This is a genomic window from Serratia liquefaciens ATCC 27592 (assembly GCF_000422085.1).
GTDB classification, from domain to species: domain Bacteria; phylum Pseudomonadota; class Gammaproteobacteria; order Enterobacterales; family Enterobacteriaceae; genus Serratia; species Serratia liquefaciens.
Map to the genome: position 1 here is coordinate 4,118,413 of NC_021741.1, position 57,671 is coordinate 4,176,083.

General features: G+C 56.2%; 42 protein-coding genes, 3 tRNA genes and 2 pseudogenes (1 of these 47 running past the window's edge). 14 read left to right on the forward strand and 33 right to left on the reverse strand.

What is annotated here, in order from left to right; all coding sequences use genetic code 11:
• From cdsA to rpsB, 7 genes are all read right to left on the reverse strand, one after another.
• Positions 1-420, reverse strand: partial view of a phosphatidate cytidylyltransferase gene (gene cdsA / locus M495_RS19335; protein WP_020828360.1) — the 5' portion only. It extends 429 nt beyond the left edge of the window; 420 of the gene's 849 nt are visible here — the first part of the coding sequence; the start codon lies at positions 418-420; its stop codon lies off the left edge, out of view.
• Positions 421-429: 9 nt separating this feature from the next.
• Positions 430-1,188, reverse strand: coding sequence for a (2E,6E)-farnesyl-diphosphate-specific ditrans,polycis-undecaprenyl-diphosphate synthase (ispU, locus tag M495_RS19340; protein ID WP_020828361.1), 759 nt, complete (start codon positions 1,186-1,188; stop codon positions 430-432).
• Between the two features lie 278 nt (positions 1,189-1,466).
• The gene (gene ispC / locus M495_RS19345; RefSeq protein ID WP_020828362.1) at positions 1,467-2,663 is read right to left on the reverse strand and encodes a 1-deoxy-D-xylulose-5-phosphate reductoisomerase; all 1,197 of its coding nucleotides are present in this window, start codon (positions 2,661-2,663) and stop codon (positions 1,467-1,469) included.
• 157 nt (positions 2,664-2,820) lie between these two features.
• Positions 2,821-3,378, reverse strand: a complete 558-nt coding sequence (gene frr / locus M495_RS19350) for a ribosome recycling factor (RefSeq protein ID WP_020828363.1) — start codon at positions 3,376-3,378, stop codon at positions 2,821-2,823.
• Between the two features lie 123 nt (positions 3,379-3,501).
• Positions 3,502-4,227 (reverse strand): UMP kinase, encoded by a 726-nt coding sequence (pyrH, locus tag M495_RS19355; RefSeq protein WP_004952223.1) that lies wholly within the window; start codon positions 4,225-4,227, stop codon positions 3,502-3,504.
• Positions 4,228-4,499: 272 nt separating this feature from the next.
• Positions 4,500-5,351 (reverse strand): translation elongation factor Ts, encoded by an 852-nt coding sequence (tsf, locus tag M495_RS19360; RefSeq protein WP_020828364.1) that lies wholly within the window; start codon positions 5,349-5,351, stop codon positions 4,500-4,502.
• A 128-nt stretch (positions 5,352-5,479) separates the two neighbouring features.
• Positions 5,480-6,205, reverse strand: a complete 726-nt coding sequence (rpsB, locus tag M495_RS19365) for a 30S ribosomal protein S2 (protein WP_020828365.1) — start codon at positions 6,203-6,205, stop codon at positions 5,480-5,482.
• Between the two features lie 361 nt (positions 6,206-6,566).
• On the opposite strand from rpsB, the gene map reads away from it, so the two are divergent.
• The 4 genes from map to M495_RS19385 all read left to right on the forward strand — a co-directional run bounded on the left by map (position 6,567) and on the right by M495_RS19385 (position 11,500).
• Positions 6,567-7,361, forward strand: coding sequence for a type I methionyl aminopeptidase (map, locus tag M495_RS19370; protein WP_020828366.1), 795 nt, complete (start codon positions 6,567-6,569; stop codon positions 7,359-7,361).
• A 74-nt stretch (positions 7,362-7,435) separates the two neighbouring features.
• Positions 7,436-10,114: a bifunctional uridylyltransferase/uridylyl-removing protein GlnD gene (gene glnD, locus M495_RS19375; RefSeq protein ID WP_020828367.1), complete on the forward strand. Its 2,679-nt coding sequence runs from the start codon at positions 7,436-7,438 to the stop codon at positions 10,112-10,114.
• A gap of 43 nt (positions 10,115-10,157) precedes the next feature.
• Complete coding sequence (gene dapD, locus M495_RS19380) at positions 10,158-10,982, forward strand: 2,3,4,5-tetrahydropyridine-2,6-dicarboxylate N-succinyltransferase (RefSeq protein ID WP_020828368.1); 825 nt, start codon at positions 10,158-10,160, stop codon at positions 10,980-10,982.
• A gap of 128 nt (positions 10,983-11,110) precedes the next feature.
• Positions 11,111-11,500: a DUF3461 family protein gene (locus tag M495_RS19385; RefSeq protein ID WP_006318690.1), complete on the forward strand. Its 390-nt coding sequence runs from the start codon at positions 11,111-11,113 to the stop codon at positions 11,498-11,500.
• A 95-nt stretch (positions 11,501-11,595) separates the two neighbouring features.
• Here M495_RS19385 and M495_RS19390 read toward each other — a convergent pair whose 3' ends face one another.
• The 5 genes from M495_RS19390 to M495_RS19410 all read right to left on the reverse strand — a co-directional run bounded on the left by M495_RS19390 (position 11,596) and on the right by M495_RS19410 (position 21,772).
• Entirely contained in the window at positions 11,596-12,045 is a 450-nt protein-coding gene (locus M495_RS19390) for a flavodoxin (RefSeq protein ID WP_020828369.1), read from the reverse strand.
• Positions 12,046-12,078: 33 nt separating this feature from the next.
• Entirely contained in the window at positions 12,079-12,849 is a 771-nt protein-coding gene (gene truC / locus M495_RS19395; RefSeq protein WP_020828370.1) for a tRNA pseudouridine(65) synthase TruC, read from the reverse strand.
• A gap of 60 nt (positions 12,850-12,909) precedes the next feature.
• Positions 12,910-15,258 carry a penicillin-binding protein 1C gene (gene pbpC, locus M495_RS19400; protein ID WP_020828371.1) on the reverse strand — a complete coding sequence of 783 codons (2,349 nt, stop codon included), beginning with the start codon at positions 15,256-15,258 and terminating at the stop codon, positions 12,910-12,912.
• A gap of 53 nt (positions 15,259-15,311) precedes the next feature.
• The gene (locus tag M495_RS19405; RefSeq protein WP_020828372.1) at positions 15,312-21,293 is read right to left on the reverse strand and encodes an alpha-2-macroglobulin; all 5,982 of its coding nucleotides are present in this window, start codon (positions 21,291-21,293) and stop codon (positions 15,312-15,314) included.
• A gap of 152 nt (positions 21,294-21,445) precedes the next feature.
• Entirely contained in the window at positions 21,446-21,772 is a 327-nt protein-coding gene (locus tag M495_RS19410) for a YqcC family protein (RefSeq protein WP_041415648.1), read from the reverse strand.
• Positions 21,773-21,950: 178 nt separating this feature from the next.
• Between M495_RS19410 and M495_RS25635 the strand changes: the two are divergent.
• Positions 21,951-22,097 (forward strand): annotated as a pseudogene (locus tag M495_RS25635) (MFS transporter); the annotation flags it as partial.
• Positions 22,098-22,768: 671 nt separating this feature from the next.
• On the opposite strand, the gene syd reads toward M495_RS25635, so the two are convergent.
• The gene (gene syd, locus M495_RS19415) at positions 22,769-23,320 is read right to left on the reverse strand and encodes a SecY-interacting protein (protein ID WP_020828377.1); all 552 of its coding nucleotides are present in this window, start codon (positions 23,318-23,320) and stop codon (positions 22,769-22,771) included.
• Positions 23,321-23,427: 107 nt separating this feature from the next.
• Between syd and queF the strand changes: the two are divergent.
• The 3 genes and pseudogenes from queF to xni all read left to right on the forward strand — a co-directional run.
• Positions 23,428-23,538, forward strand: a pseudogene (gene queF, locus M495_RS26060) (NADPH-dependent 7-cyano-7-deazaguanine reductase QueF); the annotation flags it as partial.
• A 190-nt stretch (positions 23,539-23,728) separates the two neighbouring features.
• Positions 23,729-25,093, forward strand: a complete 1,365-nt coding sequence (gene ppnN, locus M495_RS19420; protein WP_004952240.1) for a nucleotide 5'-monophosphate nucleosidase PpnN — start codon at positions 23,729-23,731, stop codon at positions 25,091-25,093.
• A gap of 170 nt (positions 25,094-25,263) precedes the next feature.
• Positions 25,264-26,019, forward strand: a complete 756-nt coding sequence (gene xni, locus M495_RS19425; protein ID WP_020828378.1) for a flap endonuclease Xni — start codon at positions 25,264-25,266, stop codon at positions 26,017-26,019.
• A gap of 30 nt (positions 26,020-26,049) precedes the next feature.
• Here xni and rlmM read toward each other — a convergent pair whose 3' ends face one another.
• The 4 genes from rlmM to M495_RS19445 form a co-directional block, all read right to left on the reverse strand.
• Positions 26,050-27,153, reverse strand: coding sequence for a 23S rRNA (cytidine(2498)-2'-O)-methyltransferase RlmM (gene rlmM, locus M495_RS19430; protein WP_020828379.1), 1,104 nt, complete (start codon positions 27,151-27,153; stop codon positions 26,050-26,052).
• On the reverse strand, positions 27,146-27,541 hold the full coding sequence (locus M495_RS19435; protein ID WP_020828380.1) for a DUF423 domain-containing protein: 396 nt from the start codon (positions 27,539-27,541) through the stop codon (positions 27,146-27,148). The genes rlmM and M495_RS19435 overlap by 8 nt, the downstream gene beginning before the upstream one ends.
• A gap of 52 nt (positions 27,542-27,593) precedes the next feature.
• On the reverse strand, positions 27,594-28,511 hold the full coding sequence (locus M495_RS19440; protein ID WP_020828381.1) for a transcriptional regulator GcvA: 918 nt from the start codon (positions 28,509-28,511) through the stop codon (positions 27,594-27,596).
• Positions 28,512-28,894: 383 nt separating this feature from the next.
• Positions 28,895-29,119, reverse strand: a complete 225-nt coding sequence (locus M495_RS19445; protein ID WP_004952250.1) for a YgdI/YgdR family lipoprotein — start codon at positions 29,117-29,119, stop codon at positions 28,895-28,897.
• Positions 29,120-29,314: 195 nt separating this feature from the next.
• Between M495_RS19445 and csdA the strand changes: the two genes are divergently transcribed.
• Positions 29,315-30,520 carry a cysteine desulfurase CsdA gene (gene csdA / locus M495_RS19450; protein WP_020828382.1) on the forward strand — a complete coding sequence of 402 codons (1,206 nt, stop codon included), beginning with the start codon at positions 29,315-29,317 and terminating at the stop codon, positions 30,518-30,520.
• A gap of 23 nt (positions 30,521-30,543) precedes the next feature.
• Positions 30,544-30,978, forward strand: coding sequence for a cysteine desulfurase sulfur acceptor subunit CsdE (csdE, locus tag M495_RS19455; protein ID WP_020828383.1), 435 nt, complete (start codon positions 30,544-30,546; stop codon positions 30,976-30,978).
• Here csdE and tcdA read toward each other — a convergent pair.
• Together tcdA and mltA are read right to left on the reverse strand one after the other, a co-directional pair.
• Entirely contained in the window at positions 30,969-31,775 is an 807-nt protein-coding gene (tcdA, locus tag M495_RS19460; protein WP_020828384.1) for a tRNA cyclic N6-threonylcarbamoyladenosine(37) synthase TcdA, read from the reverse strand. The two genes, csdE and tcdA, sit on opposite strands and share 10 nt — an antisense overlap.
• A gap of 302 nt (positions 31,776-32,077) precedes the next feature.
• Positions 32,078-33,220, reverse strand: a complete 1,143-nt coding sequence (gene mltA / locus M495_RS19465; RefSeq protein ID WP_020828385.1) for a murein transglycosylase A — start codon at positions 33,218-33,220, stop codon at positions 32,078-32,080.
• 213 nt (positions 33,221-33,433) lie between these two features.
• On the opposite strand from mltA, the gene M495_RS19470 reads away from it, so the two are divergent.
• The 3 genes from M495_RS19470 (at position 33,434) to M495_RS19480 (ending at position 33,790) form a co-directional block, all read left to right on the forward strand.
• Positions 33,434-33,510, forward strand: a tRNA-Met gene (locus M495_RS19470).
• A gap of 62 nt (positions 33,511-33,572) precedes the next feature.
• Positions 33,573-33,649, forward strand: a tRNA-Met gene (locus M495_RS19475).
• Between the two features lie 64 nt (positions 33,650-33,713).
• A tRNA-Met gene (locus tag M495_RS19480) sits at positions 33,714-33,790 on the forward strand.
• Between the two features lie 127 nt (positions 33,791-33,917).
• On the opposite strand, the gene M495_RS19485 is transcribed toward M495_RS19480, so the two are convergent.
• Positions 33,918-35,327 (reverse strand): MFS transporter, encoded by a 1,410-nt coding sequence (locus M495_RS19485; RefSeq protein ID WP_144079319.1) that lies wholly within the window; start codon positions 35,325-35,327, stop codon positions 33,918-33,920.
• 311 nt (positions 35,328-35,638) lie between these two features.
• On the reverse strand, positions 35,639-36,889 hold the full coding sequence (amiC, locus tag M495_RS19490) for an N-acetylmuramoyl-L-alanine amidase AmiC (RefSeq protein WP_041414899.1): 1,251 nt from the start codon (positions 36,887-36,889) through the stop codon (positions 35,639-35,641).
• 239 nt (positions 36,890-37,128) lie between these two features.
• Here amiC and argA point away from each other — a divergent pair, with 239 nt between their 5' ends.
• Complete coding sequence (gene argA, locus M495_RS19495; RefSeq protein WP_041414902.1) at positions 37,129-38,454, forward strand: amino-acid N-acetyltransferase; 1,326 nt, start codon at positions 37,129-37,131, stop codon at positions 38,452-38,454.
• A gap of 39 nt (positions 38,455-38,493) precedes the next feature.
• Here the strand turns inward: argA and recD are convergent, their stop codons facing one another.
• The 12 genes from recD to rppH all read right to left on the reverse strand — a co-directional run bounded on the left by recD (position 38,494) and on the right by rppH (position 57,090).
• Positions 38,494-40,344, reverse strand: coding sequence for an exodeoxyribonuclease V subunit alpha (gene recD, locus M495_RS19500; RefSeq protein ID WP_020828389.1), 1,851 nt, complete (start codon positions 40,342-40,344; stop codon positions 38,494-38,496).
• Entirely contained in the window at positions 40,341-43,892 is a 3,552-nt protein-coding gene (gene recB, locus M495_RS19505) for an exodeoxyribonuclease V subunit beta (protein ID WP_020828390.1), read from the reverse strand. Before recB ends, recD begins: the two co-directional genes overlap by 4 nt.
• Complete coding sequence (gene ptrA / locus M495_RS19510) at positions 43,889-46,777, reverse strand: pitrilysin (protein WP_020828391.1); 2,889 nt, start codon at positions 46,775-46,777, stop codon at positions 43,889-43,891. Before ptrA ends, recB begins: the two co-directional genes overlap by 4 nt.
• Positions 46,778-46,966: 189 nt before the next feature.
• Positions 46,967-50,338 carry an exodeoxyribonuclease V subunit gamma gene (recC, locus tag M495_RS19515; protein WP_020828392.1) on the reverse strand — a complete coding sequence of 1,124 codons (3,372 nt, stop codon included), beginning with the start codon at positions 50,336-50,338 and terminating at the stop codon, positions 46,967-46,969.
• Between the two features lie 33 nt (positions 50,339-50,371).
• Positions 50,372-50,746, reverse strand: a complete 375-nt coding sequence (locus tag M495_RS19520; RefSeq protein ID WP_041414904.1) for a prepilin-type N-terminal cleavage/methylation domain-containing protein — start codon at positions 50,744-50,746, stop codon at positions 50,372-50,374.
• Positions 50,736-51,182: a YgdB family protein gene (locus M495_RS19525; protein ID WP_020828394.1), complete on the reverse strand. Its 447-nt coding sequence runs from the start codon at positions 51,180-51,182 to the stop codon at positions 50,736-50,738. The genes M495_RS19520 and M495_RS19525 overlap by 11 nt, the downstream gene beginning before the upstream one ends.
• A complete protein-coding gene (locus tag M495_RS19530; RefSeq protein ID WP_020828395.1) occupies positions 51,179-51,757 on the reverse strand; it encodes a prepilin peptidase-dependent protein in 579 nt (192 codons plus the stop codon). Before M495_RS19530 ends, M495_RS19525 begins: the two co-directional genes overlap by 4 nt.
• Complete coding sequence (locus tag M495_RS19535) at positions 51,745-52,251, reverse strand: prepilin peptidase-dependent protein (protein ID WP_041415653.1); 507 nt, start codon at positions 52,249-52,251, stop codon at positions 51,745-51,747. Before M495_RS19535 ends, M495_RS19530 begins: the two co-directional genes overlap by 13 nt.
• A 187-nt stretch (positions 52,252-52,438) precedes the next feature.
• Entirely contained in the window at positions 52,439-53,233 is a 795-nt protein-coding gene (gene thyA / locus M495_RS19540) for a thymidylate synthase (protein ID WP_020828397.1), read from the reverse strand.
• A 7-nt stretch (positions 53,234-53,240) separates the two neighbouring features.
• Complete coding sequence (lgt, locus tag M495_RS19545; protein ID WP_020828398.1) at positions 53,241-54,113, reverse strand: prolipoprotein diacylglyceryl transferase; 873 nt, start codon at positions 54,111-54,113, stop codon at positions 53,241-53,243.
• Between the two features lie 190 nt (positions 54,114-54,303).
• A complete protein-coding gene (gene ptsP / locus M495_RS19550) occupies positions 54,304-56,550 on the reverse strand; it encodes a phosphoenolpyruvate--protein phosphotransferase (RefSeq protein ID WP_020828399.1) in 2,247 nt (748 codons plus the stop codon).
• 12 nt (positions 56,551-56,562) lie between these two features.
• A complete protein-coding gene (gene rppH, locus M495_RS19555; RefSeq protein WP_012146527.1) occupies positions 56,563-57,090 on the reverse strand; it encodes an RNA pyrophosphohydrolase in 528 nt (175 codons plus the stop codon).
• Between the last annotated feature and the right edge of the window lie 581 nt (positions 57,091-57,671).

Below are 57,671 nucleotides of genomic sequence, written 5' to 3' on the forward strand. Positions count from 1 at the left end.
CTGACGCAGCGACAGCATGCCCCAGAAGAACGGCACTATGGTCAGCAAACCAAAAATCAGACGTATTGGACGCGAATTACGCCACAGCGCGGCAGACCCCGGATAAAACAGCACCAGCAGCAGCGCCGCCAACCACCAGGCCAGTGACAGCCACAGCGGCCCGCCTACCTGAGGCAGGTGAACCGACTGGTGGTAGGCCGGAATGCTGAGCATCATCAGCGCCAGCAGGAAGCCGCACAATATCGCCAGCCAGATGCGCTGCGAGCGGGAGGTAAAACCGGCCAGTTGGCCCCACTCCCAGGCTGCCAGCATGCACACAACCAGCGTTACCAGGGCAAAGCCCACCGGCGGCAGCAAGAACAACGCCGCGATAACAATCGGGATTAAAATCAGAGCCGTTATGAGGCGATACTTCAGCAAAAGTTCCCCCTAGGACGCATTGGCGCCGATAGGTGTTGTTCCCCCGAAGCGACGCTCGCGTTGTGCAAATGCATTCAGCGCACCTTCAAAGACAAGTTCATCAAAATCAGGCCAGAGTACATCAGTAAAGTAAAGTTCGGCATAAGCAATTTGCCACAGTAAGAAATTACTGATGCGGTGTTCACCGCCCGTGCGGATCACCAGATCCACCGGTGACAGATCGCTCATGCAGACCCGCTCACCCAGTAATTCTTCGCTAATTTGATCCGGACGCAGCGAACCGTCCTTCACCTGCTCAGCCAGTTCCCTTACTCCCTGAATAATATCCCAACGGCCGCCGTAGTTGGCGGCAATGTTGAGCGTCAGGCCATCGTTATTTTCAGTCAGTTGCTCAGAGCGACGGATCCGCTCTTGCAAACGCGCGCTGAAACGGCTGATATCGCCGATCACCCGCAGTCTGACGTTATGTTTATGCAGGCTTTTTACTTCGCTGTCCAAGGCTCGGACGAAAAGCTCCATGAGGGCGGAGACTTCCTGCACCGGACGGTTCCAGTTCTCGCTGCTGAAGGCATAAAGCGTGAGCGCATCTAAATGGTTGTTGGCAGCAAAACTGACCGCGCGACGAACCGATTTCACCCCTGCTTTATGACCGAAGACACGTAACTTACCCTGACGTTTAGCCCAGCGCCCGTTACCGTCCATGATAATGGCAACATGCCGTGGCCCCAAAGTGGACGGATTAGCCTCTTGTTGATTTGCGGACGACATAACTCGTACTTATTTCCTCAATAGAAATACAACTGCCCTTCCGGAACATCAGGCCCTTACGCGCAAAAAAAGCCGTGTGCCCGACACGGCTTTTCAGTCTGCCCTGCGACAGCCGGTAATTTCCGCTGCGCCATTGGCGTTCGAGATATCAATCGGGCCAGAATTCAACGGTATAACCGCTGACAAGTGGCGCAGACTATATCACCTCAGCCGGGCCTGAACAAACAACCCCACTGCGGCACGCGTAATTTACGAACAAAATAGGATAAATGCCGCTATCAGTTACGCAGTGATTTAACCAACCCAACCGCAACCTCACGTGCCTGACGATCTATTTCTAAGACCGCATCAATGCAGGACGGTTCCTGCAGTGACAGCCGTTCGACTACTTTTTGGTTCACCGTCGCAATATCGGTAAAGCGAATCTGCTCCTGCAGGAAAGCCGCCACGGCAACTTCATTGGCCGCGTTCAGTGCGGTGGTTGCCGCCTGCCCGGCGTCAAAGGCCTCTATGGCCAGATACAGGCAGGGATAGCGTTCCCGTTCAGGTTCGGCAAAGGTCAGCGAGCCGATACGGCAAAAATCCAGCGCTTCCACACCGGAGTTTACCCGCTGCGGGTAGGCCATTGCATGAGCGATCGGCGTACGCATATCCGGCGTGCCCAACTGGGCCAACACGCTGCCATCAGTGTAGCGCACCATTGAATGGATCACCGACTGAGGATGCAGAATCACTTCCATTTGTTCGGCCGAGGCGTTAAACAGCCAGCGGGCCTCGATATATTCCAGTCCTTTGTTCATCATGGTGGCGGAATCCACCGAGATCTTGCGCCCCATCGACCAATTGGGATGGGCACAGGCCTGATCCGGCGTCATCGTGGCGAACTGTTCCAGTGGCGTGGTGCGGAACGGGCCGCCGGAACCGGTGAGCACGATGCGCGACACACCATGACTGTCTAATGAAGAGTATCCCAACTGACGCTGAATGCTCTCAGGCAAACTCTGAAAAATCGCGTTATGCTCGCTGTCCAGCGGCAGCAACTGCGTCTGACTTTTTTGCACTGCGTCCATAAACAGGCGCCCACAGGTCACCAGCGACTCTTTGTTCGCCAGTAATACCTGCTTGCCAGCACGAATCGCCGCCAGTGTCGGAAGTAAACCGGCAGCACCGACGATGGCGGCGGTGACCTGATCAACGTCGTCCAACGCCGCCAAATCACAAGCGGCCTGCTCGCCCGCCATCACCTCGGTGGCAACGCCATTTTCCGCCAGCAGGGTACGTAACTCACGTGCCGCGCCTTCGTCTGCCATTGCGGCATAGGTTGGGCGAAATTCCATACACTGCTGTGCCATGACGGCTACGTTGTGGCCGGCAACCAGCGCTTTAATCGCAAAACGGTCGGGATTTTCCCTGACCACGGCCAGGGTACTGGTCCCCACTGAGCCGGTGGAGCCAAGAATAGTCAGTTGCTTCATGAGCTCACTCTGAATAACTGTCTGATGAGATCGGAGGTGCTCCAGTGTGTAACCTTCGCCACCGCTTGTCCATGATCAATCAGCACGATGAAACGGGATCTGCGCCACAAAAAACAAAGCGCCGCCCAGGCGACGCTTTTTTTCTGCGCGATGCTGATTAGAATTCCATCAGCTCTTTTTCTTTGTCCGCCAGCGCGGCATCGAGCAGCTTGATGTAGGCGTCGGTCATTTTCTGAATGTCGTCCTGAGAACGACGATCTTCGTCTTCGCTGATTTCTTTGTCTTTCAGCAACGCCTTCACTTTGTCGTTGGCGTCACGGCGCACGTTACGTACGGCAACACGGCCCTGCTCGGCTTCACCGCGCACCACTTTGATCAGGTCTTTACGGCGCTCTTCGGTCAACGGAGGCAGCGGAACACGGATCACGCTGCCGGCTGAGCTTGGGTTCAGGCCCAGATCAGACGCCATGATGGCCTTTTCTACCGCTGAACCCAGGGAGCGATCAAACAGGTTGATTGCCAGGGTACGGGAGTCTTCTACGGTCACGTTAGCCAACTGACGCAGCGGCGTTGCAGAACCGTAGTATTCCACCATGATGCCGTCCAGGATGCTTGGAGAAGCACGGCCGGTACGGATTTTGCTGATTTGGTTTTTGAATGCTTCTACGCTTTTTTCCATGCGTGAATCAGCATCTTTTCTGATTTCATTAATCACGTTGCAAACCCTTGGAAGCTGGAGACTTGGCAGGCCATACCACAGTATAGCCCGTGAATTTTACTCAAGGAGAGCGCATAACGCACCACGTTACCCGCTCCCGCTAAATTGGGCAGAACAGCCTTATTTGCTGATCAGCGTGCCTTCGTTCTCACCCATCACCACCCGGCGCAACGCACCTGGCTTGTTCATGTTGAATACGCGAATCGGCAGACCGTGATCGCGGGCCAGCGTAAACGCCGCCAGATCCATCACTTTCAGCTCGCGCTCCAGTACATCTTGATAGGTGATATGTTCGTACAGCGTTGCATCCGGATTTTTAACCGGATCAGCGGAGTATACACCATCCACTTTAGTCGCTTTCAATACCACGTCCGCTTCGATCTCGATCCCGCGCAGACACGCAGCAGAATCGGTGGTGAAGAACGGGTTGCCGGTACCGGCGGAGAAGATCACCACGCGGTTATTACGCAGCAGGCTGATCGCCTCGGCCCAGCTGTAGTTGTCGCACACGCCGTTCAACGGAATGGCTGACATCAGGCGGGCGTTCACATAGGCACGGTGCAGTGCATCACGCATAGCCAGGCCGTTCATCACGGTAGCCAGCATTCCCATGTGGTCGCCCACTACGCGGTTCATGCCGGCCTGCGCCAGGCCCGCGCCGCGGAACAGGTTACCGCCGCCAATAACTACACCGACCTGAATTCCCAGTTCGACCAGCTCTTTAACTTCCTGAGCCATGCGATCCAAAACGCTAGCGTCGATACCAAAACCTTCTGCGCCTTGCAGGGCTTCGCCACTCAGTTTGAGCAGAATACGCTGATATACGGGTTTTGCATTGGTTGCCATGGTGTTCTGTCCTAAGAAGCAGTATTAGTATTGGGGATTTCAGCCGATGAAGTGCGCCTGTGATGAGTATATTGCCACAGGGCCTGTCACCGGTGTAATTCTGGCTGGATAAAATGGAACCGCCTGACGGCGGCTCCATTATACCCTTCATCTTTCACGTTGCCGCTGCGTTGGCTGCCTTCACTTACCCCAGTCACCTGGTGAACCAGGTGACTGGGAGTTCGCTCAGTTGCCGCCTTGCCGCACCGCGAAATCTATCGGGTATACAGTCATTAAGACTGCTTGCTCATTGCAGCAACTTCAGCAGCGAAGTCATTTGCCGCTTTTTCGATGCCTTCACCCACTTCGAAGCGGATGAAGTTAACGACGTCAGCGTTGTGCTCTTTCAGCACCTGGCCAACGGTTTTGCTTGGTTCGATAACGAAAGGCTGACCGGTCAGAGAAACTTCGCCGGTGAATTTCTTCATGCGGCCTTCAACCATTTTCTCAGCGATTTCTTTCGGCTTGCCAGACTGCATGGCGATGTCCAGCTGAACCTGGTACTCTTTTTCTACCACTTCAGCAGACACATCTTCAGGCTTAACGAATTCTGGCTTGCTCGCCGCAACGTGCATGGCGATTTGCTTAACCAGCTCTTCGTCAGCGCCTTTAGCCGCGATCAGAACGCCGATACGTGCGCCGTGCAGGTAGCTGCCCAGCACTTCGCCTTCCAGGGAAGCCACGCGACGGATGTTGATGTTTTCACCGATTTTGGCAACCAGCGCTACACGTTCTTCTTCGAACTGTGCTTTCAACACTTCAACGTCAGTGATTTTGCCTGCAACAGCAGCGTCCAGCACTTTGTCAGCGAATGCCTGGAAACCGGCATCTTTAGCAACGAAGTCAGTCTGGCAGTTTACTTCCAGGATCACGCCGTAGTTGCCTTCGATCTTGGTTTTGATCACGCCGTCAGCAGCTACGTTGCCTGCTTTTTTCGCCGCTTTGATCGCGCCAGATTTACGCATGTTTTCGATTGCCAGCTCGATGTCGCCGTTAGATTCGACCAGAGCTTTTTTGCAATCCATCATGCCAGCGCCAGTACGCTCGCGCAGTTCTTTTACCAGAGCAGCGGTAATATCAGCCATTTCTTTTTCCTCGGTTATCTCACGTAGAGACAGTTCTCATTCAGATAAGCAAAGGGGGCCAATAAAGGCCCCCCTAACCAACATATTCAATACCTGGTTAATAAGGGCTCAGTGACGAGCTTGCCTTATTATTCAGCTTCTACGAAGCTTTCTTCCGCTTGAACGGCCAGATCTTGAGAACGACCTTCACGGACGGCGGCAGCAACGGCAGTCAGGTACAATTTGATTGCACGGATTGCATCGTCGTTACCAGGGATGATGAAGTCAACGCCGTCTGGATCGGAGTTGGTATCAACGATAGAGAATACCGGGATACCCAGGTTGTTGGCTTCTTTGATCGCGATGTGTTCGTGATCGGCATCGATAACGAACAGAGCGTCAGGCAGACCACCCATGTCTTTGATACCACCCAGGGAGTTTTCCAGCTTGGCCAGTTCGCGAGTACGCATCAGCGCCTCTTTCTTGGTCAGCTTGTCGAAGGTGCCATCTTGAGACTGGATTTCCAGATCTTTCAAACGTTTGATTGACTGACGAACGGTTTTCCAGTTAGTCAGCATGCCGCCCAACCAGCGATGGTTCACGAAGAACTGATCGCAGGTGTTAGCATATTCTTTTACCGCTTCGCTTGCTGCGCGCTTAGTACCAACGAACAGGATCTTACCTTTACGGGAAGAGATCTTGGTCAGTTCAGCCAGTGCTGCGTTGGCCATTGGTACAGTTTTTTCCAGGTTGATGATGTGAACCTTGTTACGTGCGCCGAAGATGAAAGGCTTCATTTTCGGGTTCCAGTAACGGGTCTGGTGACCAAAGTGTACACCAGCCTGGAGCATGTCGCGCATGGAAACAGTTGCCATGATTAAACCTCTATAGAGTGAGTTGGGGTTATGCCTCCACGTATCCCATAACGCCGACCCTGGCGGTGATAAATCACCTCAGGGCACCCCGGCGGATGTGCCGATACGTGTGTGTTATTTACACAATGTGAGTGCAGTTAAAGTATTTTCGGCCTTTCCCGCCCTTATCGCAAGGACCAAGACGCGGATCTGCCGGCGCGCTTTATACCATAAACCCACCCCGGACACCAACTTTTGTTGCCACAGTCGTCATCGTCGAGAAATCAAATTTGGCAGCCTCAGGCCGGACTGATACCATAAGAGACTGCTTCTTATTATTTCTTTCTGTTGTCGGCGAGCACGACACCTGCGGACGAATTTCATGGCAATCTCAATTAAAACACCTGATGACATCCAAAAAATGCGCGTGGCCGGCCGTCTGGCTGCCGAAGTGCTGGAAATCATCGAGCCGCACGTCAAGCCTGGCGTGACCACCGGCGAACTCGATCGTATCTGTCACGACCACATCACCAACAAGCAGCAGGCGATTTCCGCCTGTCTGGGCTACCACGGTTTCCCGAAATCCGTGTGCATCTCGGTAAATGAAGTGGTCTGCCACGGCATCCCGAGCGATGACAAAGTTCTGAAGGACGGCGACATCGTGAATATCGACGTTACCGTGATCAAAGAGGGTTTCCACGGCGACACATCCAAGATGTTCATCGTCGGCAAACCGACCATTCTGGGCGAGCGTCTGTGCCGCATCACGCAGGAAAGCCTTTATCTGTCGCTGAAAATGGTGAAGCCTGGCATCCGCCTGCGCACGCTGGGCAAAGAGATCCAGAAATTCGTCGAAGCCGAAAACTTTTCCGTGGTGCGCGAATACTGTGGCCACGGCATTGGCGAAGTGTTCCACGAAGAACCGCAGGTGCTGCACTATGATGCCGACGACGGCGGTGTGGTACTGCAACCCGGTATGGCCTTCACCATCGAGCCAATGGTCAATGCCGGTGATTACCGCATCCGCACCATGAAAGACGGCTGGACGGTAAAAACTAAGGATCGCAGCTTGTCGGCGCAGTATGAGCATACTATTGTGGTCACAGATAACGGCTGCGAGATAATGACGTTGCGCAAGGATGACACCATCCCCAACATCATTACGCACGAGATGTAAGCGCCGCGGCGTATTGCCGCGATGCATGATGTCACAGGCCGGCTTTTGCCGGCCTTTTTTATGGGCTGCGTACTATGTCTGAAAACTTTCGCCAACAAGACACCTCGGTCATTCCACGACAGGCCGTGCCGGAGCAGCCTGAATATCCCAACGCCTATGGCGATGAGGAGCTCAACTGCGTCGCGCTGAAACAGCGCCTCGAACAGTTCCAACTGTGGCTGGCAGAAGCGTTTAATGCCGGCTCCAGCGCCGAAAGCCTGGTCGCCGCCCGCAGCGACTTTATCGATCGCCTGCTGCGTCGCCTGTGGGTGTTTTACGGTTTCGAAGATATTCCGGAAACCGCTTTGGTGGCGGTCGGCGGTTATGGCCGTGGCGAATTGCACCCGCTTTCGGACATTGACGTGCTGGTGCTGAGCCAGCGCCGGCTGAATGAACAGCAATCCCAGCGCGTGGGGGAATTTATCACCCTGCTGTGGGATCTTAAGCTGGAAGTGGGCCACAGCGTACGTACGCTGGAAGAGTGCTTGTTGGAGGGCCTGGCGGATCTGACCGTCGCCACCAACCTGATTGAATCACGCATGATCTGCGGCGATGTGGCCTTGTTCCTGCAAATGCAAAAGCACATTTTCAGCGACGGCTTCTGGCCCTCCCCCCAATTTTTCCACGCCAAGTTGGTCGAACAGCAAGAGCGCCACCAACGCTACCACGGCACCAGCTACAATCTGGAGCCGGACATCAAGAGCAGCCCCGGTGGCCTCCGGGACATTCACACCCTGCTGTGGGTAGCGCGCCGTCACTTCGGCGCAACTTCGCTGGACGAAATGGTCGGCTTTGGTTTTCTGACCCAGGCCGAACGCAACGAGCTTAACGAATGCCAAAGCTTCCTGTGGCGCATTCGCTTCGCGCTGCATCTGGTGTTGCCCCGCTACGATAACCGACTGCTGTTCGATCGCCAGCTTAACGTGGCGCAGTTGCTGCGTTATGAGGGGGAAGGCAACGAGCCGGTCGAGCGCATGATGAAAGATTTTTATCGCATGACGCGCCGCGTCGGCGAACTGAACCACATGCTGCTGCAACTGTTCGATGAGGCGATTCTGGCGCTGGACGCCACGGAAAAACCCCGGCCGTTGAACGAAGATTTTCAACTGCGTGGCGACCTGATCGACCTGCGTGACGAAACGCTGTTTATTCGTCAGCCGGAATCGATCATGCGGATGTTCTACCTGATGGTGCGCAACCGCGAAATCAAAGGCATTTACTCCACCACCGTCCGCCAGTTGCGTCATGCGCGCCGCCATCTGAAACAGCCGCTGTGCACCATTCCGGAAGCACGCGATCTGTTTATGGCCATCCTGCGTCACCCAGGTGCCGTTTCGCGGGCGCTGGTGCCGATGCACCGCCACAGCGTACTGTGGGCCTATATGCCGCAGTGGGGCAAAATTGTCGGGCAAATGCAGTTCGACCTGTTTCATGCCTACACCGTCGACGAACACACCGTTCGCGTCCTGCAAAAACTGGAAAGCTTTGCCGATGCCGAAACGCGGCCACGTCACCCGCTGTGCGTTGAGCTGTATCCGCGCCTGCCGAACCCGGAACTTTTGCTGCTGGCGGCGCTGTTCCACGATATCGCCAAAGGCCGCGGCGGCGACCACTCGATCCTCGGCGCGCAGGACGCGTTGGAGTTCGCCGAGCTGCACGGTTTGAATTCCCGTGAGTCTCAACTGGTGGCCTGGCTGGTTCGCTGCCATTTACTGATGTCGGTCACCGCCCAACGGCGCGACATTCAGGATCCGACGGTGATTCAGCAGTTTAGCGCCGAAGTGCAGAGTGAAACCCGCCTGCGTTATCTGGTTTGCCTGACCGTAGCGGACATCTGCGCCACCAACGAGACCCTGTGGAACAGCTGGAAACAGAGCCTGTTGCGTGAGCTCTATTTCGCCACCGAAAAACAGCTGCGCCGCGGCATGCAGAACAGCCCGGATTTGCGCGAACGCGTGCGTCACCACCGCCTGCAAGCGCTGGCGCTGCTGCGCATGGACAATATCGACGAAGAAGCGCTGCACCGCATCTGGAGCCGCTGTCGTGCCGATTACTTCCTGCGCCATTCGCCTAACCAATTGGCCTGGCACGCACGCCATCTGCTGGCCCATGACTCCACCCAGCCGCTGGTGCTGGTCAGCCGGCAGGCGACGCGCGGCGGCACCGAAATTTTCATCTGGAGTCCGGATCGCCCATACCTGTTTGCCGCCGTGGCCGGCGAGATGGATCGTCGCAACCTGAGCGTGCACGACGCACAGATCTTCACCAATCGCGACGGCATGGCGATGGATACCTTTATCGTACTGGAGCCGGATGGCAGCCCGCTGGCACAGGACCGCCATGCGGCGATCCGCCACGCGTTGGTGCAGGCCATTACCCAGCGGGAATATCAGCCGCCGCGCGTGCGCAGGCCGTCCTCCAAGCTGCGTCATTTCAGCGTGCCGACCGAAGTCAGCTTCCTGCCAACCCATACCGACCGCCGCAGCTATCTGGAACTGACCGCGCTCGATCAGCCAGGCCTGCTGGCTCGGGTAGGCGAAGTGTTCGCCGATCTCGGTTTGTCACTGCACGGCGCGCGCATCTCCACCATCGGCGAGCGGGTTGAGGATTTATTTATTCTGGCCGACAGCGATCGACGCGCCCTTAACCCGGAAACGCGCAGAAAGTTGGAACAACGGTTGACAGAGGCCCTCAACCCAAACGATAAATTGTGATACAAGTAACCTTTTCGTAGACAACATCAGGACAGAGAACAGCATGCAGCAATTACAAAACGTTATTGAAAACGCCTTCGAGCGCCGCGCGGAAATCACCCCGGCGAACGTAGACACCGTAACGCGCGAAGCGGTAAACCAGGTGATCGGCCTGCTGGACAGCGGCGCCCTGCGCGTTGCCGAGAAGATTGACGGTCAGTGGGTAACGCATCAGTGGCTGAAAAAGGCCGTGCTGCTTTCTTTCCGCATCAATGACAACAAAGTGATGGACGGTGCAGAAACCCGTTATTACGACAAAGTGCCAATGAAATTCGCCGACTACGACGAAGCGCGCTTCCAGAAAGAAGGCTTCCGCGTAGTGCCACCGGCGACCGTTCGCCAGGGCGCATTCATCGCCCGCAACACGGTTCTGATGCCATCCTACGTGAACATCGGCGCTTACGTTGACGAAGGCAGCATGGTGGATACCTGGGCTACCGTCGGCTCTTGCGCGCAAATCGGCAAGAACGTTCACCTGTCCGGCGGCGTCGGCATCGGTGGCGTACTGGAGCCTCTGCAGGCCAACCCGACCATCATTGAAGACAACTGCTTCATCGGTGCGCGTTCAGAAGTGGTTGAAGGCGTGATCGTAGAAGAAGGTTCCGTAATTTCCATGGGCGTATACCTGGGCCAAAGCACCCGCATTTACGACCGCGAAACCGGCGAAGTGCACTACGGCCGCGTGCCTGCCGGCTCGGTGGTGGTTTCCGGTAACCTGCCGTCCAAAGATGGCTCTTACAGCCTGTACTGCGCAGTGATCGTCAAAAAAGTCGATGCCAAGACGCGCGGTAAAGTCGGCATTAATGAGTTATTGCGCACCATCGACTAAATTAAGATAGCGGGTGAATCACCCGCTATTTTTTTGTCTTCATTACGTGAGCAGTCACAGTCTCTGGCGTGGTTATTCGCCATAATCCCAGACCGTGGAATAAAGTCTATTTATAAGGTGGCGCTATTATGTATGACAACCTGAAAAGCTTAGGAATCAATCAACCGGAAGATGTCGATCGCTATAGCCTGCGTCAGGAGGCCAATAACGACATTCTTAAGATTTATTTCCGCAAGGATAAAGGCGAGTTCTTTGCCAAAAGCGTGAAGTTCAAATACCCGCGCCAACGCAAGACCGTGGTCGCGGACAATGCCGGTCAGGGTTACAAAGAAATCCACGAAATTAACCCGAACCTGCGTTACGTGATTGATGAGCTGGATCAGCTGTGCCAGCGGGACCAGGTTGAAGTGGATCTGAAACGCAAAATTCTTGATGACCTGCGTCATCTGGAAGGTGTGGTTTCCCACAAGATTGCCGAGATCGAATCCGATCTGGAAAAACTGACCCGCGGTAAGTAAGGGTTCAGCGAACTGGATCTACTGGACTTCATTTTTACCCTATGAATTTCAAGTTGCAGCTAACAACGCTGCAACTTGAAAGGCAACGGGTAATTCTATTTCAGCAATGTGGCCCACTGCTCGACCCACGGGCAGGAAACCACTTCCGGCTCCGGCTGTTCCATCGCATCGATTTCCAACACCTCACCTACGCGAGTTGCTCCTTGCTCCTGCAGCAATGCATCAAATGCGCGCCCTGCACCGCAGAAGTTATCGTAGCTGCTGTCACCCAACGCGATCAGTCCGTAACGCAGCTCAGGCTGGTAGCCGACCCGATCGCGAATAGCATGGAACAGCGGTGCAATGCTGTCCGGCAAATCGCCCTGACCGGTGGTGGAGGTAATTACCAACGCGTAATGCTGACGGTAAAACTGCCAGGCTTCAAGCGTGCCCTCCTCGAACAGTTTGACCTCATGCCCCTGTTCGCTGAGGATATTTTCCGCTTCTTCCGCCACCAGCAGTGAGTTGCCGTAAACCGTTCCCACGAAGATTCCAACCTGAGCCATTGCTCCTACTCCCTTAAATACCTTTAGAAATGATCAGTTATCCTGACCGCTAGCTGAAGGAAACTCAACCCTGGCAAGCTCAGGGATACTCTCCGCCCAGCCAAACTGTGACATAACGCCCTGCCAGGACTCGTCCCAGCGAGCGGAAATCTGCAGCGGCTCACCGGTCACCGGGTGATTCAGCTGCAGGTGACTGGCGTGAAGCATCAGGCGTGAACAGCCGAAATGCTCCGCCATGCCGCGGTTCTGACGCAGATCGCCGTGCTTGCTGTCACCGATGATGGGATGGCGGATATGCACCATATGGCGCCGCAACTGGTGCTTGCGGCCATGCTCCGGTTTCAGTTCAACCAGGCTGTAGCGCGCGCTGTCGTAACGGCCAATCGCCACCGGCATCTCTGCCTGCGCCAGCGGCCGATAATGGGTGACTGCTGGCTGCGGACCTTTGTCCGCCGAGGCAAACTTGTCGGCAATTTTGTCCAGCTCTTCCGTCAACGGGTAATCGAGGGTATCGCCTTCCAGCACGTAACCGCGGACCACCGCATGGTAGGTTTTCTGCATCTGATGCTGTTCAAGCTGCTGCGACAACAGCCGCGCCACCTCGCTGGACAGCGCCATCAGCAACACGCCGGATGTAGGACGATCAAGGCGATGCACGGTAAACACGTGCTGGCCAATCTGATCGCGAACGGTCTGCATCACAAACCGGGTTTCATGGCGATCCAGCCAGCTGCGGTGCACCAGCCAACCGGACGGCTTGTTCACCGCCACCAGGTGCTCATCCTGATACAAAACCTCAATCACAATCTCTTTTCCTACGTAAAAGCCCAGATTCCGGCGCGAGTATACAGCAGTGCGTCAGGGCTAGTTAACCCATTCGATGGTCACCAGACGACTATCGGCCCGGCCGCGATCGTCCACCGCCCGAATGCGGTACTGCCCATTGTTGATCGGCCGCCAGTCGATGGCCTTTTTGCTGGCGCTGCTACCGAGATAGATATCGTCAACAAACCAGTACACCGTTTTGCTGTCGGCATCGGTCACTGCGTTGAAGGCAATTTTATCGCGTCCCTGCTGCGATTGCCGCAGGGTATAGGTGGTGTTCTTAAGCGGCGAGGTGATGCGCGGCGCATTACCCCCGACGGCAATGCCGTTGTCCTTACAGCGATTTATCGGCGGCGAACGCTTAGGCAACCCGGCCTGAGCGAACACGTTGGCCAGATCGGAAGGCCAGAACTCAAACACTTCAGTGCGGGTTTGCGCCTGGTCATAGGGCGGACAGGCCACCTCACCGCTGTGAATATCCAGCACCACCGGCCGATAAACGCTGTCGACCTTGATCGGTGACTTGCCGGGAATAAACCAGGTTTTGCCCTTTTGCTGGCACCAGGGGGTGGGTAAATCGCCGCTGGCCAGACAAATATCCACCCGCCGCAGCCGCTTCGGAAATGGCTGTCGGGGCTCCCGCAGCGTGGGATAGCTGGCATGCACACTGTCGATAATATTGAAGAATAACGGAGCCGCTGCATCGGCGCCCACCAGGGCATTATTGCCGCGACTGTCGAAGTTCCCCTCCCACACCACCAGAACATAGGGCCCGAAAATCCCTACGCTCCAGGCATCGCGAAACCCCCATGAGGTCCCCGTTTTCCAATAGACCGGCAGCGACGATGAACGCTGCGCCAAGGTATCTCCCGGCCGTCGGTGTTGCCGCAGCATATCCAGCGTAATAAAACTGGCCTCTTCGCTAAGCAAGCGCACCGCCGGCGTCTCCGCATCGCTACTCAGCATGCGTAACGGACGCAATGCGCCGCGATTAGCCAACAGAGCATAGAGCTTCGCCAGTTCCTGAGCGGTAACCTCACCGCCCCCCAATACCAGCGACAAGCCATAGTGATTCTCGCTGGCCATATTCTCAACGCCGGTCAGGCGCAGGAACTGATAGAACGTCGGCTGCCGCAGTTGCGACGCCACGTACACAGCGGGAATATTGCGGCTAAAATTCAGCGCATCGGTGGCGGTTACCGGCCCAAGAAAACGCCGGTCAAAATTCTCCGGCGCGTAGGCACCAAATGAGGAAGGTACATCTTTCAGGATGGTCATCGGATGCAGCACGCCTTGCTCCATGCCCAGGGCATAGATAAAGGGCTTCAGGGTCGAACCGGGCGAACGCTTGGCATGGGTCCCGTTCACCTGCCCTTGGATCTGGCGGTTGTAATAGTCTGCTGACCCCACCAGCGCCCTGACCCCCATATCGCGGCTGTCCACCAGCAGCACTGCAGCATTGTGGATCCCACGGCTCTGATTACGGGCGATAAAGGCATTTACCTGTCGTTCGACCAAACGTTGCAGCCCCACGTCCAGCGTGGTGTCGACGCGGCTATTACGCTGCACCAACTGCTGAGTCTGCTGACGAAGTTGCTCGATAAAGTGCGGTGCAATATAGGGCATCTGCTCGGGTTGACGCAGCGCTAGCGGGAGCCGAAACAGGGCCTGTTGACTGCTGTCGGTCGCGTAGACTTGCTGCCAGCGCTGGAACAAGCGGTCGCGCGCCTGCGTCAGGGCAACACCCAGCACGCCCGTTTTAGGTTCCAGACGGTAACTGGGTGACTGCGGCAATACGGCCAGGGTTAACGCTTCCGGCAGGGTCAGGTCTCGCGGTGGCTTGGCGAAGTAGATCAGGCTGGCGGCACCGATGCTTTCGATATTGCGACCGTAAGGAGCGTAGTTCAGGTAGGCTTCCAAAATATCGTGTTTGGAGTAGCTCAGTTCTAGCTGTATCGCACGCGCCACTTGCAGCAGTTTGCCACCCGGCGTACGGGTGTTGAGATGCCAGCGCATGCGCGCCAGTTGCATGCTGATGGTCGAACCGCCCTGCATCCTGCCACCGGAAACATAGCTGCGCCAGAAGCCGCGCGCCAGGCTAACGGGGTTAAAACCGGGGTTGTAGTAAAACCACCGATCCTCATGCAGCAGCAGACCACGCACCGCCAAAGGTGAAATATCCTCCAGCGGAGTCCATAGCCGGTAACGATCGTCGTTGGCCAGCGTGATGCGCATCAGCGTACCTTGGCGATCATAGTAGGTGGAGGACAGCGGTAATTCTTGCGCCAACGGCGGGTGCGGCCATAACCGAATGGCACCAAGCACCAGCGCGAGCAGAAAGACCGCCATCAGGCTATTCTGCAGCCAGGGTGTTTTCAGGATTTTCATCGGATCTCAACGCGCTGGCGTCGGGCGAATATCCGCCCGACGCCAGTCACGGCTTATTTATTTTCCGCAGGCACCACCACCAATTTGCCGTTGCTGACCGACATGGCCTGCACTTCACGGTCATACATGGCTTCGCCATAGGCCGGTGGGATAATAAAGCTGCCGGTATTGGTCGCTTTGATCTGGTAAACGAACTCCTGTACGTCGGTGCTGGCACTGCCGTAAATGATCACCCGATCTTCACGAATGTCGCTGTAATCCGGCGCCCAGCTGGATCCTGAAGCCGCCAGCGGTGACTGCCAACCGCTGCTTGGCGCTTCCGCTTCGCTGTCCTCGTCAGCGGCAGGTTCCGGCGGCGTTTGCTGCACCACTTCGAACCCGCCCGGCAACAGATCGACGATCGCCAGATTGCTCAGCCCCTCTTTAGCGTTAGCACGGATTTTCAGATGTACATTGACCTTCTGACCCAGCGTTACCTGCGTGATCGGCTTACCCTGCTCATCGGTGTAATCGCGGGTGATTTCCAGCCCGCGTGCCAGGGCTTTCTGTGGCGCAGCAAGGTCATAACCGGCCTGCGTCACCGAGTACCAGGCCGGCGCATCACCGCTGTTGGTAAAGCGGACAGCGGCGGCATCAGCGGTAAACTGCCCTTTGGCAAACAGCCCCTGCAGCTCGGCTATCCGCTGTGGTGCTGCATTGCCGCCTTTACCAATCTGCGCAATGTCCAGCGAACCCGCGTTGGCAGACTGCGCCACCTGGGCCGAATAGCTCTCCAGCGCCAGTATGCTCATCGCGGAAGAGTAGGTGGTGTAGCGCTCTTCTTTCAGCGCCTTCACCATGTTCTCCAACACCTGCGGCGGAATCGATGCCACCTTTTCTGGGAAATGGCGGGTAATCAAATACAGCCGCGTCGCATCCTGCACCAGCGGATCAAAGTAATTCTGCGTCCACCAGGCGCTGTCATAGGCTTTGCTCAACTGCTGCCAGTTTGGCTGCAATAGTGCGGCTGCCTCGTCATCCATCTTCAGCAATTGATAAGACGATGCCAGATACAGCGCGCTCAGATCGGTTTTCCAACTGTCCGGATAGCGTTTTTGCAGCGTATCCTGCACCATTGCCAGCGCATTGGTGGTCACCTCGCCTTGCCGCGTCAGCAGATAGATAGCCCAGCTGCGCAAACGCAGCCGATACAGGTCGTCAAAGCCGCTGGCCGCCAGTTCGCGCAGTGCGCCGTTGGCCTCCTCAAGCATCCCCTCCGGCAGCGCATACCCGGCTTGTTTCGCCTCCAGCAGATACTGGACCACATACGGCGTAACGAAAGGATCGGCATCCGGCGATGACCGCCAGGCACCAATGGCCCCGCTGTCATTCTGACGAGAACGCAACACGCCGAGCAAGTTGCGTAGCTGTTTGCTAACCTCGGACTGGCTCAGGCCCCCCGCCATTTCCGGATGACGGCTCTGCAGGATCAGCGGAATGGAGCGGCTGACGATCTGCTCGGAACAGTAGTAAGGGTAGTCTGCCAGGTATTGAGCCAGCCCGTTGGTCAGCACCAGCGGTGAATGGGAAACCGCCGCCTGACGCTGCGCATAGGCGTCAAACATCTGACGCAGGCCTTCGACGTTTTGGCTGCCGCCGCTCATCCGCCCCATCACCGTTTGGGTGCGATACGGCATAGCCGGCCGCACCGAGGTGCTGACCGTGCGGCGGCTGCTCTTGTCGCCATAGCTGGCGTCAAACACCAAAGGCGCATCCCCCAACGCAGATTTGGCACGCAGGCGGAAGTTAACCACACCCTCGCGTTTTTCCGCCAGTGACAGGCCTTGCACGGCGTTGCCCACCACATCCAACTGAGGAGGCGGCGTCAAGTGCACGCTTACCGCCACCGGTTGACCGTTCAATCCTTCGAGGTTGTTACTGACGCCCACGCTGACGTCAAACTCATCGCCCGGTGCCACCATCGCCGGTACGTTTGGCGTCATGATGAAGTTGTCCCGCACCGTCGCGGCGGTTTGCGCCTTGCCGATCTTGTCCGGCGTGACTGAGATAGCCATGACCCGGATTTTACCGTTGAAGTAATCCGGTACCGGATAGACGAACGCCTTCTCGCCGTTCACCTCGGTGATGCCTGACCAGTAAGCGACCGGCTTATCACGCTTGCGTTTGAACGGGTTCAGGTTGAGATCCAAACCTTCCCCCGCATCGCCGCCCGGTGCCGCCGTCAGCGCCATCAGCTTGCTGAACTCCGGCAGGATCAGGTCAAGAATTTGCGAACTGGTGACGCTCAGTTCACGCTTGCTGAAGAAGAACTCCAGCGGATCTTTTAAGCGGTAGCGAGCGACCTGCAGGATCCCTTCATCGACGGCGAACAGCGCCACCTGCTGCGGGCCATCGGTTTTCACCGTCATGGTCAGATCTTCGCCTGGCTTAATCACCGTTGGTGCTGTCACTTCCAGCCCATTCTGCCGTGCGCGGGTGCTGATTTTGAATGGCATAACGCCGTAACTGAGCGGGCTCATAAAGATTTCGCTGGAGTTGACGTCGCGCACAAATTGCACGTTGATATAGCCGTTGCCCTCCATGCCGGCCGGCAGGCGGATTTTTTGTACCGAACTAGTGGTATCGCTATGGAACCACTGCCACGCGTAAACCCGATCTTTCTCGATGGTGATCAGACCGCTGCCGGTGTAAGGCGCGTTGATCGACACCTCTATTTCTTCGCCGGGTTGATATTCCGCCTGGTTCAGCTTCAATTTCAGTTCCGCATTGCGATCCAGCGAACGACTAAGGTTGGCATTCCCGGCCACGCTGTAGGCAACGCGGTTAAGCACCTTGCCCTGCGCGTCTTCAATCACCAGCACAAAATCCCCCGGCTTGTCGGTCGCCAGCCGCAGATCATTCCCCTGTTCACTCAGTGCCAACGGCTGCTCCGACAGCGTCACTTCCTTCATTTTCGATTGATATTTGTAAACGCCGGAATCCTGCTTGGTCAGCACGGAAATGTATTTCTGCTCGATCAGCACCAGCTTCAGATCCGCCAGGGCAATCTGTTTGAGCGACGGATCTACGGCGATCACATTCAGCTGGCGCAGCGCATCGCGGTTGATATAGCCAAGATCCCCATCCGCCTTCACGCCAACCAGATAATCATAAGGCGATACCAGAGCTCTGGCGGTAGCCGCCACCGAACGCCCACCGCCGGCGACGAAGGCTTCCGACAACAGCTGCAACTGATAAGTGGCGTCGGCATAGCCTTTGAGATCCAGCGGGATGTTAGCCGCGCCCTGCTCGTCGGTAGTGCGCTCTTCCAACTCGGTTTCGAAGCCGTCGCTGTTTTGCCGGTTTTCGTAGAAGGCGTAGTCCGGGAAGCGATCAAAGCTCGGATACATGGGGCGCAGCGTCAACCTGGAAGTGACACGACGATCTTGCGCCGGCGTGCCAAACAGGTTCTGCACGTCAATATTGGCCTGCAATTCAGAGGGTTTCACCCAGCCCTGTTGCCGGTTTGGCGTCAGCTCCAGCTTCACCTTCAGTTGATCCGGCTCAAACTCTTTCACATTGACGGAGGTATGACCAAGCAGCGTTGAGGTGTCGTGATTTTTCCCCACCAGATACAGATAGACGTTCCACTCGCCGGTAGGTGAATTCTCATCGGTGGTGTAGCTCAGCTCGTTTAACCCGCTGGCGCCCAACGTCAGCGGCACCGTGGTCATCAGCTTATCGCGCGGATCGCGGATTTCAGCACGCACCGGCACGCCGGCCAGCCCCACGCTCCAATCAGCAGCACGGGTGATCAGGCCAACATTAAAGGTATCGCCCGGCCGGTAAACGCCCCGATCGGAGAACAGATAGCTACTGAGCGCACGCGGATCGGTCGGGGTCTGCTCACCGGCAATGTCGAAGCGCGAGAAATCCAACCCGCGATCGTTATAGCTGCCGGTCGGCAAGAAGGAAACATCGCCCTCCTTTTCCACCAGGAACATCACCGGCTGGCGTTCATTGGTGTAAACATCAAGCGCCGGGAAGCGCACGTGGCCGTTGGTATCGGTGATTTGACTGAGCAAGGTTACGCCGTTTTTCGCGATCACCGACACTTTCGCGCTGCCGACCGGTGCGCCGCTGTGAATCGATTGGACAAATACATCGCGCGTTTTGTCCTGGGAGCTTTTGGCGACGATGCCCAGATCGGTCACTACCACAAAACGTGAATCGCCGACCTCAGCTTGATCGTCGCTTTCTTCCTCAGACTCATCCGCTCCAGCCTCTTCCTCCGCCGGTTTCCTGTTTGGCTGCCATTCGGACAGCGTCAGCAAAAACACGCCGCGGTGAGAATCAGGATTGGTGGACAAGTAGCGGGAAAGATCGATGCCCTGATAATTCACCACGCCCGGCTGGTCATTGTTGAGCGCGGTCTGGTATTTAAAATGCTCGGTAAAATATTCGTCATCCAGCCGGTTAAACTCGGCGGAAGAGTATTCCCGGCTTTTGAAAGAAACGATGTGCTGCAGTTGGCTTGGGATCACCCGTTTGATATCCAGGCGCAAGCCCGCCACGTTGCGCGCGGCAACGCTGATCTGCTTATCGCCGTTGACCGACAGGAGAGACCCTTGCGACATGAACTGCAGGGATTTCGGGAACTCCGGCACCTCAATCACCCGGTAGGCCTTTTTCGGCATTTTGTAACCGCCGTTGGAGACCAGCTGATTGTCGATCTCAAGCAGCATGAAGCGATGTGCCGGGGCATCGAATTTGAAGCTGAACTGCGGCTGGTAGCTCTCTTCAGCTTCGTTGAGCGTCAGAGTCAGCGGCATTGACTGCGCCAGCACATTCTTGGCGACGCTGTCGGTATCCCACTGATAAAAATCATTCGGGTCTTTAGCGGCTTCAGCATCGCTGGGATCGTGCTGTGGCAGCAACCAGGCCTTGGTCGCGCGCACCAGCTCTTTATCCTTGACGGCGTCGCTGAAAGCGACGATAAGGGCCCGCTGCCCCTTGGCACCCTCGGCGTCGACCACCTGGGCGCTGGCATCGCTCAGCGCCAGGCTGTACAGCGTCGGCACCGTGACCCGGTTGCTTTTCACCTCGTCGATGGCGTTGGCGGGCACCGTCGCTTTGATGCCCTTGCCGACGGTCAGGTGCACCACACCGCCCTGATCCAGCGCCTGCAGCGGCTCTGAGTGGATCCAGGCGTTGAGTTTTTTCTCATCGTAGACCAGCGAGAAGTTAAGCTTTTTCTCCGACTTGGCGTTGCCTTCCTTCAATCCCAGCGAGACCTGTTTTTCAAAGCTGGTGACGTCCAACGGCGCATTGAACTTCAGATTAAAGATAGCGCTGCGCTTCTTCGGATCCTGCGGGTCCTGGTAATACTCGGCCTGCCCCAGTTGGTAATTAAAAGCGGGCACGTTAAAGGTGTAACGGGTATTGGCGAGCTTGATCTGCGGCGCCAGCAACGTGGCAGGATCGAGATTAACCTGGTATTGCGTGCCCATCGGCAGCGGTTTTTTCGGCGTAAAGACCAGGGTTGAGGCGTCGTTCCAGATCCACTGGCCCTCGGCCTGCGGCTTAAGCGTCACGCCTTTGGTCACCGCTTTACCAACGTCGGTCAAAGGCGCCGCCGAGTGACTGAACGTCAGGCTTAGCTTCTGCGGTGTCGGCTTCTGAACCGCGTAGTTTATCGCTTCAGGGCCAGCGGCCTGCACGTCGGTTTGTTGATACACCATGGGTGCCGGTTCGATCGGTTGCGGTCGGTTCAGCCACCAGTGCCAGCCGTAGACAGCGCCACCGGCGATACACAACAAAACCAGCAACGCCAGACTGATGGCTTTCGGGTATTTGTTTACGCCGCTTTCCAGCCGCAAAAACGCCCGTTTCACACCGGCGGACAGCGCAGTCCACCAGGCAGGCGCACTCCAGGCAAGATTACCGATCAGCGGCCTGAATAACCGGCCCAGTAACGCCAGGCTCAGTGCCAGCAGGCGAAATGCGCCCTTGATTAACGTAAAAGGCAGACGAAGGATAAACTTTAATAAATCCATTATTGCAGCACCTTATAATCCTTTGCAGATCCCCGGATAAACGGCCAAGGTTTGTCGGGTTCGAAAGACGCCGCCAAATGCTTTGTCCTGGCGTCTGCGCTAATACACCCATCTACCGCCTGGCGAAAATCAGCGGCCACGTCGGAATATAATTACGACTCTTTATTCAGCATGTTATCCAATTTCTGCAGCACAACCAGCAGCGGCATGCAGTTGGGTTCATTATCTTTCAGCGCCTCTTCAAAATAAGGCGTGATGGCGAAACGCGTCGGCAACGGCGCATCCGCATCCAGCAGCGCGTACATACGCGGCAGAAACACCCATTGCAGCCAGGCTTCGGCCGACATGCTGTCTACGCAGAAAGGTTCGGAGCTGGAGAAAGCCTCAGGCTCAGGCGGCGCGGCCTGCCATAGAGCCAAATCGCGCATTGACTGCTCAATCGCCTGCAAACTGTGGCGAACCTGATTATTTATACTCATCTGCATTCCCGATCTATTTTCATGATGAAGATTCAGCCGTATGGCTGAAAAGCGGCAAAGCATAGCATTTTTATAGTCCAAATTCGGCTGACTTGACTAGCACGGCCGTTTTTATCTGGTGGCGTCCAGCGCCCCACGGCACAATAGGCCCACCAACTAAACCAAACAGATTAGACACATGCCTGCGATCACAACGACAAAAAACCACGCCACGCCCGGCAAAGCCATGCTGGCTTCGGTCACCGGCTACGCCATGGACGGCTTTGACTTGCTGATCCTCGGCTTTATGCTGCCGGCCATCAGTATCGAAATGGGATTGAGTTCTTAAACAGGATTGATAGCGATACACTGGGGACGATTGGTTAACAACTGAGATGAATTTGAGACGGATTAAGTTTGAGCAGGGTTAAACATGATGGATGCTTAAACAGGAAGTCGTAAAAGTTGAGGGCACTGCGCTAACAGTGCCCTCGGTTCGTTTTATAGCTATCCCGCTACACAGTGTGCTCCCTGCTCAATCCTTGAAAACTTTTCCTGCGGTCATCCTGACCAAACCTTCCTGGCGTTGTCCCATAGCATCGTCCTGATGCGGTTCCTTAGTCTTCATGACCCGCCAACCATCCTTTGCTGGCTCTCAATCTCCATCCTGGAGGTGTCCCTGGTTTCAGTCCTGAAACATCCTGGCATCTCCTGACGCCGTCCTTCGCTCTTCACTGAGCGCATCCACTTCTTCATCCTGAAGCTGCATCATCCTGATGCTTTCCAGCTCCACCGTATCCCTTCCGGTGAACATAAGATCGCTTAATTATCCCGGGTTCACAAGGGCTTACTGGCAGGCGTGCTACAAATTAATGCTAAGAGTTATCCTAAAGAAAAACTAACCAATTGATCTGGATAACAATAAAATGCTTCTAACCGGCAGTGAGCCAAAAATTAAAAGCGATCTCTCACAACGCTTGTGAGAGATCTCGCACACGCAACGCGGTCAAATTAGCATCAATCTTCTATCCGCGGGCGCAATGCATCGAGGAAATTGCCCAGCGACGTGGCCAGCAGGGTGCGCTTATCGCTGCCAAATTGCTCCAGCACCACATTCCCACTGACGTTGCACAAAGAGACCAGGGTCATTTCTGATTCGGTGGTTGCCAGGAACAGCGTCGGGGACAGTTTCAAACGTTTTTGCGTTACCAGATGACCGATCAGGTTTTCCTGCAGGCGGATAAAATCGTCTTCGCTCCATACCTGCAGCAAGGTCAAATGATGTTCGCCGAACTGCGCACTCATATCGCCAGCATACTGCTGGGTATAAAACAGATTGATGTCCGGCTGCAGACGAAGCTCAAGCGCAGTCTCTACCTTTTCCAGCGTTGCGGCCGGGGTGAAGGGTTGCGGCAACCACAGCGCCTGGTCATCGCGGTTTTCGACCAGGCAGGGCGACGGCACACCGTACAGCTCCTGACTTGCCGGCGCATGACCGCGCTCCTGCTGCCAAAGCTCAACATAACGCTGGGTAAATTCACGCAGGGCGTGCGGTACATCGTGGTCCATATTTTTTCTCGCATACGGTAAACTGGCGACCATTGTACCTATCTCTCACCAAGGTGACAGCAGATGTCCTCCGACCAAGCCCCCTCCCTGTCGGAACTGACGCTGGGCAAAGCCTGACGATCTACGCACGTTGCCCCCATCGCGGCGGGCAGGACATCAATCCCTGGCGCAGCAAAACGGACTTTGTCCCGTCTCGAGGTCGTCCGACACGCCAATAGTGCGAAACATTGCTCAACAACTGAGCTAACGAGTGGTTTGTGTTGGTAAAAATCGGGGGACGGCGGTAAGGTTAAATCAGGTGCGCCGGGCATTCCGGTCGGGTTTTGCCGCCGTGCCCTGACAATAACGAGATGCTGTTCTGCTGCGTATGGATTACTACTGCCCCGTTCCGGGTGCAAAGGAGTTACCTTGATTACACACATCAGCCCGCTTGGCTCTATGGATTTGCTGTCGCAGCTGGAAGTAGACATGCTGAAGCGTACCGCCAGCAGTGATCTATACCGTTTGTTCCGCAACTGTTCGCTGGCCGTTTTGAACTCCGGCAGCCAGACCGACAACAGCAAACAGCTGCTGTCACGCTACGAAACCTTTGATATCAACGTGCTGCGCCGTGAGCGCGGTGTGAAACTGGAACTGGTTAACCCACCGGAAGACGCCTTTGTCGACGGTCGAATTATCCGCTCGCTGCAGGCCAACCTGTTCGCCGTGCTGCGCGATATTCTGTTCGTTCACGGGCAGATCGACAGCGCCGGTCGTTTCCAGCATCTGAATCTGGAAAACTCGGCCCACATTACCAACCTGGTGTTCTCTATCCTGCGCAACGCCCGTGCGTTGCACCTCGATGAGGATCCTAACCTTGTGGTGTGCTGGGGCGGCCATTCGATCAATGAAAATGAATACCTTTATGCCCGCAAGGTCGGCAGCCAGCTGGGCCTGCGCGAGCTGAATATCTGTACCGGCTGCGGACCGGGCGCCATGGAAGCGCCGATGAAAGGCGCCGCCGTGGGCCACGCCCAGCAGCGCTACCGCAACAGCCGTTTTATCGGCATGACCGAACCTTCAATCATTGCCGCAGAACCGCCAAACCCGCTGGTCAATGAGCTGGTTATCATGCCGGACATCGAAAAACGCCTGGAGGCCTTCGTCCGTATTGCCCACGGCATCATCATCTTCCCGGGCGGCGTTGGCACGGCGGAAGAACTGCTGTATCTGCTGGGTATTCTGATGAACCCGGAAAACAGCGAACAGGTCTTGCCGCTGATCCTCACCGGGCCAAAAGAGAGCGCCGACTATTTCCGCGTGCTGGATGAGTTCATCATGAACACGCTGGGGGACGAAGCGCGCCGCCATTACACCATCATCATCGACGATCCGGCAGAAGTGGCGCGGCAGATGAAAAAAGCCATGCCGCTGGTGAAAGAAAACCGCCGCAATACCGGCGATGCCTACAGCTTCAACTGGTCTATTCGCATCGCGCCGGATCTGCAATTACCATTCGAGCCGAGCCATGAAAATATGGCGAATCTCAACCTGTATCCGGATCAGCCGGCCGAACAGTTGGCCGCTGCGCTACGCCGCGCGTTTTCCGGCATCGTCGCCGGCAACGTGAAGGAAAATGGCATTCATGCCATCGAGCAGTTCGGCCCGTACAAGCTGCACGGCGAACCGCAGATGATGAAACAGATGGACAGCCTGTTGCAGGGCTTCGTTGCTCAACACCGTATGAAGTTGCCGGGCAGCGCCTATGTGCCCTGCTACGAAATAGTCGCTTAATGAACTCTCCGGGGCGGCCTAATAACCGCCCTTCTTTTTACCTGACTTTTCCGCCTTTACTCTATATGGATTTCAAGTTGCAGCCAGGCGGTAAGCGTGTTCATCCCCAGAGCTTACTTGGGGGGAGTACGTGAAGTCAGCAACGTTGCAGCTTGAAAGACGACGAGTTAATGCCTATACACCTACTGATTGTCGACGCCCTCAACCTCATCCGCCGCATTCACGCCGTGCAGGGGTCTCCCTGTGTCAACGCCTGCCAGCACGCCGTGCAACAGTTGATCCAGCACAGCCGCCCAACGCACGCGGTGGCGGTATTCGACGAGGACGATCGCAGCGAAAGCTGGCGTCATCAGATCCTGCCCGACTATAAGGCCGGACGTTCGCCGATGCCGGAGAATCTGCAGCAGGAAATGCCGCAGCTTCGCCAGGCGTTCGAGGCCCTCGGCGTCGCCTGTTGGCACTCGCCAGGCAATGAAGCGGACGATCTGGCGGCAACGCTGACGGCCAAAATCGCAGGCGGCGGCCATCAGGTCACTATTGTGTCCACCGACAAAGGTTACTGTCAGTTGTTGGCACCCAGCGTGCAAATCCGCGATTACTTTCAAAAGCGCTGGCTGGATATGCCGTTTGTGCAGCAGGAGTTTGGGGTATCACCACAGCAGTTGGCGGATTACTGGGGATTGGCGGGGATCAGTAGCAGCAAGATCCCTGGTGTAGCCGGCATCGGACCGAAAACGGCGGTGTTGCTGTTGCAGCAGGCAGGTTCGCTGGACGGGCTCTACCAGGCCCTGGAGCAGGTGCCGGAGAAATGGCGCGGTAAACTTCAACAACACCGCGACATGGCTTATATCAGTAAAAAGGTCGCCACCTTGCGCACCGACCTGACGTTAACCGGTAACCTGCAGCAACTGCGGTTACCGGCATAAACCAGGGCGCTGCAGAAAGCGCCCTCTCAATTAATCACGCTCGTCGCGACGACCAGCCACGGCAGACCACATACGGCGGACGTGCACGGTAACTTCTTCACGATCGTGGTACAGCTGCTTGGCATGGATTTGCGAGCTGATGCCCGCCGCATCCAGCGCTTCCCTGATCGACTGCAGGTTCTGCGAAACCTCTTCGTAGCGTTTTTTCATCGGCAACTTCAGGTTGAAGATCGCCTCGCGACACCAGCCTTTCACCAGCCATTGGATCATCAAGCTGGTCACCTTCGCAGGTTTTTCCACCATGTCACACACCAGCCAGTAAATCTTGCTGCTGGAAGGTTCATATCTGAACCCATCGGCGCGGTGATGGGTTACCTGTCCGGTATCCATCAGGCTTGGCGCCATCGGGCCATTGTCCACCGCGTGCACCATCATGCTGCGTTGCACCAGTTGGTAGGTCCAACCGCCCGGACAGGCCCCCAGATCGACCGCATGCATGCCGCTGGCCAAACGCTCGTCCCACTCATCGGCGGGGATAAACACGTGGAATGCCTCTTCCAGCTTCAGCGTAGAACGGCTTGGCGCGTCGGAAGGGAATTTAAGGCGCGGAATGCCCATATAGAACGGTGAGTTGTTGTTGCTGAAGGAGTAACCGACATAACAGCAACCCGGCGCGATAAAGAATACGTGCACCACCGGACGGGTTGCATTCTCACGGGCCATCAACACTTTCTGCTCACGCATCGCGGCGCGCAACGGCACCGTCAGTTTGCGGCAGAACTTCATCAGCTCTTTGCTTTCGTTGGTGTCCGGCACTTCTACTCGCAGCTCACCACCGCGATCCACCACGCCAATCAGCATGCCGACAATCGGTGATACGCGATCTTCCGGCGGCAAATCACGCAGCAGCTCGCCCACCACCAACATCTGGCGGGCAAAAATCAATTCACGGAACGGAATTTCCCGCGCCAGGCGATCGGCGTCGTCCGGCTGATAGCACTCAAAAAGCACGTAGCCGCTGTTGTCCTTCACTCTGGCGAAGCCAAACACTTCCAGCTCGGCAGCCTTGGCGGTAATTTCCGCCGCACACTCTTTTTCAAAACCCTGGCGGCAATACAACGCAATCTTATTCATGGCGCTCGGCCTTTTTCCTCAGACGCAAAGCGCCAATCAACATCAATACCCAACCGGCCAGGAAACACACGCCGCCAATCGGCGTGATATAGACCCAGACCTTCAGGTGCGACAGCGCCAGACAGTACAGGCTGCCGCTGAACAGTACGGTGCCGAGCGCCAATAACGCCCCGCTCCAGTAAAACCACAGGCTGACACGGCGTTGCATCGCCACTGCCAGTGCCAGGATCGTCAGGGTATGAAAGCCCTGATATTCCAGCCCGGTACGGATCCAGGCCATCTCGTTAGCGCCCAGCGTGCCACTTAATACGTGTGCGCCAAACGCGCCCAGAGCAACAAATACAAAACCGCTGATAGCAGCAAAAATCAGCATTGAACGACTGCTCATCGTTATTTACCTTTATTGAAGAAAACCGGCGGCGAAAAAACGGCGACCGGCCTTATTGTTCGTAGCGAAAGCGGAACTTTTCTTGCTCGCTGGCTGCCCGCGCCAGGATCCACTGACGAAAGGCGGCTATTTTACCCAGTTCTGCCTGGCTGTCATGACATACCAGATAAAAAGCATTTTTACTGACCAGAACGTCGTTGAACGGGCATACCAACCGCCCGGCTTCGATCTCGGTCTGCGCCATCACGTTATTCACCAGCGCAATCCCCTGCCCATGCACCGCAGCCTGAACCACCATGGCACTGTGGCTGAAAATCGGCCCCTGCTGCACATTAATGTGCTGCAACCCCAATTGGCGCGTGTAGGCCAGCCAATCGCGGCGTGAAGTATCATGCAGTAGCGTGTGATAAGCCAGATCGCTCGTCACTTTTAACGCATGTTCCCCGGTAAGCAAGCTAGGGGAGCACACCGGCAGCAGATATTCCGCGTATAAACGCTCGGCACGCAACCCGGTCCAATTGCCACGGCCATAGAAAATCGCCACGTCGACATCGTCGGCAAGCTTATCTTCTTCACGATCCACCGCCTGGATACGCACATCAATTCCCGGATAAGCTGAGTTAAAGCCAGACAAACGCGGCACCAGCCATTGAATGGCAAAACTCGGAGGCAAACTGACGGTTAATGCCCCCTTCGCGCTGCGCGCTTGCAGCTTGCGAGTCGCTTCGTTGATCGAGGAGAAGATCTCCTTGATATCCAGATAATAACTTTGCCCTTCTTCCGTCAGCAACAGCGAGCGGTTGCGGCGCCGAAACAGCTTCAGGCCGAGGAAGTCCTCCAGCGACTTGATCTGGTGGCTCACCGCGGCCTGGGTGACAAACAGTTCTTCAGCCGCTTTGGTAAAACTCAGATGACGGGCAGCCGCGTCAAATACCCGCAGTGCATTAAGAGGTGGTAAGCGTTTAGACATTTATTAGCTACTTTTGTGTAACAATATTCCGAGTGATTCGGCATAAAAAATCAGGCGGCGTGGTGTGCGGTGCAAAAGGCACAGAACAACAAAGCGCTACCATTAGTTTTTTTAATCCGAGCCATTATAAATTGTCCGTTGAGCATGCGCCAGCAAATACCTATAGTGGCGGCACTTCCCGGGCCGGAACGAAAAGGGAGTGGGTGTCGAGGACGCCGATGAACTTTTGGCTTGTGGTTGTGATGTTGTGTTTGCAAATTGTCTGGCAATCCAGACGTGGTAGCTAAGCTACTGTTTTTTCACTTCCTGTACATTTACCCTGTCTGTCCATAGTGATTTTATGCAGCACCGCAAGCTTTGCGGTGCTTTTTTTTGCCTGACGTTTACTGGTTGCTTTCAACCATTTCTTTCACGTCGGAGCGGTTGATCTGCTGCTCAACACCGTTGGCATCTTTATAGCTGATCATCCCGGTGTCATTGTCCACTTTTGGCTTGCCGTCAGCGACAATAGTGCGCCCATCATTGGTGTGCATCACGTAATTGCTGGAGCATGCTGCCAGGGTGAACGTAAGCATCAGAGCAGAGATAACTGCGGCTGTCTTCTTCATTGTGGACTCCTTGTAGTTTTAAATGCTGTAAAAAACCCTTTCTATTATTCAACGCCATTATTTAGCGCGTACTTATTAGCATAACAAACTTTCCCAAGATTGCCAGGCGATAAGTCCTAATGGTCGTGATAGCTTGTCTCCAGCCGTAAAATAAGACAGGATCAGTGATTGACTCCAGCAAGTGATAATCAGGGTATGACACCTTTTAATCCCATCGACTTCCGTAATCAGTTTCCTGCATTGCAGCAGGCGGGCATTTATCTCGACAGCGCCGCCACCGCATTAAAACCTCTGGCGGTCATCGCCGCTACGCAGCAGTTTTATCGTGACGATGCGGCAACGGTGCATCGTAGCCAGCATAGGGCCGCACAGGACCTGACCGCCCGTTTCGAGCAGGCGCGCCAACAGGTCGCGACTCTGATCAACGCCCCTTCAGCCGATGATATTATCTGGACCCGCGGCACCACCGAAGCCATCAACCTGATAGCGCAGAGCTATGCTCGCCCACTGCTGCAACCGGGTGACGAAATTCTGGTGAGCGAGGCCGAGCATCACGCCAATCTGATCCCCTGGTTGATGGTGGCAGAGCAAACCGGAGCTCGGGTGGTAAAACTGCCCCTTGGTGCAGATCGCCTGCCGGACCTGACATTGTTGCCTGGCCTGCTCAACGCCAAAACCCGTCTGCTGGCACTGGGGCAAATGTCCAACGTCACCGGCGGCTGCCCGGATCTGGCGTATGCCATCACTTTGGCCCACCGCGCCGGCGCACGCGTGATGATCGACGGCGCGCAAGGCATAGTGCACTGCCCTGCCGATGTTCAGCGGCTTGATATTGATTTCTACGCTTTCTCCGGCCACAAACTCTACGGCCCAACCGGCATAGGGGCGCTGTACGGCAAGAGCAAGTTATTGGCGCAAATGGCACCGTGGCAGGGCGGCGGCAAGATGCTGACCCAGGCATCGTTCGAGGGGTTCACGCCGCAAAAACCTCCTCACTGCTTTGAAGCTGGAACGCCCAATATCGCCGGCGTGTTGGGGTTAGCCGCCGCACTGGAGTGGCTTTCCAATCAGGACATGTTGGCTGCCGAACGCTACAGCCGTGGCCTGGCCGATAACGCCGAACAAAGGTTGGGGGGATTACCTGGCTTTCGCAGCTTCCGTTGCTCAGGCTCCAGCCTGCTGGCATTCGATATTGCCGGCATCCACCACAGCGACATCGTCACCCTGCTGGCAGAACAAGGCATCGCCGTACGTGCCGGCCAGCACTGCGCCCAACCGCTGATGGCGGCGCTCGGGGTCAGTGGGACGCTGCGCGCCTCCTTTGCACCTTATAACACCCAGGAAGATGTCGATGCTTTGGTCGCAGCCCTGATCAACGCCATCGATCTACTGGCCGACTAGACTGAATGAACACCGGAGACGCTATGCTTGCCCCTCATCCCTTTGGCCGTGAAATCACCGCCGAGGCGCTAATCGAAAAATTTACCGCGCTGAAACAGTGGGAAGATCGCTATCGCCAACTGATTATGTTGGCAAAGCAGCTGCCCCCGTTGCCGGAAGCATTACGTGCAGCGGAAATGGAATTGAGCGGCTGTGAAAACCGGGTCTGGCTGGGGCATCAGTTGCAGGCGGACGGGACGGTGCATTTTTATGGCGACAGCGAAGGTCGCATCGTACGAGGCCTGTTGGCGGTGCTGCTGACGGCGGTGGAAGGAAAAACGCCGCAACAAATCGCGGCGATGGACCCCTTGGGGTTGTTTGATCAGTTGGCGCTACGCGCCCAGCTCAGCGCCACCCGAGCCAGTGGACTGGAAGCGCTGGCTGCCGCAGTGAAAGCGATCGGCGCCCGCTACGCCTGACGCGCGGCTTTCGCTACCATCTTTTTCAGCGCGTGGGAAACGGCGACAAAGCCAAAGGTCGCGGTAACCATGGTTGCCGCACCGAATCCCGCACTGCAATCCATTCGTTTTGGCCCTTCTGCGGTGCTGCGCGACGCGCAAACGCTGCCATCCGGCTGCGGGTAAACCAGGGGTTCGCTGGAAAACACGCAGTCGATGCCCAGCTTGCCCTTGCTGTTCTTCACCACGTTGAAATCATTTTTCAGCCGCTCACGCAGCTTGGCCGCCAGCGGATCCTGTATGGTTTTCGCCAGATCGACCACCGCAATCTGGGTCGGGTCTATCTGTCCACCGGCACCGCCGGTGGTGACCACAGGTATTTTGTAGCGTCGACAATAAGCCAGCAGTGCTGCCTTCGGCCGCACGCTGTCAATCGCGTCAATGACGTAGCTGAAATTGTTATCGAGCAGCTCGGCAACGTTGTCCGCCGTAATGAAATCGTCAATGCAGGTCACCCGACACTCTGGGTTGATCGCCAGGATACGCTCCGCCATCACTTCTGTTTTTGACTGCCCGACATGTTGGCGCAGCGCATGAATTTGACGGTTGGTGTTGGTGACGCAGACATCGTCCATATCAATCAGCGTAATAGCGCCGATGCCGGTACGCGCCAGCGCTTCTGCCGCCCAGGAGCCCACGCCGCCGATGCCAATCACGCAAATGTGCGCCTGGGCAAACAGCGCCAACGCCTGCTGACCGTATAAACGTGCCGTGCCGCCAAAACGCTGCAGATAGGCTTCAGAATAGGCTGTGCTCATAACGCTTTTATTACCTTAACTTTGCAAATGATAAGGGCCGGAGGATCCGGCCCTTAAGATTATTGACAAAGGGGGATAAAAGCGTGGTTTTTCCCCCTTTGTGTTATCAGCCGAAAATCAATAAATTGATTTTCCTGATTATTTTCAAAATCTTTAGCGCCTGCAGACAAACATTATATGTTTGTCTGCAGTCGCAAGGGCCGGAGGATCCGGCCCTTGCGAGTCAATATCGGTATACCCGTCACCTTTCAAGCCACAGTCAGACGACCAGCCTGAAATTTATCGGGTAAAGCCTGATGCCGTTAACGGGTGACCAACAGCGAACCGCCGGAGGCGGAGCTGGTCTGGCTGGTAAACAGCGGCGCGTTTACGTTGGCGCCTTTGAGCACCCAAACGCGGCCATAGTGGTTGTAATAACCCGCCGAGTGACCGGCGTCAGCCCCGATGCCCTGGTACATATCGAAGTGCTGGCCTTTGATCGCCCCACCCACGTCCAGCGCCACCATCAGACGCATCTCATATTTTCCCGTGAATTTACCCTTGTTGTCCAGCAGTGGTACCTCCGCCAGCAGCGTGGTGCCCGCCGGGATCAGTGAACGGTCGGAGGCCACCGAGGCTTTGGCGATCAGCGGCACCGCACTGGCACCCCGTACCGGTGCAAAGGCCTCCGGACGGAAGAAGACAAAGGAAGGGTTTTGTTCCAGCAGCTCACGCACTTCTGCCGCGCTGTGGGTATCCGCCCACTGACGAATCGCCTGCATCGACATATCTGCCTTCGCCACTTCACCGCGATCGATCAGTACCTTGCCAATGCTGCGATAAGCATGGCCGTTCTTGCCGCCGTAGCCGAAGAACACCAGCGGTTGGCCGTTGCCGTAATCCACATAGCCACTGCCCTGGACTTCCATCATAAAGTTGTCCATCAGGGAGTTGGTGTACGCCACGATATAACGGTCATCCAACGCGCCTGAGTAAATACCCGCGCGATCGGGCAGGCGGCCTTTTCCTTTTGGCGGCATGCGGTACAGCGGATAACGGAACTCACCCTGTTGGGTATAGCGCGCCTGCACCACCGGCGTGTAGTAACCGGTAAACTGAACGTTGCCGTAGTTGTCTACGCCTTCCATCTGGTAAGCGCTGAGGCCGTACTGGTTCAGGTTGCGCGTATCGGCGCCGGAGGCCATCCAGTTCTGTACTGCCTGATAGGTAGTGTTGTTGCGATTAAAAAGTGAAGGAGAGGCGTATTTAATCTCCATCAGTTGATCTGAATAATCCTTGGCATTTACCGGTACCCCTTTCGCATTGGGTTGATTCACCAACTCCAGCGACTGATCCAGACGTCCATCCTTATATTGCTGTCCCCGATCGGTCGGCTTTGACGAACAGCCTGCCAGTATCGCTACCATTAACCCGCCCAGCAGGTATTTGCCCCAACGTCCTTTCATCGCGCACACTCTCAACTGATATGATCTACCGGCGAACGATAACAAACGCCCATAGATAAAGGAATCGCCGCCTATAAAAAAAGCCCTCGGCCGGATAATGATGAAAAAGAACGCAAGTTGCGGACTTATTCGACAGAAAGGCTGTTTTAGTTCAATAAAATGCAAAAAGGGTTGCAACAAAATGCACGGAGAGTATAGTGCGCTTCCATCGGACGCGGGGTGGAGCAGCCTGGTAGCTCGTCGGGCTCATAACCCGAAGGTCGTCGGTTCAAATCCGGCCTCCGCAACCAACCGATACTGCAAGAGCAGTATCAAGTAAGTGTTGGATTCGATGAAAAAAGTATTATACGGACGCGGGGTGGAGCAGCCTGGTAGCTCGTCGGGCTCATAACCCGAAGGTCGTCGGTTCAAATCCGGCCCCCGCAACCAACCGATACTGTACCAGCGGTATCTTATGAAAGTTGGTTTACGATAATACAAGCATTAAGACGGACGCGGGGTGGAGCAGCCTGGTAGCTCGTCGGGCTCATAACCCGAAGGTCGTCGGTTCAAATCCGGCCTCCGCAACCAATCTTAATGACCACAGATAAGCACCTTAACGGGTGTTTTTTTGTATCTGAAATCCACCAATCCCAATTTTTCTTCAGCGAACAACGCCCTCTCCATAACGTCAATGAAATCAAGTTAGCACACCCGATCAATCATAATGACTTTCACGTTTTTGCAGCCACATCCCCCCAATGGCTAACGCCGATACCACCGCTGGCACCGCCGCAAGCAGCAGCAGATCGGATGCCATCCAATGGCGGGCAATCAGTGCAGCCCCCAATAGAGGCCCGAGCATCGAAGCGCCCCGCCCTATACCCAGCCCCCAACCTAAACCGGTTGAACGCAAAAATGTCGGGTAACCGCCGGCAGCCAGTGCATTTACCCCCGGCATGCCGCCGACGACGAAAACGCCCGTAACAAAGACCGAGCTGAACAGTATCAGCAGATTTTTCGGCTCAAAACCTATCGCGGCTATTGAAAGGGCCGCAATTGAAAAGCCGGTGATAAGCACGCTGTAAGCCCCGAATTTATCAATCAGGCGACCCAGCGCCAGGGTGCCTAAAACCCCGCCAAACTGCAATGCTCCCGTGGCCAAATTGGCGATTTCCAGCGACAGACCCGCGTCCTTGATCAGGGTTGGCAGCCAATTTGCCAAAAAATAGAGATCGATAAGATTCATAAAATTCACCAGCCAAAGCAGCAAGGTGAACGCAGCACGGTTATCTCGAAAGAGATCAACCACCGTGGCTTTGGCGCGCTGCATGCCAATGTGGCTGTTGGAAAGATCGACGCTCATGGCCTGCTGCTCCGGAAACACTTTTCGCAAGGTTGAACGAATTGCCGCTTCTCCCTTTCCGCATCTCAACATCCATTGTGCCGACTCCGGCAGGTAGGCCCACATAGAAATCGCCAGGATAATCGGCAAAAGCCCCCCGAGAATAAAAATAGCCTGCCAGCCAACGAGCGGGATCAGCAAAGCCGCGGTAACGCCACCCAGCCCACCGCCGATCGCAAAAAAACAGGTTATCGCGGTGATATAGGTCGCTCGCTGGCGTAAGGGGCTGTATTCGACAACCAATGCAATACAGTTTGGCATCACGCCGCCTAAGGCTATACCGGCAAGGAAACGGAACGCCATCAGTTGGTTAACATTCTGGGCGAAGGCAGAACACAGGGTGAATACGCCAAAAATGAGCGTGGCAGAAATGATGGACGGCCTACGCCCAATGCGATCGGCTAGCCAGCCCAGAGCAAAGGCACCGATGGCAATGCCGGCCAATCCGGCGCTAAACACCGGGCCCAGCACCGCGGTTTCCAGCGACCAGGCATCCCGAATGGCCGGTGCGGCATAACCCATAGCCTGGATATCGAAACCATCACACAGAAGACAAAGCGCGCACATAGTCAGCAACAGCACTTGGCCGCGACGCGTCCCCGTGCTGTCTACCATTTCCTGAATGCTCTGCATTCCTTCGTTTGCGGACATTGACACGGGATATCCTTTTTTATGTGAATAAAATATATTTTTTAATAGAATATATTTTTTATCCCCTGTCAATGTGCAACACGGATTTTGCGCGCCGGTGTCTCAGAGTGTGAGCGAGTCGACGGACCAGGATCTGGAGCCTTAGCAGATGAGGAATGGTGAGTCACTCTTATTGCAGCCAACCATTGGCTTGAGGATTGCCGGTGAAGAGGCAACGAAATGGGTGCTGCCGATAGGATTTGCGAGCTTTTCGTCGCCAGTTTCAGGGACAATCAGGGATAGGAAGACTTGGCAAAACATTTGCCGCTGGGGCAAACTCCAGCTTGTTCAGGAATACAGTTATTGCGAAAGCGCAGCGGTCTGCAGATCCCCGCCGCCGCCCTCTAGCTGCGTGCAACCGCACCGCCGTTAGCAAAATACGCTTTGATACCTGCGAGAATAGACTCCGCCACCTGCTGCTGGAAATGGGTAGTACGCAGTTTGCGCTCTTCCTCTATGTTGCTGATAAACGCCGTTTCAACCAGGATAGAGGGGATATCCGGCGCCTTTAACACCGCAAAACCGGCCTGATCGACGCGATTCTTATGCAAACGGTTGATTTTGCCCATTCGGTTAAGCACTTCCTTGCCGAATTTCAGGCTGTCGTTGATGGTCGCGGTTTGTAGCAAATCAAACATGGTGTGATCCAAATAGCGATCGCCGCTTTTGCTGACGCCGCCGATTTGGTCCGATTCGTTTTGGGTCTGCGCCAGGAATTTTGCCGCCGAGCTGGTGGCCCCCTTGGTCGACAGCGCAAATACCGACGAACCGCGCGCGGCACGGTTGGTGAAGGCATCCGCATGGATCGACACAAACAGATCGGCGCGCTGCTTACGTGCCTTAGCCACCCTCACCTTAAGCGGAATGAAGACGTCCTCATTGCGCGTCATAAACACCTTCATGTTCGGCTCACGCTTGATTAAGGTGCTCAGGCGACGGGCAATCTGCAGTACGATATCTTTTTCACGCGTTTTGAATTTGCCAATCGCACCGGGGTCCTCACCACCGTGGCCGGGATCCAGCATGATGACAATAGGCCGATCGCGCCCTGCTTTACCGGCCTGCGGTGCTTCCGCCGGTAAAGTGCGCTCAAGATCGCCCTTGTTGTAATCTTCCAGTAACGCCAACAGTGGATCATATTCTTCGCCGCTGCCGCCCTTGCTCGGGTACAGATCCATCACCAGACGATTGCGGTATTCCGGCACCGGCGCCAATGTAAACATGTGGGGCGTGACGCTGCGTTTAAGCTCCAGCACCAGCCTGACGGTGTTTTGATCGAACTGGCCGACACGCGCCTGTTTCAGGTAAGGATCGTCGTCGCGTACCTGGCCGACAATGCCCTTAAGCACGCTGTTGAGCTGCACGCCCTCGATATCCACCACCACGCGATCGGGATTGGTCAACGCAAACTGTTTATATTTCAGTTCAACGTTAGATTCGAGCGTCACTCGGGTATAGGTAGACGAAGGCCAGACACGTACGGCGATGACGTGCGACGAAGCGGCGACGCCCACCCGACTCACACTCAGCAACCAGCTAGCGGCAACCCCCTGCAATAAACGACGGCGGCCCAGATTGTGATTTGAGTTTGGCATGCGACTCCGGCAGTGGTAACAGATTAAAACAGATGAAAAAAACACCAGTAAACGGGAATGCCGAAAACTTTAACCAATCATTCCGGCGCTGTCATCAGAAAATCTTTTTATGGTTTTTCAATTTATTAACGATTCAGAGCCCTTAGCAAAGAAATAGAGACAATTTCTCACTTGCCATCAGGCCAATAAAAGAATAAAAATACAAAAATACCGTATAAATATGCAAATGAGGTTTGGCCGTGAAGGAACGTAGTACAGAGCTGGTCCAAGGATTCCGTCACTCAGTTCCCTATATCAACGCCCACCGTGGCAAGACGTTTGTCGTCATGCTTGGCGGAGAAGCCATCGAACATGAGAACTTTTCCAACATCGTCAACGATATCGGGCTGCTGCATAGCTTGGGCATTCGTTTGGTGGTGGTCTATGGCGCACGGCCGCAAATCGACGTTAATTTGGCGCAGCATAATTACGAACCGATTTATCACAAACATACGCGCGTTACCGACGCCCACACCCTTGAGCTGGTTAAACAAGCAGCAGGCCTGTTGCAACTGGATATCACCGCCAGGCTGTCAATGAGCCTCAACAACACGCCGCTGCAGGGTGCGCATATCAACGTGGTTAGCGGTAACTTTATCATTGCCCAACCGCTGGGTATCGATGACGGTGTGGATTACTGCCACAGCGGCCGTATCCGTCGTATTGATGAAGAAGCCATTCATCGTCAGCTCGACAGCAACGCCATTGTGCTGATCGGCCCGGTCGCCGTTTCGGTTACCGGCGAAAGCTTTAACCTGACGTCAGAGGAAGTGGCGACCCAGTTGGCCATCAAGCTGAAAGCCGAGAAGATGATCGGCTTCTGCTCGTCTCAAGGGGTCACCGATCAGGAAGGCAATATCATTTCCGAACTGTTTCCCAACGATGCGCAGAAACGCATCGAAGAACTGGAAGAAAGCGGTGATTACCATTCCGGCACCGTGCGCTTCCTGCGCGGCGCGGTAAAGGCGTGTCGCAGCGGCGTACGCCGCAGCCACCTTATCAGCTATCAGGAAGACGGCGCTCTGGTGCAGGAATTGTTCTCACGCGATGGTATCGGCACCCAAATCGTCATGGAGAGCGCGGAACAGGTGCGTCGTGCCACGATTAACGACATCGGCGGCATCCTCGAACTGATCCGTCCGCTTGAACAGCAAGGCATTTTGGTTCGCCGCTCACGTGAGCAGTTGGAAATGGAGATCGACAAGTTCACCATTATTGAACGCGATAACCTGACCATCGCCTGCGCGGCGCTGTATCCGTTCCCGGAAGAGAAAATCGGCGAGATGGCCTGCGTGGCGGTGCACCCGGATTACCGCAGCTCATCACGCGGTGAAATGTTGCTGCAGCGGGTGGAGAGTCAGGCGCGTCAGATGGGCCTGCGTAAACTGTTCGTGCTGACCACCCGCAGCATCCACTGGTTCCAGGAGCGCGGTTTCACCCCGGCGGAAGTTGACGTGCTGCCAATGCAAAAACAGGCGCTGTACAACTACCAACGCCGTTCCAAAATTCTGCTGGCCGATCTGTAATCCGTGGCGGGCGCAGCATGCTGCGCCCCAAGCTCTCTCTTAACCCGTTATCTGTAACCGCTCTGCCAACCCACTGCGGCGTTGGGTCGGGGTGCGGATCGCCCGTAGTAAAACGGCTTCGGTGGCATACAGCGAAAGCTGCTTCCTCGCCCGGGTAATCGCGGTATACACCAGTTCGCGGGTCAGCACCGGCAAGAAATGATTGGGCAGTACCAGTACCGTATGATCGAACTCCGAGCCCTGCGATTTATGCACCGTCATCGCATAGGCGGTTTCATGCGCCGGTAAACGGCTCGGCTGCACCGACTTAATGCTACCGTCCGGCAGCTGGAAATGAACGCGCAGCTCGCCGCTCTCATCTCGCAAAGCAATACCGATATCACCGTTGAACAACCCCAGCGCGCTGTCATTACGCCCAATCATCACCGGACGCCCCGGATACCAGCGCCCCGCAGTTCCTGGCTTACGCTGGATCAAACCGGCGCGTTGCAGTCCCGTTTCAATCCGCTCATTCAACCCGGCAATACCGAATGGCCCCTCTCGTAGCGCGCATAGCACCTGGAATTGGCCAAACGCAGCCAGTATCGTCACCGCGTCAGCACCTGTCGCCACCTGCTGCAGATAATCACGATAGCCCGCCACGCACGCATCCAAAAGTGCCTGATAGTCTTGCGTTTCCGCCAACGGGTGCCCCGTAACGTCACTGAAATTGCCGCCCAGCACCCATGCTGCCTTCTTGCCATCCCCGGCATTTACCGCAAAGGCCAGTTGACCAATGCCCGAGTTGGCATCAAAGCGATAGCTCTTGCGCAGCAGGCACAGGCTGTCGCGCACGGCTGCCTCCGCCTCGGCACTTTGCCCCTGCAGCAGACAACCCGTCAGCCGCGAGAGCTGTTCTGCCCGTGCCACGCTATAACCTTGCTCGGCAAAGCGGCAGATATCGCCCAGCACCGCGCCAGCCTCAACCGAAGCCAGCTGATCGCGATCGCCCAGGAAAATCACCCGCGCCTGAGCAGGCAAAGCGGCAATCAGGCGCGCCATCATCGGCAGGTCAACCATCGAGGCTTCATCGACCACCAGTACATCCAGATGCAGCGGGTTGCCACGGTGATAACGCATACGCTGGCTATTGGGCTGAGCGCCTAGCAGACGGTGAAGAGTGGAGGCTTCGGTTGGGAACAGCGCACGTTGCTCCGGCGTTAGCGCCAGTTGCCTGCCGGCGCTGCCTAAGGATTCGGTCAAGCGCGCCGCCGCTTTACCGGTGGGTGCCGCCAACTGAATGCGCAAACGTCGGCCTTCGGCAAGCTGCACCAACGCGGCCAACAGCTTGGCCACGGTGGTCGTTTTACCGGTGCCCGGTCCGCCGGAAATGACGGCAATGCGCCGCGTGGCGGCCACCGCGGCGGCAATTTTCTGCCAGTCCGGTTCGTCGGTCGCTTCGCCAAATAATTGATCGAGAATGGTGCGTAGCTCGGCTTCTTCAACCGCCTGATGGAGGCTGTCACCGCTGATAAAATCGGCAACCTCACCTTCGTTCTGCCACATGCGCTGCAGATACAAACGCTGCTGTTGCAACACCATCGGCATCGCCGTGCTGCCATCGCCAACCGCCGCACTGGCGGACAGGCGCTGCTGCCAGTCGGTCAGATCGGGCTGCCCGGCCGCCAACCACACAGCCTGCGCCAGCTCTGGCTGACGTCCGTCAAAAAGATTCTCCGGCAACAACTGTTCCAGCATCAGGCAAACATGGCCGGCACCCGCCTCGGCGCTGAGGCAAGCGGCAGCCAATAAAATATCCGGCTGGTCCGCTGTGGCCACCACGCGGGCAAACTGTAAATCCAGCGGGCGCAGCACGCCGAGTGCCTGCGCCTGTTCCAGTAAAGCTATCATGGCTCATCCTCTGCCGTAATGGCCTCGCCGCTGAACAACCTGTCCATACCCTCGACTAACGCTTGCTCTGGCCGACAGGCGAAGATGCCGTTGCCTGGATGCTGCGCATCCACCCCGCGCAGGAACAAATAAATCACCCCGCCGAAGTGCCGTTGATAGTCGTAGTCCACCAGCCGATGGCGCAGATAACGGTGCAGCGCCAGGGTATATAACTGATACTGCAGATCGTAACGGTGTTCTGCCATCGCCTGCTCCATCGCCGGCCGGGTATAGGCACTGCTGTCCTCGCCCAACCAGTTGGACTTGTAATCCAGCAGGTAGTACTTCCCCTGCCAGCAGAACACCAGGTCAATAAACCCTTTCAACATTCCCTGCACCTGTTGGAAATCCAGTGCCGGGCAGCGAGCAGAAAGCGGATCGTAGTTTTTCACCAGGGCATCCAGCTCACGGGCCTGCAACAGCCTGTCGATCGGCAGATAAAACTGCAGTTCCGCCTGCTTTTGCTGCGGCGCCAATGCCGACAGCACGACACCGGCATCATTGAGCGGAGTGTTGAGCAACACCTGCATCCACGCCAGCAGTATCGGTTGCCAATGTTCGGCAAAGCCTTGTTGTTGCAGTTGCTCCAGCAGCCACTGTTCATCGAGCGGTTGGGTAAAATCGAGCGTTTCAAACAGGCTGTGCAAGAAAGTCCCTGGCGTAGCACCGCGTGGAAAAGTGTGCGGTGTGAGCGCTGGCTCACTGTCCTGAGCTTGCTCGCCTGCGGCATCAACATCCAGCCGCGGCAATAAATCCTGCATCAGGCCTGCGCCGTGCTGTTGCAAGCCGGTATAGCTGGTCACTCGCCAAAAATCCTGCACCTGACGTGAAAAACCTTTGGCGGCCAATTCGCTCAATTCCGGCGTTTGCGGTAACCAGGGCTGTTCATCCAGCGTGTCGACCAGCGACAGCGCAACGCCCTCCCTGACAAGCTGTTGCAGGCATTGCTGCAGATAGGCTGCATCGCCGGCCTGGCCTGCTTGCACCAGATAGCCCAGCGCGCTGCGGTGTAAATCGGTATCCCCCTGCTTCTTGCGGGTGCCTTGGATCAGCGGCGCAATACCGATGCTGCAGTGATACACCGAACGGGTCAACGCCACGTACAACAGGCGTAAATCCTCCGCCAGTCGCTCCTCCTCCGCCCATTCGATACTTTCTTCATCGGCGTTGAGGTCGAGCAAAGCCTGGAAGCTCTGGCGATCGTGATACAGCACCTGCTGCTGTTGGCGGAAATTACCGACGAACGGCAGCCACACCAGATCAAACTCCAGCCCTTTGGATTTATGGATGGTGATCACCTGCACCAGATGGCGATCGCTTTCCAGACGTAGCTGTTGGTTGTCAGACTGTCGATTGGGTTGGGCAATCTGCTGTGCCAGCCAACGTACCAGCGCATGCTCGCTGTCGAGCTGGGCTGAGGCTTCCTGCAACAGTTCCCCCAAATGCATCACGTCGGTCAATCGACGCTCGCCACCCTGCGTGGCCAACAGGTTTTCTGCCAGATGGCGCTGCTTCATCACCTCGCGCAACATCGGCAATACTCCCCGACGCAGCCAGAGGGAGCGATAGCCGTCAAACTCGTCGACCAGCCTATCCCAGGCGCGCTCATCCTGATTCAAACTGTCCAGCACCAATGCGTCCAATCCCATCAGCCCGGTCGCCATAGCGCTGCGCAAGGTTCGCTCCTGCTCCGGTGCCAGCACGGCCTGCAGCAACCACAGCAAATCCTTGGCCTCTGGCGTATCAAACACGCTGTCGCGGTTGGACAAATAAACCGAAGGAATGGCCAGCGCACTGAGTGCATCGCGAACTAACGCCGCCTCGTTACGGCTACGCACCAGCACGGTAATGTCTGAAGCCTGCACCGCCCGGCGTTTATCGCCATCCACCAGCCAAGCCTGCTGCTGTTGCCCGGCGCTGAGCCAGTCACGGATTTGTGTGGCACACAGGCGCGCCATCAATTGTTGGTACTCACTAACGCCAACACCTTCTCCCTGCTGCAGCCAGAATTGCATTGCCGGTTGCGGTTGGTTTTGCAGTTCAAAAGCCAAGCCCCGGTTTTTTGCGGCGGCGGCCACGTCAATAAAGGGAATTTGGCTGAACAGGAAGGGGTTTTCCACCTGAGCAAACAGATGGTTAACGCTGCCGACCATTGCCGGTGACGAGCGCCAGTTGGTCTCAAGCGTATAGTGGGCGCTTACCTCTGAGCGGGCTCGCATATAGGTAAAGATGTCGGCACCGCGGAAGGCATAAATCGCCTGTTTCGGGTCGCCTATCAGCAGCAGGCCGCATTCGGGGCGGCCAACGTAAAGCTTTTGGAAGATACGGTATTGCTGCGGATCGGTATCCTGGAATTCATCGATCATCGCCACCGGATAACGCTGACGGATCGCCTGCGCTAACCGATCGCCGCCTTCACTGTGCAGTGCGCTATCCAAACGGCTGAGCAAATCGTCAAAGCCCAACTCGGCTCGTTGACGCTTTTCTTGCTGAATAGAAAGGCGAATCTCGCTCAATGCCCGCGCCATGATCAAATCTCGCAGCGTCAGCGGTTCATCAAAAAGTTCGTCGATAGCCACAAACAGCGGATGACGTGGCGGCTCGCCTTTTTTGGTTTTATCCAACAGCACCGACTGGCGGAATTTCTCCAGCTCTTTCGGTAGCTGATAGTCCTGCGTTTCCAGCACCGTCCATTCGCCCACCTTATGCAGCCAGTTGGGCAGATGTTTGGTGCTGTAGCTGCGCTTGTCTACGCCGGACTGGCTGATTAAGGCTTCCAGATCGCCTGCTGCCGCCCCCCACTGCGCTTTAATGGCGTCAATGCGCGCCACGATTTGCTCATGGCGCATCAGCACCGTTTCGTCATCTTTCGGCGGTCGTCGTAACAGCGGCGCTTCGCCATGCAAATAACCGGAGAGATCGGCCAGCAGGGCTTCCGGGCCGCTCCATTCCTGACTTACCGCCCGGGCCACGCCCAGCGGCAACGGGTAACAATGGCGACGCCAAAAATCCGCACAGGCCTGGCGACGCAGCGGCAACTCATCCTGCACCAGAGTTTGCTCAAACAGAATGCCGGACTCGAAGGCGTTGTGGGTCAGCATACGCTGACAGAAACCGTGGATGGTGTATATTGCCGCTTCGTCCATCTGCCGCTCGGCAGCCAACAGCTGCGCAGCGGCGTCGGGCAGATCTTTAATCTCCGCCATCAGCGAGGTAAATAACGGATCCTTGCTGCGGCCACGGACGCAGGCAATACGCAACCCATGGATATTGCTGCGAATACGCCCACGCAACTCCTCGGTGGCGGCCTCGGTAAAGGTCACCACCAGGATCTCCTCTACCGTCAGCGGCCGGGGAAACGCTGCCGCCTGGCCCAGGCCAAGCAGCAGGCGCAGATACAGCGCCCCGATGGTAAAGGTCTTGCCGGTCCCCGCCGAGGCTTCTATCAGCCGTTCGCCAAACAGCGGCAACGTTAGCGGATCAAGTCGCTGCGGGGTAGTCTCTGTCATGGTGTAGCGACCTTACGCGGCAGAGTTTGCTGCAGTGCGGACGCATTAGGATAAGTCACCCACTCCGGCTGCACTGCATAATCCGCCTTCTCCTGGCCACTGCCGCTCACCTGCGACAATACCGCCAGACCCTGCGGCTGGATCACCGCCTGATGGAAATAGTCCGCCAATTTGACCGGCGTCAGTTGCTTGATCTGTTCAATCAGCTTATGGCGGGTATCAAACGCAAAATTGCCGCGATCGAAGTCATTGGCAAAACGGCCAGCCTCTTCACTGAGGGTTTGTGGGCGCTGTTTCAACTCGTTGATCATCGCCTGCTTGTACTGTTCAAAGTCGGCCGGTTTCATCTCACGCAGGCGTTTTTCGGTTTTCGGGTAGAAATCCTGATAGCGCTGGTACAAATATGCCGGCTGCTTGCTGTTGCTTTGCAACAGGAAACCAATCCCCCACTGCCGCCCCACGGACATCGGGAAAGCAAATACCGCATAGCCCAATTGCTCCTGGGTACGCAACTGGCTGTAGAACCACGGCTGAATAATCTGGCCCAATAGCGAGCTGTAGGCCATGCCGGTCACTTCGTCATAGCCGGTCGGCACATAGACCGCTGCCAGCGCCGAGTCGGTGCTGCTGCCGGCACGCTGCAGGTTGGCCAGCTGCTTTTTAGCCACTTCAACGTCTTCGCCGTGCCACCATTCAATACCGGTGCACCCCAGACGGTGTTTCAACGTGGAGGCCAGCGTATCCACCTGTTGCTTGCTCATATTGCCCACCACCAGCAACTCCGGTGTTGCATCGGCCAGCAGACTGTCGCGGTAGGCCAGCACGTCTTTCAGCGTCAGGGTTTTCAACACCTCACGGCGCTCGCTGCGTTCGGAGTACGGCACGCGGGAAACCATCTGCACCGGCTGAATCGCCAGTTCGAAGGCTTTGCCCTTTTCGGCAGAATCGAGTTGCTCCAAATACCAGGATTTGGCCTGCGCCAGTTGGTCTTCCGTCGGCGTGAAGCTGGAGTACCCCTCAATCAACGACGTCAGCAACTGCGGCAGACGCTGAGTGAAGCCGTTGGCGTTGAATTGCAGACCGTTGTTCGGTGAAGTAGAGAAACTCAAGCCGCCAACCGAGGCCTGATAGCTCAGTTGATCCAGCGAAATTCCCGCCAGATAGTCGGTCAACGAGAACAGCACCTGATTGCGCGCCGAGTCCATGGTTTTTGCATTGCGGAACGCCACTGTAACGTCGGCTTTAGGCTCGTCGGCGAAGTAGCTGCTCGGCATATACAATACGCGCAGGCCCGGTTGGTCGACTACCATCTCCGGTTTTTTGAACTCGTGCGAAGGCGTGGTCAGGCTGAAATCATCAGGTATATACGGGTTCAAGGCCGGCAACGACAGGCTGATCCCCTTGCCCAGTTGCTGCCACTGCTCGAAGCGCTGCGGCGTGATCTTATCGACCTGATAAGGCGCATTAACGAAGTAAGCCGTTTTGTTGTGTGGTTCATTCGGGCTGACAAACCAGATGCGTGCGTTTTGCGGCGTCATAGCGTCCAGACGCTCGGCTATCGCTTTGGCGTCGTAACGGTCGGCCAGGTAAGGCGCATCCAGCGTATGTTCGACCGGCACGCGCAGCATGGTATCCACCAGCCATTCGATATAATCCATATCACGGGTGATCGAGGGATAACGGAAATCCAGGTTCAGTACGTGGGAGATCTCATCAAAATAGCTTTGCTTGATGCCTTCGCTGCGTAACATCTTCAGGTAATTGAAAATGGCGGCAACCACCTCGTCACGTTTGGCCAGGCCTTTATCGGTCAGCGAAACGCTGATAGAAAACACCCCGCCGTTGCGATCGACCATAGGATCGGCCCCGGCATTGATTGCATCCGCCAACCCTTGCTTCTGTAGCCAGTCCGACAGCGTGTTTTGGCTGCGGTTGCCAATCAGGTAAGCGATATAGGTATCAGTTTTACTGCGGAACTCAGCGCTGTTGTTGTCGATGCGGAACTCGACCTTCAACTGCTTGCGCGGCTGGGCCGGCACATAGTGAATAATGATCCCCTGTTGCTCAGGCGTGACGGCCGGGACGGTTATCGGCGGTACGCTGGCATCATGGTTAGGTACGCGGCCAAAGGTTTTGGCCGCCAGTTCAGCCAATGCCGGCAAGGGTTGATTGCTATACAACACCCCCATCATCAGATTGGCGGAATAATAGCGTTGATAGAATGCGGTCAGCTCGTCGTGCAGCTTGCTGCCGGGCTTGTCTTTCAGGGTATCGAGGTTACCGCCGGAAAAACGCGCACTCGGGTGAGCCGGGTTTAGCGTTTCCGCCCCGACCTGCGCCATGCGCATACCGTCACGCGAACGTGCCATCGTCAGCTCGGCATTCACTGCATTACGTTCGCGATCGGCATTGCCTGGATCCAATATCGGCTCGGCAATGGCATCCGCCATGCGGTCTACCGCCGGGGCCAGCGCATCGTTTTCCACTTCCAGATAGAATGCGGTGCGGTAAGAGGCGGTGCTGGCGTTATGGCTGCCACCGTGTTTCTTTAGAAACTCGGACAGGTTTTCCGGCTGCGGATAGCGCTTGGATCCCATCAGCACCATGTGCTCCAGGTAGTGCGCCAGCCCAAGCTGGCTGTTCGGATCCTCCAGCGAGCCCACCGGCAGCGCCAGCGCCGCCAGCGATTTTGGTGCCTGAGCATCGGACACCAGCAGCACGGTCATGCCGTTCGTCAGTTTGATCGCCTGATACTGACGCGGATCGTGATCGCTTTTGTTGATCTTCTCCGCCAGCGGTTGCCATCCCTGTGCGGCCCAGCTCAACGGTGCCCAAAACATAACCAATAATACTAACCCGGTGATGCGGGCCAACTGTCTGCGCATATCCAAAATAAACCCCTATTCTGACGCCGTCGCGCCAAATCCCTGACGTTGACGGCGTACATCAAAACAACACAACACAATAATATCTATATGCTTGTACGTTATGTAAGACCGGAGCTGACCCCGATAGTTGAATATAACCCTAATTATTTTTACCACCTCCCGGCAATCAGTACCACCGGGGGATTGTTACCCAAGGTTATGTCGCGCAACCGGCAGCAGGTAACGTTCTGTTTCGGCCAGAATTTGCGCTAAAGAAGGATTATCCAACTGCCGGAATACCCGCTGCACATAAGGGTCTTCGCCTTCCCCCGGAATGCGCTGATCGCCCTGCCAGGTCTGCAGCAGCTTGGCTCTAGCCTTGATTTGCACCTCTTCATCCCAGTCAATCTGCTGCGTTTCCGGCTGGTAACATTGGCTTAGCCAAGCCCAGCCGCTTTTGTTCAGCAACAGCAACGGCTGACACAGACCGCGCTGATAACCGGCCACCAATTCGGCCAGTTGCTCATGGGCATCCTCTGCGCTCAGGGCGGCAAAACGCCAGGCTGCCCCTTTGCGACCGTAAATACGGCTTTCCCCTGTGCCACCGGCGCAGCAGTACACCAGATGCTCCAGCCACAGCAATATCCCATCGACGGCCGACAGGGTGGATGGCCGCCAACGTAACAGCCCGTCTTCCTGAACCTGATGCAACCAGCCGCTAATGCGCACGCCGGCAATGTCGATATCCAGTTCAAGACTGTGCCCTTCGCTGCGCTCTGCCCGCACCTGCTCAGCCAGTTCAGCCATCTCTTCCTGCTGCTTCTGCCAATAAATTTCACCGAATGGGCCAAAGGGTAATCCGCCGGCGGCACGAACTCGCTGAAATAGGCGAGTGGCGTCCTCACCGTCAATCAGGGTATTCAACAGTTGGCTGTTGAACTGATAACGGCTGAGATTATCCAGGGTAAAGGGCTCTTCATCCGGCAGTTCGGTTTCTTCCAAAATGAAGCTGACCCCCAGACGGAGTTGGAAGAAGGCGCGGATAGGGTGGCGATAGAATCGCAGCAAGTCATCCAGCAAAATCTGGGTTTGTGCTTCCGGCAGCAGAGGTTGATTAAACGCCGGATGTGCAGCTCCTTTTCCGTCGGCGGCCGGCAGCCATTCCGCGGCGTAGCTCTGATCTTCGGTACCGGGCTGGAAATTCTCGGCGGCAAACGGCATACGCGAGTGCCAGTTGAGCAAGTGATCACCCACGCGTTTTGCACTGCCATCGGCGTCCAACGCTTCATCCCCCGGCAGGCAGTAGCTCTGTTCAAGGTATTCCAGCAGCTCGGTCACCAACACCGAAGGGTAACGTTCGCTGTTATCCTGAATGGAACGGCCAATAAAGCTGATATACAGCCGTTGCTGCGCCGACAGTATCGCCTCCAGGAATAGATAACGGTCATCATCACGACGGCTACGATCGCCACGCTTGACCTGCTGTGCCATCAGATCAAAGCCTAACGGCGGCAGCGTCCGTGGGTAAACGCCGTCGTTCATGCCCAGCAGGCACACCACTTTAAACGGGATGGAACGCATCGGCATCAGGGTGCAGAAATTGATTTGCCCGGCCAGGAAACGCTGGCTGATCCGCTCCTGATCGAGGCGTGACGCCAGTTCATCACGCAGGATGGACAGTGGCACCTCATCGGGATAACGGGCCGCCAACCCGAACTCGAACAGCTTGTTCCACTGCTGCTCAATCAGCGCCAGCACCACTTCGGTTTCACCGTCCTGCTCAAAGAAGGTCTCCAGCAGTTGGCGGCACAGCGGTTGCCATTCCGGCAGCGTACGCAGTTGCCCCAGTCGTTGCCGCCAGCGGCTCAACGCCGCCAGCAGCTCAGCTAGCTGCCCAGCCAGCTCGGCGACCAATCCGCTCGATTCGTCGTAGGGCAAGACCCCCTGCCAGTCACCGGCATTGCTGTCCATGGCGTAACCCAACAGCATACGCGTAATGCCAAATTGCCAGGTGTGCTGTCCGGTGGCGGGCAAATCCAGTTCGCGCACGTTGTCGTCATCCAGGCCCCAGCGTACGCCGGATTCACCCACCCAATGGCGCAACAGACGCAGGCCCTCTTCCCGGATGGAGAATCGCGCCGCCAGTGCGGGAACCTCCAGCAGTGCCAGCACCTGCTCTGAGGTAAAGCGGCTCTGCGGCAGATCCAACAGCGAGATAAAAGCCTGCAGCGCCGGATGAGCCTGGCTGGCTTTGCGGTCAGAAATGGCAAACGGCAGGTAGCGTTCCGGGGAGGCATTGCCGAATACCGCCTGGATATAAGGCGTGTAATTGTCGATGTCCGCCACCATCACAATAATGTCGCGCGGCGTCAGCTCAGGGTCATCCGCCAACATGCTCAATAACTGATCGTGCAGCACCTCAACTTCACGCTGCGGGCTGTGGCAAGCGTGCAGGCTGATGGAGCGATCGGCAGGATCCAGTCGTCGTTTGGTGGCGCTGCTTTCCAGCGTTTCCGGCGTGGTGCCGATAACCGCACTGTTCTTCAGCTCCAGCATATCGTACTGAATGCCATGCAGCAGATTGTCCGCAGGGATATCGACAAATGCGAAAACTTCCTGCGCAGATTCGATCTGCGAAAGCAAAAAGTGGTGGTCGCGTCCCAACTTGCCCCATGAGGCCAACAGCGGGTTCGGCAGGTCTTGCTCACCGGCTTCATTAAACAGTGCGGCGGCATTTTCAGGATCTTTGAATAACGCATATTCGGTTTGATCCTGATAATGGCGTCGTTTGCGGCTCTGCAATTTCGCCAGAAATGATTGACTCTGAATATCTCCCCAGTAGTAGCGGCAAGGGTTAGTGAACATCAGGTGAACGTCAATGTGCCTGCCCAGCGCCTGGAGGGCCTCCAGATAGACCGGCGGCAATGCCGAAATGCCGCAGATAAAGACCCGTGGCGGCAATCCCGCAGGGGGCTGCTGTGCCTTTTCCAGCTCGTTGATAAAACGGCGATACAGGTTGGCGCGATGCCATTCCGGCTGCCCCAATTCCGCTGTGTACTCTACCAGGCGCGCCCACAGCGGAGCCTGCCATTGCTGCGCTTCCGCCAGTCCGTCAACGCGTTCGCCCTTCTGCCAGCTTTCCAGCCATTGCGGGCGATACACCAGGTATTGGTCAAACAGGTCAGCCACCCGACCGGCCAGTTGATGAATTTTACGTTTGTCGCCGTCGTCGGTGAGGTAATGGTGCAGTGGCGCAAATTCAGGCTGGGTGAGTAAATCGGGCAGCAGCCACATCAGCTTCCAGGTCATGGCATCTTTGCTGAAGGCGCTCTCTTTCGGGATACCCGGTAACACCCGGGTAAACATGTCCCAGATGAAGGTAGCCGGCAGGGGGAAAGCGATGTTGGCGGCAATGCCGAACTGCTCCGCCAGTTGCATCTGCAGCCACTGCGCCATACCGGGGCTCTGCACCAACACCACTTCCTGTTGGAAAGGATCGGCCAAGGGCTCTCTGGCTATCAAAATGCTGGTCAGCGTTTTTAACACGTCCAACTGATTGGAGTGATAAACCTTAAACATTGGGCGCTCCCTTAAAACAAAATATGTGCCAGCTCACTGGCGCATGCAGTACCAACGACTGAGTTCCGCCCACTGCTGTTGGGGCGTTTGTATTCTTACCACTAACCGCTGACAGGCAGGCTGTGGGCTGCTCAAGCTGGTCTCACGCCGCCAGCCGGGTGCCAGTGGCGGCAGCCCGGCATCCATGCGACCGGTAGCGGCGAACACTTCCAGATGCTGGTGCGCCAACGACCACGCCTGTCGATACTGCCACTGACGCTGGAACGACTGCAACAGCACCTGATGATACTGTAACAACCCCAGTAGCGACACCGAGAACAGCAACGCGGCAATCAAGACCTCCGGCAAGCTGAAACCCCGCTGGCGCCATAGGGTTGCGTCAGATGCATCAGTTGGGTTAATCCTCACAGTCCGCCTGCTTTTTTTCAGGGCAAAAATCCAGCCACCCGCCGGTTTCTGCTCTGAGCGCAATCTCTCCGGTTGCGCCCTCAGGTTTGCTCCGTTGATATAACCGCAAAGGCTCTGTGCCATTCATCGGTGCTTCACCACGCACCAGGACAATACCCGCCTGGGAGGATAATTTTGCGCAGGCACGTAGCTCAGTTGTTTGCCGGCACCACCAGCCACTCTCATTCAGTTGCCCGTGTGACCAAGACTGCGCCACACCCCAACTGAGCGCGGAAGCGGCCTGATTGTATGCCAGTAAATAGCGTTTCTCGTCGGTCGCCAGCAGTAAAGCGCTGTCCAGTTGGCGACGCTGGGCATTCAGCAGCATCAGCCCCATCACCAACAGCATCATCACGGCCGCCAGGGTACTGCCGCCTCGTTCGGCGTTAATGTTCATGGCAGAGAAGTCATATTGACCGCCCAAACCAGGCTACGCCGTATATTGCTATCCGCTTTCGCACGGCCGCTCAGCGCCAGCGTAGCCCAGGTTTTTCCGTTTTCACCCAGGTTGGTCTTTACGCTGAAGGCTTCGATACGCACTTCGTCGTTATCGATCAGACGTTCCCAGCCACCGCCCCGACAATGATTAATACCCCGCTGCCCTTCCAACATCCCCTGGCGCAGGCGATAACCGAAATAGTCGGCATCAGCGCCGAAAGCCTCCCAATGGCCGTTACGACTGATGTCATAGGTGATAATCACGCAACTGCCCGCCGCTTCTCCGGGAAGGTGGCTAAGCAGTATTGGTTGCCCACGGCACTGACCGGCGCAAAACCCCGCACGGCGTAGATCTTTCTCAATGCCGAAGGCCAATTGCCGCAGTACCGACTCCAGCCGGTAGTGCCTGCCGACATCGACGCTGTGTTGACGTAAAACCGGATAGGTTTTGGCGGCAGCAAGCGCAATCAGGCTGCCGAACGTCAGCGCCAACATCACCTCCGGCAGCGTAAAACCCCGCTCTAAGGCTGACATAGCGCAATCCCCCTGATGCTCACCCCTTCGCTGCACAGTCGCAGTCGCCCCTTGGCAGATAGCACCAACCTCAGGCTGCCTGCACCGTTGCTGAGCACAATATGCCCCGCCTGCGCATTATTGCGCAGGCCATAAAACCCCATCTCTTTTTGGGTATGGCCTGTCAGCCGCACATCAGGGTAATGCGGCTTGAAGATGTCATCGTCGAGTGCAGCGCAATTCGCAGGCGTTTGACCTTCACCGATGCACCAGGTCGTTCCGGGTTTAATCCCCAGCAGCGCCGTGCGGTTGTGCCAGTTGGCATCAGCCTGCAACCGGTTGAGGAAAGCCAGCAGTTGTTGTGCAGTGTGTTCCAACCGCAAAGCCTGCTGATAATGACGCCAGTGGCTGACACCCCAGCCCGTCAGCAGACCCGCCAGGGTAATCACCACCAGCAGTTCTATCAGCGTCATGCCGCGCTGGCCATCGGGGTTAAACTTCATCTCGTCGTTCATGGCGGCCAGTGTAATCAGGCGCGCAACAGGGTAAAGGGGGGCTTTTCGGCCTTGAAGCGCACCGCGCAGGCTTTCTATGCAACTGGTGAACAAGCACAACAAAATGCGATGCAGTGCGCAGAGAGGGGCGGCAGAAAAAAATAAGGGCGCAACCTGTGCGCCCTCGGGGATAACTTATGCGGAGAAATCAGATAGCAACCGGTGCTTTGATTGGGGGATGCGGATCGTACCCTTCGATTTCAAAATCTTCGAAACGGTAATCGAACAGCGATGCCGGTTTGCGTTTGATCAAAAGCGTTGGCAAGGCACGCGGTTCACGGGTCAGCTGCAGCTGGGTTTGTTCCATATGGTTGCTGTACAGGTGGGTATCGCCGCCGGTCCAGACAAAATCACCCACTTCCAGATCGCATTGCTGCGCCATCATATGCACTAACAGCGCGTAGCTGGCAATGTTGAACGGCAGGCCGAGGAACACATCGCACGAGCGCTGGTACAGCTGGCAGGATAATTTGCCGTCCGCCACGTAGAACTGGAAGAACGCATGGCATGGCGCCAGCGCCATCTGGTCCAATTCACCCACGTTCCAGGCCGAGACTATGATGCGGCGTGAATCCGGATCCTGTTTCAGCTGGTTCAGCACCGTGGTCAACTGGTCGATCTGACGGCCGTCAGCGGCTCCCCAGGCACGCCACTGTTTACCGTACACCGGGCCAAGGTCGCCGTTCTCGTCGGCCCACTCGTCCCAGATGCTGACCTTGTTTTCCTTCAGGTAAGCCACGTTGGTGTCGCCGTTCAGGAACCACAACAGTTCATGGATGATCGAACGCAGGTGACATTTTTTGGTGGTCACCAACGGGAAGCCTTCCTGCAAATTGAAACGCATCTGGTGGCCGAAAATCGACAGCGTGCCAGTGCCGGTACGGTCGGCTTTAGGGGTGCCCTCGGCGAGCACTTTGTTCATCAAATCCAGATACTGTTTCATTTGTTCCTCACGACAGTTGTTGCTGCGGGCGACGACGATACGCCCAAATCATCATAATAATACCGGCCACCACCATAGGAACGGACAGGATCTGCCCCATGCTGATTACGCCGTCGAACAGGCCGAGCTGTGCATCCGGCTGACGGAAAGCTTCGACGATAATGCGGAATACGCCATAACCAATCAGGAACAGGCCGGAAACGGCGCCCATCGGCCGCGGTTTGCGAATAAACAGGTTCAGAATGATAAACAGCACCACGCCTTCCAGCAGCAGTTCATACAGCTGGGACGGGTGGCGCGGCAGCACGCCGTATTGATTCAGGATCGGCAGCAGTTGCGGATCGGCGGCGGCAAGCGCTACGTCTTCCGCGCGTGAACTTGGGAACAGCATCGCCCATGGGGTATCGGTGGTAACACGGCCCCAGAGTTCGCCATTGATAAAGTTGCCCAAGCGACCGGCACCCAGGCCGAAGGGGATCAGCGGGGCAATAAAATCAGAAACCTGGAAGAAGGTGCGTTTGGTACGACGAGCGAACCAGAACATCACCAGAATAACCCCCATCAGGCCGCCGTGGAACGACATACCGCCATCCCAGACTTTGAACAGATAGAGCGGGTTATCCAGGAACAGCGGCAGGTTGTAGAACAACACATAGCCAACGCGGCCACCGACGAACACACCGAGGAAACCGGCATACAGCAGGTTCTCTACTTCATCCTTGGTCCAGCCGCTGCCCGGTTTGTTGGCACGGCGCACCGCCAGCCACATGGCAAAAACGAAGCCAACCAGGTACATCAGACCGTACCAATGCAGAGAGACCGGACCGATAGAGAAAATCACCGGATCAAATTTAGGAAACGCCAGATAGCTATTGGTCATCTATCACCACAACATGTCTATTATTCTTCCCCATCCGGGGGCGGCAGGTGCCAAACGCGGTGAAACGCAGCAGGAGCACTTTTTCCGTTGCTTTCAACACAGTGAGGAGGCGGATAATAGCATAAGCTTAAGCGTCTCCGGACTGGACTGCTGGGAAAAGTTCTGTAAAAAAATCAGTCAGCCTGCGGCGTTACTTGCCACCGCGGATTAACCCGCCCATGCCACGCCGCTCCATAAACGCCGCCACCTGATGGCGCACCTCAGTGGTCATTTGAGCACTGAGTACACGCTGCGCCAGCACTTCGGCGTCGGAGAGCTCAATATGCCGCAGCAGATATTTGATCCGCGCCACGCTACGTCCGTTCATGCTCAGGTTGCGGTAGCCCATGCCCACCAGCAGCAAGGCCCCCATGGGATCGCCAGCCAGTTCACCGCACAACCCTACCGGCAGCCCGACGGCCTGGGCCTGAACGACAATCATCTTGAGCACCTGCAGCATGGAAGGATGCAGGCTGTCGTACAGCGAAGCCACTCGGGTATTGTTGCGATCCACCGCCAACAGGTACTGGGTCAGGTCGTTGGTACCAACCGAAATAAACTCCACCCGCCCGGCCAGATGCGGGATCAGGAAGATCATCGACGGCACTTCAAGCATTACGCCAAGTTTGGGTTTGGGAATTTCATACCCCAGCACTTCTTCTACTTCCCGCCCAGCGCGGTCGATCAGGCGTCGGGCCTCGTCGATCTCTTCCAGACTGGTGATCATCGGCAGCAAAATGCCCAGATTGCCGGTACCGGCATTGGCACGCAGCATGGCGCGCACCTGGATCAGGAAGATTTCCGGCTGATCCAGGGTGATGCGGATACCGCGCCAACCCAGACAGGGGTTTTCTTCGCTGATAGGCATATAAGGCAGTTGCTTATCGGCGCCGATATCCAGCGTGCGCAGCGTCACCGGCTTGTTCGGATAGAGCTGCAACATACCCTGATATTGGGCGACCTGTTCCTCTTCGGAAGGGAAGCCACTCTGCAGCATAAATGGAATTTCGGTACGGTAGAGGCCGACGCCATCGACGCGCCCTCCCAGCAATTGCTCGTGTTCCGGGCTAAGACCGGCGTTGAGCATCACCTGCACTCGCTCGCCGCTTTTGAGCTGAGCCGGCTGTTCGACATCGTCTTCCGCCAATCGGCTTAATTCCAGCTCTTCGCTGATCAGCCGCTGGTATTCCTGCACCAGCACCGGCTCAGGATCAACCAGCAGCTCGCCGCGATAGCCATCGACAATCAGCAGGCGCTGGCTGAGCAATGCAGGCTGGATATCCGCCCCCATCACCGTCGGCACCCCCATCGCCCGCACCAAAATAGCCGCATGTGAGTTGGCGGCACCGTCGCGGACCACCACGCCGACCAGCCTGTCCTGTGGCATTTCTGCCAACAGGGTAGCGGTCAGTTCATCGGCCACCAGCACAAAACGCGCCGGCCACTGGGTTGCGCCCTGAGTGGTATCGTCGAGGTGGAATAAAAGGCGCTGACCGAGCGCGCGCAGATCGCTGGCGCGCTCGCGCATGTAGGTGTCTTGCAGGCTGGCGAACTGGGCGGCAAAGACTTCGATCACCTGTTTCACCGCCCATTCCGCTACGGAGCCGGCATCGATCTCGGCGAAGAGTTCACGCTTGAGGCGGGCGTCGTTCAGCAGGTGAGAGTAAAGATCGAAAATCGCCGCGCTCTCTTTTTGCGAGCTGGCGGCAAAGCGCTTGCTGAAACGGCGGAATTCCGCCCCGGCTTCTTCCAACGCCTGGGTCAGGCGTTCACGTTCGCTGGCGGTATCGAGCGTTGAGGCCTTGTAAACCTGATCGAGTGACGGCTGGCTGCTGTCCTGCCAACCTTCAGCCACCGCCACGCCTGGCGATGCCGCCAGCGCACGAATGCGCGTCTGGCGATACTGGCCAAAAAGAGCGTTAAGCTGCGATTGGGATAGGATACCGGCCATTTGCGTGGCCAGCGTCACCATAAAAGACTCTTCGCTTTCGTCGAACTGGCGCAGCTCACGCTGCTGAACCACCAATACGCCCAGCAGTTGGCGGCGATGAATGATCGGCACGCCGAGGAACGATCGGAACCGATCCTCCTTCACCTGGGGAATATATTTGAAGCTGGGGTGGCTCTGCGCGTCCGCCAGGTTAATCGGCTCCGCACGGCGCCCAACCAGGCCGACGATGCCTTCATCAAAGGCCAGTGCGATAGTGCGCCCACGCGGTTTTTTTAACCCGCGTGTCGCCATCAGGTAATAACAGCGGCGGTCATTGTCTGCCAGATAGATGGAACAGACTTCCGTATCCATTGCCAGACAGGTTTCATTGACCAAAAGATCCAGCGCATCTGTCAGGCTGGCCGCCGCGGCCACCTTCTCAACAATTTCTCGCAAGCGCGTGAGCATAGTCGGCTTAACTTAACCTCTCTTCCGGCGATAAGCGGGGGTCTGCCGCTGCGCTGCCTGCTCCTGCATCGGCATCACGGTGACGGCGAATTCTTTCATCACCCGGCGGTAAACGTCGCGTTTGAACGACACCACCTGGCGCACCGGATACCAAAAGCTCACCCAGCGCCAGCCGTCAAACTCCGGCGTGCTGCTGCGTTGCATATTGATATCAGCGTCATTGCACATTAACTGCAAAAGAAACCATTTCTGCTTTTGGCCGATACAAACCGGCTTTGTGTCCCAACGCACCAAACGTTTTGGCAATTTATAGCGCAACCAGTTGCGGGTTGAGGCCAGGATACGCACATCCTTTTTGCTCAGCCCCACTTCTTCGAACAGCTCACGGTACATTGCCTGTTCTGCGGTTTCACCGGGGTTGATCCCCCCTTGGGGAAACTGCCAGGAGTGTTGACCGTAACGGCGAGCCCACAGGACTTGCCCCTGACGATTACAGATTACGATACCAACATTCGGGCGGTAGCCATCATCATCGATCACCGGACTACCTCGATAAGCTTAAATTCGCATAGATACCCTGATTGTTTCACACAAGCTACAGGCGGTAAACCACTGCTTTGCGGCGGTGCAGACCGGATAACATTGGGATAACTCACAGATAATGGCAAAGTTATAAACATGTGAAGCCGTTTACACGCGGTTTTATTCACTTTTTCTGTGGATAGGTGTGTGAAGAACTCAAGGGATAAGCCGGTAAAACTCTGGTGAACTCAAAATCACCATAAAAACAAAAACAAAAATACATCATTAAAAACATAAAGTTATTTATTTATCAACAACCCTATACAGAGTAAAAATGTGATCTATATCCGTTTAGGATCTTACCCTGGCGAAAGATCCACCAACGTCGTTTTTATCCACAGATTATCCGTATGAGTTACGCACAAAACGGACAATTTCGCAAAAAAAACCCTGAGTCAAGGCTGTAAATCGAACCAGTGATCGGTAAAAATTTGGGTTATCCCATAAATCTGTGGATAAATAGGTGTAAGATCCTGTTTATTGTCGGTGGCTTCAGGTGCACAAGCATCGCCCTGAATTTTTCCTCCGTCATGTAGCGG

Coding starts and splice junctions, on each gene's coding strand:
- tsf (WP_020828364.1), bottom strand. CDS start 5,351: ATGGCTGATATTACCGCTGCTCTGGTAAAAGAACTGCGCGAGCGTACT.
- ptrA (WP_020828391.1), bottom strand. CDS start 46,777: ATGCGCAGACAGTTGGCCCGCATCACCGGGTTAGTATTATTGGTTATG.
- M495_RS19435 (WP_020828380.1), bottom strand. CDS start 27,541: ATGAGCAGTCGTTCAATGCTGATTTTTGCTGCTATCAGCGGTTTTGTA.
- pyrH (WP_004952223.1), bottom strand. CDS start 4,227: ATGGCAACCAATGCAAAACCCGTATATCAGCGTATTCTGCTCAAACTG.
- M495_RS19385 (WP_006318690.1), top strand. CDS start 11,111: ATGTATGACAACCTGAAAAGCTTAGGAATCAATCAACCGGAAGATGTC.
- ptsP (WP_020828399.1), bottom strand. CDS start 56,550: ATGCTCACGCGCTTGCGAGAAATTGTTGAGAAGGTGGCCGCGGCGGCC.
- mltA (WP_020828385.1), bottom strand. CDS start 33,220: ATGAAAGGACGTTGGGGCAAATACCTGCTGGGCGGGTTAATGGTAGCG.
- recD (WP_020828389.1), bottom strand. CDS start 40,344: ATGATAGCTTTACTGGAACAGGCGCAGGCACTCGGCGTGCTGCGCCCG.
- ispU (WP_020828361.1), bottom strand. CDS start 1,188: ATGTCGTCCGCAAATCAACAAGAGGCTAATCCGTCCACTTTGGGGCCA.
- M495_RS19440 (WP_020828381.1), bottom strand. CDS start 28,511: ATGTCTAAACGCTTACCACCTCTTAATGCACTGCGGGTATTTGACGCG.
- M495_RS19530 (WP_020828395.1), bottom strand. CDS start 51,757: ATGTCAGCCTTAGAGCGGGGTTTTACGCTGCCGGAGGTGATGTTGGCG.
- pbpC (WP_020828371.1), bottom strand. CDS start 15,258: ATGAAAATCCTGAAAACACCCTGGCTGCAGAATAGCCTGATGGCGGTC.
- M495_RS19525 (WP_020828394.1), bottom strand. CDS start 51,182: ATGAACATTAACGCCGAACGAGGCGGCAGTACCCTGGCGGCCGTGATG.
- recB (WP_020828390.1), bottom strand. CDS start 43,892: ATGACAGAGACTACCCCGCAGCGACTTGATCCGCTAACGTTGCCGCTG.
- dapD (WP_020828368.1), top strand. CDS start 10,158: ATGCAGCAATTACAAAACGTTATTGAAAACGCCTTCGAGCGCCGCGCG.
- M495_RS19410 (WP_041415648.1), bottom strand. CDS start 21,772: ATGAGTATAAATAATCAGGTTCGCCACAGTTTGCAGGCGATTGAGCAG.
- M495_RS19445 (WP_004952250.1), bottom strand. CDS start 29,119: ATGAAGAAGACAGCCGCAGTTATCTCTGCTCTGATGCTTACGTTCACC.
- ispC (WP_020828362.1), bottom strand. CDS start 2,663: ATGAAGCAACTGACTATTCTTGGCTCCACCGGCTCAGTGGGGACCAGT.
- M495_RS19535 (WP_041415653.1), bottom strand. CDS start 52,251: ATGAACGACGAGATGAAGTTTAACCCCGATGGCCAGCGCGGCATGACG.
- thyA (WP_020828397.1), bottom strand. CDS start 53,233: ATGAAACAGTATCTGGATTTGATGAACAAAGTGCTCGCCGAGGGCACC.
- xni (WP_020828378.1), top strand. CDS start 25,264: ATGCCTATACACCTACTGATTGTCGACGCCCTCAACCTCATCCGCCGC.
- recC (WP_020828392.1), bottom strand. CDS start 50,338: ATGTTTAAGGTTTATCACTCCAATCAGTTGGACGTGTTAAAAACGCTG.
- lgt (WP_020828398.1), bottom strand. CDS start 54,113: ATGACCAATAGCTATCTGGCGTTTCCTAAATTTGATCCGGTGATTTTC.
- M495_RS19390 (WP_020828369.1), bottom strand. CDS start 12,045: ATGGCTCAGGTTGGAATCTTCGTGGGAACGGTTTACGGCAACTCACTG.
- glnD (WP_020828367.1), top strand. CDS start 7,436: ATGTCTGAAAACTTTCGCCAACAAGACACCTCGGTCATTCCACGACAG.
- amiC (WP_041414899.1), bottom strand. CDS start 36,889: ATGCCAAACTCAAATCACAATCTGGGCCGCCGTCGTTTATTGCAGGGG.
- csdE (WP_020828383.1), top strand. CDS start 30,544: ATGCTTGCCCCTCATCCCTTTGGCCGTGAAATCACCGCCGAGGCGCTA.
- rlmM (WP_020828379.1), bottom strand. CDS start 27,153: ATGAATAAGATTGCGTTGTATTGCCGCCAGGGTTTTGAAAAAGAGTGT.
- csdA (WP_020828382.1), top strand. CDS start 29,315: ATGACACCTTTTAATCCCATCGACTTCCGTAATCAGTTTCCTGCATTG.
- map (WP_020828366.1), top strand. CDS start 6,567: ATGGCAATCTCAATTAAAACACCTGATGACATCCAAAAAATGCGCGTG.
- M495_RS19405 (WP_020828372.1), bottom strand. CDS start 21,293: ATGGATTTATTAAAGTTTATCCTTCGTCTGCCTTTTACGTTAATCAAG.
- rpsB (WP_020828365.1), bottom strand. CDS start 6,205: ATGGCAACTGTTTCCATGCGCGACATGCTCCAGGCTGGTGTACACTTT.
- syd (WP_020828377.1), bottom strand. CDS start 23,320: ATGGACCACGATGTACCGCACGCCCTGCGTGAATTTACCCAGCGTTAT.
- tcdA (WP_020828384.1), bottom strand. CDS start 31,775: ATGAGCACAGCCTATTCTGAAGCCTATCTGCAGCGTTTTGGCGGCACG.